The 56534-nt window shown below is 72.7% G+C and carries 47 protein-coding genes (1 of these 47 running past the window's edge); 25 read left to right on the top strand and 22 right to left on the bottom strand.

Annotation, left to right across the window (positions count from 1 at the left end):
* Positions 1–185, bottom strand: partial view of a VOC family protein gene (locus ACFRFC_RS00235; RefSeq protein WP_382679386.1) — the beginning only. Its footprint begins 190 nt before the window's first position; only the first 185 of its 375 coding nucleotides appear in the window; it begins with the start codon at positions 183–185; the stop codon falls past the left edge of the window.
* Between the two features lie 119 nt (positions 186–304).
* Between ACFRFC_RS00235 and ACFRFC_RS00230 the strand changes: the two genes are divergently transcribed.
* Complete coding sequence (locus ACFRFC_RS00230) at positions 305–868, top strand: TetR/AcrR family transcriptional regulator (protein WP_382679383.1); 564 nt, start codon at positions 305–307, stop codon at positions 866–868.
* 110 nt (positions 869–978) lie between these two features.
* A complete protein-coding gene (locus tag ACFRFC_RS00225) occupies positions 979–2031 on the top strand; it encodes a medium chain dehydrogenase/reductase family protein (RefSeq protein WP_382679380.1) in 1053 nt (350 codons plus the stop codon).
* A gap of 22 nt (positions 2032–2053) precedes the next feature.
* Here ACFRFC_RS00225 and ACFRFC_RS00220 read toward each other — a convergent pair whose 3' ends face one another.
* The gene (locus tag ACFRFC_RS00220) at positions 2054–3337 is read right to left on the bottom strand and encodes a phytase (RefSeq protein ID WP_382679377.1); all 1284 of its coding nucleotides are present in this window, start codon (positions 3335–3337) and stop codon (positions 2054–2056) included.
* A gap of 285 nt (positions 3338–3622) precedes the next feature.
* A complete protein-coding gene (locus tag ACFRFC_RS00215) occupies positions 3623–5779 on the bottom strand; it encodes a discoidin domain-containing protein (protein WP_382679373.1) in 2157 nt (718 codons plus the stop codon).
* 507 nt (positions 5780–6286) lie between these two features.
* Between ACFRFC_RS00215 and ACFRFC_RS00210 the strand changes: the two genes are divergently transcribed.
* The 3 genes from ACFRFC_RS00210 to ACFRFC_RS00200 all read left to right on the top strand — a co-directional run bounded on the left by ACFRFC_RS00210 (position 6287) and on the right by ACFRFC_RS00200 (position 13132).
* Positions 6287–7150 (top strand): fructosamine kinase family protein, encoded by an 864-nt coding sequence (locus tag ACFRFC_RS00210; protein WP_382679370.1) that lies wholly within the window; start codon positions 6287–6289, stop codon positions 7148–7150.
* A gap of 213 nt (positions 7151–7363) precedes the next feature.
* Entirely contained in the window at positions 7364–10147 is a 2784-nt protein-coding gene (locus tag ACFRFC_RS00205; RefSeq protein WP_382679367.1) for a SpoIIE family protein phosphatase, read from the top strand.
* Between the two features lie 159 nt (positions 10148–10306).
* The gene (locus ACFRFC_RS00200; RefSeq protein ID WP_382679364.1) at positions 10307–13132 is read left to right on the top strand and encodes a SpoIIE family protein phosphatase; all 2826 of its coding nucleotides are present in this window, start codon (positions 10307–10309) and stop codon (positions 13130–13132) included.
* Here ACFRFC_RS00200 and ACFRFC_RS00195 read toward each other — a convergent pair.
* Positions 13129–13509, bottom strand: a complete 381-nt coding sequence (locus tag ACFRFC_RS00195; RefSeq protein WP_382679361.1) for a winged helix-turn-helix transcriptional regulator — start codon at positions 13507–13509, stop codon at positions 13129–13131. The two genes, ACFRFC_RS00200 and ACFRFC_RS00195, sit on opposite strands and share 4 nt — an antisense overlap.
* 78 nt (positions 13510–13587) lie before the next feature.
* Here ACFRFC_RS00195 and ACFRFC_RS00190 point away from each other — a divergent pair, with 78 nt between their 5' ends.
* On the top strand, positions 13588–14325 hold the full coding sequence (locus tag ACFRFC_RS00190; protein WP_382679358.1) for an NADPH-dependent F420 reductase: 738 nt from the start codon (positions 13588–13590) through the stop codon (positions 14323–14325).
* Here ACFRFC_RS00190 and ACFRFC_RS00185 read toward each other — a convergent pair.
* The 3 genes from ACFRFC_RS00185 to ACFRFC_RS00175 are packed head-to-tail and all read right to left on the bottom strand — an operon-like array spanning position 14273 to position 19892.
* Positions 14273–15565: a protein kinase gene (locus ACFRFC_RS00185; RefSeq protein WP_382679355.1), complete on the bottom strand. Its 1293-nt coding sequence runs from the start codon at positions 15563–15565 to the stop codon at positions 14273–14275. The genes ACFRFC_RS00190 and ACFRFC_RS00185 overlap by 53 nt on opposite strands.
* A 49-nt stretch (positions 15566–15614) precedes the next feature.
* The gene (locus ACFRFC_RS00180; protein ID WP_382679352.1) at positions 15615–19187 is read right to left on the bottom strand and encodes a protein kinase; all 3573 of its coding nucleotides are present in this window, start codon (positions 19185–19187) and stop codon (positions 15615–15617) included.
* 57 nt (positions 19188–19244) lie between these two features.
* The gene (locus ACFRFC_RS00175) at positions 19245–19892 is read right to left on the bottom strand and encodes a DUF7019 family protein (RefSeq protein WP_382679349.1); all 648 of its coding nucleotides are present in this window, start codon (positions 19890–19892) and stop codon (positions 19245–19247) included.
* Between the two features lie 230 nt (positions 19893–20122).
* Between ACFRFC_RS00175 and ACFRFC_RS00170 the strand changes: the two genes are divergently transcribed.
* From ACFRFC_RS00170 to ACFRFC_RS00140, 7 genes are all read left to right on the top strand, one after another.
* Complete coding sequence (locus ACFRFC_RS00170; RefSeq protein ID WP_382679346.1) at positions 20123–20713, top strand: TetR/AcrR family transcriptional regulator C-terminal domain-containing protein; 591 nt, start codon at positions 20123–20125, stop codon at positions 20711–20713.
* 311 nt (positions 20714–21024) lie between these two features.
* Positions 21025–22497 (top strand): ATP-binding protein, encoded by a 1473-nt coding sequence (locus ACFRFC_RS00165; RefSeq protein ID WP_382679343.1) that lies wholly within the window; start codon positions 21025–21027, stop codon positions 22495–22497.
* Positions 22494–22916, top strand: coding sequence for a roadblock/LC7 domain-containing protein (locus tag ACFRFC_RS00160; RefSeq protein WP_382679340.1), 423 nt, complete (start codon positions 22494–22496; stop codon positions 22914–22916). The genes ACFRFC_RS00165 and ACFRFC_RS00160 overlap by 4 nt, the downstream gene beginning before the upstream one ends.
* Positions 22913–23272: a DUF742 domain-containing protein gene (locus tag ACFRFC_RS00155; protein WP_382679337.1), complete on the top strand. Its 360-nt coding sequence runs from the start codon at positions 22913–22915 to the stop codon at positions 23270–23272. Before ACFRFC_RS00160 ends, ACFRFC_RS00155 begins: the two co-directional genes overlap by 4 nt.
* Positions 23247–23870 carry an ATP/GTP-binding protein gene (locus ACFRFC_RS00150; protein ID WP_382679334.1) on the top strand — a complete coding sequence of 208 codons (624 nt, stop codon included), beginning with the start codon at positions 23247–23249 and terminating at the stop codon, positions 23868–23870. The genes ACFRFC_RS00155 and ACFRFC_RS00150 overlap by 26 nt, the downstream gene beginning before the upstream one ends.
* Positions 23867–25099: a cytochrome P450 gene (locus ACFRFC_RS00145; protein ID WP_382679331.1), complete on the top strand. Its 1233-nt coding sequence runs from the start codon at positions 23867–23869 to the stop codon at positions 25097–25099. The genes ACFRFC_RS00150 and ACFRFC_RS00145 overlap by 4 nt, the downstream gene beginning before the upstream one ends.
* 2 nt (positions 25100–25101) lie before the next feature.
* Positions 25102–26328 (top strand): cytochrome P450, encoded by a 1227-nt coding sequence (locus tag ACFRFC_RS00140; protein WP_382679328.1) that lies wholly within the window; start codon positions 25102–25104, stop codon positions 26326–26328.
* A gap of 212 nt (positions 26329–26540) precedes the next feature.
* Here ACFRFC_RS00140 and ACFRFC_RS00135 read toward each other — a convergent pair whose 3' ends face one another.
* Positions 26541–28040, bottom strand: coding sequence for a helix-turn-helix domain-containing protein (locus ACFRFC_RS00135; protein ID WP_382679325.1), 1500 nt, complete (start codon positions 28038–28040; stop codon positions 26541–26543).
* A gap of 509 nt (positions 28041–28549) precedes the next feature.
* On the opposite strand from ACFRFC_RS00135, the gene ACFRFC_RS00130 reads away from it, so the two are divergent.
* From ACFRFC_RS00130 to ACFRFC_RS00115, 4 genes are all read left to right on the top strand, one after another.
* Positions 28550–29170 (top strand): L-threonylcarbamoyladenylate synthase, encoded by a 621-nt coding sequence (locus ACFRFC_RS00130; RefSeq protein ID WP_382679322.1) that lies wholly within the window; start codon positions 28550–28552, stop codon positions 29168–29170.
* A 173-nt stretch (positions 29171–29343) separates the two neighbouring features.
* Entirely contained in the window at positions 29344–30537 is a 1194-nt protein-coding gene (locus tag ACFRFC_RS00125) for a glycoside hydrolase family 64 protein (protein WP_382679319.1), read from the top strand.
* Positions 30538–30609: 72 nt separating this feature from the next.
* Positions 30610–31467 (top strand): MHYT domain-containing protein, encoded by an 858-nt coding sequence (locus tag ACFRFC_RS00120; protein ID WP_382679316.1) that lies wholly within the window; start codon positions 30610–30612, stop codon positions 31465–31467.
* Positions 31468–31546: 79 nt separating this feature from the next.
* Positions 31547–32605, top strand: coding sequence for an LLM class flavin-dependent oxidoreductase (locus ACFRFC_RS00115; RefSeq protein ID WP_382679314.1), 1059 nt, complete (start codon positions 31547–31549; stop codon positions 32603–32605).
* Between the two features lie 44 nt (positions 32606–32649).
* Here ACFRFC_RS00115 and ACFRFC_RS00110 read toward each other — a convergent pair whose 3' ends face one another.
* The 5 genes from ACFRFC_RS00110 to ACFRFC_RS00090 form a co-directional block, all read right to left on the bottom strand.
* Entirely contained in the window at positions 32650–33600 is a 951-nt protein-coding gene (locus tag ACFRFC_RS00110) for a TauD/TfdA dioxygenase family protein (protein WP_382679311.1), read from the bottom strand.
* Between the two features lie 10 nt (positions 33601–33610).
* On the bottom strand, positions 33611–34642 hold the full coding sequence (locus ACFRFC_RS00105) for an alpha/beta hydrolase family protein (protein ID WP_382679308.1): 1032 nt from the start codon (positions 34640–34642) through the stop codon (positions 33611–33613).
* A 48-nt stretch (positions 34643–34690) separates the two neighbouring features.
* Positions 34691–35158 (bottom strand): peroxiredoxin, encoded by a 468-nt coding sequence (locus ACFRFC_RS00100; RefSeq protein ID WP_382679305.1) that lies wholly within the window; start codon positions 35156–35158, stop codon positions 34691–34693.
* A 116-nt stretch (positions 35159–35274) separates the two neighbouring features.
* A complete protein-coding gene (locus ACFRFC_RS00095) occupies positions 35275–37179 on the bottom strand; it encodes a pentapeptide repeat-containing protein (RefSeq protein ID WP_382679303.1) in 1905 nt (634 codons plus the stop codon).
* A gap of 192 nt (positions 37180–37371) precedes the next feature.
* The gene (locus tag ACFRFC_RS00090) at positions 37372–37878 is read right to left on the bottom strand and encodes a MarR family winged helix-turn-helix transcriptional regulator (RefSeq protein ID WP_382679301.1); all 507 of its coding nucleotides are present in this window, start codon (positions 37876–37878) and stop codon (positions 37372–37374) included.
* A gap of 127 nt (positions 37879–38005) precedes the next feature.
* Here ACFRFC_RS00090 and ACFRFC_RS00085 point away from each other — a divergent pair, with 127 nt between their 5' ends.
* Positions 38006–39358, top strand: a complete 1353-nt coding sequence (locus tag ACFRFC_RS00085) for an alpha/beta hydrolase-fold protein (protein WP_382679298.1) — start codon at positions 38006–38008, stop codon at positions 39356–39358.
* Positions 39359–39378: 20 nt separating this feature from the next.
* On the opposite strand, the gene ACFRFC_RS00080 is transcribed toward ACFRFC_RS00085, so the two are convergent.
* The 3 genes from ACFRFC_RS00080 to ACFRFC_RS00070 form a co-directional block, all read right to left on the bottom strand.
* Entirely contained in the window at positions 39379–39573 is a 195-nt protein-coding gene (locus tag ACFRFC_RS00080; protein ID WP_382679295.1) for a ferredoxin, read from the bottom strand.
* 17 nt (positions 39574–39590) lie between these two features.
* Complete coding sequence (locus ACFRFC_RS00075) at positions 39591–40820, bottom strand: cytochrome P450 (RefSeq protein WP_382679293.1); 1230 nt, start codon at positions 40818–40820, stop codon at positions 39591–39593.
* 672 nt (positions 40821–41492) lie between these two features.
* Positions 41493–42272 (bottom strand): response regulator transcription factor, encoded by a 780-nt coding sequence (locus ACFRFC_RS00070; protein WP_382680158.1) that lies wholly within the window; start codon positions 42270–42272, stop codon positions 41493–41495.
* A 199-nt stretch (positions 42273–42471) separates the two neighbouring features.
* Between ACFRFC_RS00070 and ligD the strand changes: the two genes are divergently transcribed.
* From ligD to hemC, 3 genes are all read left to right on the top strand, one after another.
* A complete protein-coding gene (ligD, locus tag ACFRFC_RS00065; protein ID WP_382679290.1) occupies positions 42472–43464 on the top strand; it encodes a non-homologous end-joining DNA ligase in 993 nt (330 codons plus the stop codon).
* Positions 43465–43764: 300 nt separating this feature from the next.
* Positions 43765–44541, top strand: coding sequence for an NPP1 family protein (locus tag ACFRFC_RS00060; RefSeq protein ID WP_382679287.1), 777 nt, complete (start codon positions 43765–43767; stop codon positions 44539–44541).
* A 64-nt stretch (positions 44542–44605) separates the two neighbouring features.
* Complete coding sequence (gene hemC, locus ACFRFC_RS00055) at positions 44606–45541, top strand: hydroxymethylbilane synthase (RefSeq protein WP_382679283.1); 936 nt, start codon at positions 44606–44608, stop codon at positions 45539–45541.
* 23 nt (positions 45542–45564) lie between these two features.
* Here hemC and ACFRFC_RS00050 read toward each other — a convergent pair whose 3' ends face one another.
* The 4 genes from ACFRFC_RS00050 to ACFRFC_RS00035 all read right to left on the bottom strand — a co-directional run bounded on the left by ACFRFC_RS00050 (position 45565) and on the right by ACFRFC_RS00035 (position 48448).
* Positions 45565–46092, bottom strand: a complete 528-nt coding sequence (locus ACFRFC_RS00050) for a hypothetical protein (RefSeq protein WP_382679280.1) — start codon at positions 46090–46092, stop codon at positions 45565–45567.
* Between the two features lie 214 nt (positions 46093–46306).
* The gene (locus tag ACFRFC_RS00045; RefSeq protein ID WP_382679278.1) at positions 46307–47167 is read right to left on the bottom strand and encodes an ABC transporter permease; all 861 of its coding nucleotides are present in this window, start codon (positions 47165–47167) and stop codon (positions 46307–46309) included.
* Positions 47127–47966, bottom strand: coding sequence for an ABC transporter ATP-binding protein (locus ACFRFC_RS00040; protein ID WP_382679275.1), 840 nt, complete (start codon positions 47964–47966; stop codon positions 47127–47129). The genes ACFRFC_RS00045 and ACFRFC_RS00040 overlap by 41 nt, the downstream gene beginning before the upstream one ends.
* A complete protein-coding gene (locus ACFRFC_RS00035; protein ID WP_382680157.1) occupies positions 47963–48448 on the bottom strand; it encodes a MarR family winged helix-turn-helix transcriptional regulator in 486 nt (161 codons plus the stop codon). Before ACFRFC_RS00035 ends, ACFRFC_RS00040 begins: the two co-directional genes overlap by 4 nt.
* A 273-nt stretch (positions 48449–48721) precedes the next feature.
* On the opposite strand from ACFRFC_RS00035, the gene ACFRFC_RS00030 reads away from it, so the two are divergent.
* Together ACFRFC_RS00030 and ACFRFC_RS00025 are read left to right on the top strand one after the other, a co-directional pair.
* Positions 48722–49504: a SigB/SigF/SigG family RNA polymerase sigma factor gene (locus ACFRFC_RS00030; RefSeq protein ID WP_382679272.1), complete on the top strand. Its 783-nt coding sequence runs from the start codon at positions 48722–48724 to the stop codon at positions 49502–49504.
* Between the two features lie 574 nt (positions 49505–50078).
* Complete coding sequence (locus ACFRFC_RS00025; RefSeq protein WP_382679269.1) at positions 50079–50885, top strand: VOC family protein; 807 nt, start codon at positions 50079–50081, stop codon at positions 50883–50885.
* 10 nt (positions 50886–50895) lie between these two features.
* On the opposite strand, the gene glgX is transcribed toward ACFRFC_RS00025, so the two are convergent.
* Together glgX and ACFRFC_RS00015 are read right to left on the bottom strand one after the other, a co-directional pair.
* The gene (glgX, locus tag ACFRFC_RS00020; RefSeq protein ID WP_382679266.1) at positions 50896–53040 is read right to left on the bottom strand and encodes a glycogen debranching protein GlgX; all 2145 of its coding nucleotides are present in this window, start codon (positions 53038–53040) and stop codon (positions 50896–50898) included.
* A gap of 68 nt (positions 53041–53108) precedes the next feature.
* Positions 53109–53621, bottom strand: coding sequence for a pep a2 (locus tag ACFRFC_RS00015; protein ID WP_382679263.1), 513 nt, complete (start codon positions 53619–53621; stop codon positions 53109–53111).
* Between the two features lie 304 nt (positions 53622–53925).
* Here ACFRFC_RS00015 and ACFRFC_RS00010 point away from each other — a divergent pair, with 304 nt between their 5' ends.
* Together ACFRFC_RS00010 and ACFRFC_RS00005 are read left to right on the top strand one after the other, a co-directional pair.
* Positions 53926–54222, top strand: a complete 297-nt coding sequence (locus ACFRFC_RS00010) for a DUF5133 domain-containing protein (RefSeq protein WP_382679259.1) — start codon at positions 53926–53928, stop codon at positions 54220–54222.
* A gap of 134 nt (positions 54223–54356) precedes the next feature.
* A complete protein-coding gene (locus ACFRFC_RS00005; RefSeq protein WP_382679256.1) occupies positions 54357–56390 on the top strand; it encodes an alpha-1,4-glucan--maltose-1-phosphate maltosyltransferase in 2034 nt (677 codons plus the stop codon).
* The last annotated feature ends 144 nt before the right edge of the window (positions 56391–56534 follow it).

Raw genomic sequence — 56534 nt, 5'->3', positions numbered from 1 at the left:
AGATACGGCGAGGCCGCCCCCTTGTCGCCGCCGTGCATGCCGCCGGGCAGCCCCGGCGTGCCGATCGCATACCCGCGTCCGCTCGGACCGCGTTCGAGGTCCCAGCCGAAGAGCGTGCCGTAGAAGGCCCGCCCCCGCTCGGGGTCGTCCACGCCGATCTCGAAGAAGCTCGGTTCACCCGTCATCGCATGCCTCCTGGCAAGGTGGGGCCGGTGCTTTTGCCCCACCGTACGCAGGATGGGGCGTCGCGTCCCTGTCGCGGCGGACCGTTGACAGCAACATGTATGAGTGGTTGACTACTCACATGCCTACGGAACAGCGACGGCTCTCCACCGCCGAGGAACGCCGGGCGACCGTGCTGCGCACCGCCATCGGCGCGTTCGCGGCCCGCGGCTATTTCGGCACCACGACCACGGAGGTGGCGAAGGCGGCCGGCATCTCGCAGGCGTATGTCTACCGGCTCTTCCCGCACAAGGAGGCGCTGTTCACAGCGGTCGTCGGGCACTGCTTCGCACGGGTGCGGGCCTCCTTCGAGGAGGGCGCCGCACAGGCGACGAGCAGTGCGCCGGAGGCGGTCCTCGACTCGATGGGCGAGTCCTACGCCCGTCTGATCAGCGACAATGACCTTCTGATGGTCCAGCTGCACGCCCAGGCCGCCGCGGTCTCCGAGCCGGGGATCCGGGAGGCGGTCCGCGCCGGGTACGCGCGTGCCGTGGAGTATGTGCGCGGCGCCTCCGGCGCTGACGAGGAGCAGATCCAGCGGTTCTTCGCGACCGGGATGCTCTGCCATCTCATCGCCGCGCTCGACGGGGACGACCTGGACACCCCGTGGATGCGCACGCTGGCGGCGGGCATCAGACACTACTGACCCACCCCCGACAGGGCGACCGACCACCGGTCGCCCTCTCTCCGAACCAACGAGTGAGTGGTCAACCACTCTCCCCACTCCCCCATTTCGTCATCAACCAGGAGGAAGTCATGCACATGCACACCGTCACCCGCGCCACCGAGATCGTCCTGCCCGCCGTCGGTGAGCCCGAGTCGCTGCGGACCCGGGTCCGTGAGCTGCCGCCCCCCGGCCCGGGACAGGCCGTGGTCCGGATGGAGGCGAGCGGCGTCAGCTTCGCCGAGCAGCAGATGCGCCGGGGGAAGTACTACGACATGCCCGCGTTCCCCTTCGTCCCCGGGTACGACCTCGTGGGCGTGGTCGAGGCGCTGGGCCCGCCGGTGCCGGGGCAGCCCGGGGTCGCGGTGGGTGACCGGGTCGCCGCGCTCACCAAGACCGGCGGCTGGGCCGACCGCGTCCTGCTGGACAGCCGTGATCTGGTGCCGGTGCCGGACGGGGTGCGGGCCGCCGACGCCGAGACACTGGTGACCAATGGCGCGACGGCCTGGCGGATGCTTTTCCGCACGGCCCGGGTGAAGGCGGGGGACACGGTCGTGGTGCACGGTGCGAACGGCGGCGTCGGCAGCGTGCTGGTGCAGCTCGCCCGCGACCATGGCGTCCGGGTGATCGGCACCGCGTCCGCCCGCCATCAGCCGGCCGTCGCCGCGATGGGCGCCGAGCCCGTCGACTATCGCGGTGATGTCCTCGCCCGGGTCCGCGCGCTGGCCCCGCAGGGTGTCGCGGCGGTCTTCGACCACGTGGGCGGCAAGAGCGTCGAGGACTCCTGGCGGATGCTGGCGCCGGGCGGCACGCTCGTGTCGTACGGCAGCGCCTCCACCCGCGACCGGGCGGGCAGCGGCACCCTCGCCGTGCTCAGGCTGGTGGCCAGGCTGGCCTGGTGGAACGCGCTGCCGAACGGACGCGGGGCCCACTTCTTCAACCTCTGGGCCAAAAAAGCCCGCCGCCCCGAGCGCTACCGGGCCGAGCTGCGCGAGGACCTGGGGCAGGTCTTCGCGCTGCTCCGCTCCGGCCGGATCGAGGCCCGTATCGACCGCGTCTTCCCGCTGAGCGAGGCCGCGGCGGCGCTGCGGCACGCGGAGTCGGGCACGGCCGTGGGCAAGGTGGTGATCACGCCGGACGCCTGAGGAGCGCCCCGGGTGGGCCAGGTCAGTCGTCCAGGACGTCCTTTACGTCCCTGAGGTCCACGTACTTGAAGCCGGTGGACTCGCGGTCGCCGTCCGCCGGGGTCTCCTGGCCGTCCTGGACCACGAGGAGGCCCTTGGGGTAGCGCTTGCCGAGCGGTGCGTTGAGGACGGCGGCGCCGTCGCAGACCTCGGAGCCGTCGAGGGTCGCGGAGGCGGCGGTGATCCGGAAGGACGCCTCGTACGCGTTGTGCTCGCTCACTTCGCGGTCGTAGGCGACGAAGGTGTTGTCGCCCTGGCCGGAGGCCAGCAGATAGCCGTCGCCGCCGGGCTCGTCCAGGATGGTCAGCCCTTCGACGTCGGCGGCGAGCCGGTCACCGCCGAAGCCCGGGTCGGCGCCCGGGGTGCACTCCTCGGTCTCCTCGTCGTAGGTGCCCGGCACGCCGAACTCGCGCACCTTGTCCATCAGTACGGGCGGGCCGGTCAGGTCGGCGCGCAGCCGCCAGATGCCGACGTCCTCCTGACCGGCGTACAGCGTGCCGTTCGCGGGGTCGACGACCATGCCCTCGATCTGGGGCAGTTCGTCCGGCTCACCGCAGGGCGTCCAGGTCGATCCGTCGGGGAGCGGGAAGGCGGACGGGAGGGTCAGGGTGCGGACCGTGCGGTAGCCGACCGTGCCGCCGGGCGCCGGGGTCAGTTCCAGCAGCGCCAGTTCGGTGCGGCCGCGCCGGCTCACCAGCGCGTAGGAGCGGCCGGATCCGGTGTCGGTCCAGGTGGCGAGGCCGTACGCGGTGTGCTGGTCGTTGATCTCGTCCTGGGTGGTGTTGAAGATCGGGCGGGCGGCCGGGTCGGTGACGTCCGTCAGGGGGGCGCCGGGGCGGTCGGCGTCGACGCGGTAGATGCGCAGCCGGTCGTTGCCCCGGTCGCTCACCACGGCCAGGTCGGCGCGGGTGCCCGCGAGACGGGTGCCGAGCACCAGGTCGACGTTGTTGTACCGGCCGGGTGCGTCGTCCTCGCCGGGCGGGGAGGGTGCGGGGAGGGACTGCACCTGGCGCGCGGCGAGATCGTAGACCCGCAGGCCGCCTTCCTTGGCGGTGGCGATGACCAGGCTGCGGTCCGGATCGGCGCTGTTGCGCCAGATCGCCGGGTCGTCCGCGTTGGCGTTGCCGCCCGCCTCGTCGTCGTACAGGGCGGCGGTCTCCGCTCTCGGCTGGACAGTGGGCGGCCCGGCGGCCCCGGCGGGCGTCGCCCAGGCCGTGGCCAGCATCGCGCCGAGTATCAGCCAGGTGCTTCGCAGCGTCTGACGCATCGTCACAATCGTTCCCTTCTACAGCTGTTGGACGGACGGCGACGACCCTGTCGGTGAGCGGCTGCCGGGCGTGAGCCGGGTTCCGAACGGCAGATGAAGGGACGGGGAACGCTCGGCAAACGGCCACGGGTGCCGTCTTTGGGGCGGAGGAAGGCGGGCCGAAGCCGCCGAGCATGTCCTCCACGAGGTCACGGTGCCGGCCCCCCGGCCCCGGCATGCCCGGCGTGGGAGAGGCTCCCGGGTGCCCCGGACCCGCACCTCCGCGGGTCCGGGGCACGGGCGGGGTCAGGGGAAGCTGGTCACCTTCGAGGGGATCGTGGTGGTGCCGGAGGTGGGTGAGCCGGTGTCGTTGATGACATGGGCGTACTGGCCCATGCCGCCGAGCGAGATCACCATGAGGTGGTTCATCCGGACCCCGGGTTTCACCGGGACCTGGAAGCCATGGTGCTGGACGATGCTCGGATCGGACGTGTAGTTGGAGTAGCTGCCCAGCGCCCACGCCTCATGGGTGTTCACGGTGTCGGCGACCTTGTAGGCGGCGTAGCCGACGATGCCGTCGTGGGTGATGGCGGCGGCGTTCGGGGCGTCGTACGCCTTCTCGTTCTGGAAGAAGATCGTCCGGCCGCGTTCGCCGCTCCAGTACACGTCGTACTTGTTGAAGTGCTCGACGAACAGGCCGGTGGCGAGGACGTCGTCGCCGTTGACGCGCAGGCCGTAGTCGGCGCGGTTGGTCTCCCAGCCGACGCCCTCGCCGTGGTCCGCGCGCCAGATCCAGGTGTGGTCGATGAGTACGTCGTCGCTGTTGATCACCATGGAGTCGGTGGCGAGGCCGGGTCCGGCGCCGCCGACGCGGATGAAGACGTCCTGGATGGTGGTGGGGTTGGCGGCGTGGTCGGCGGACGAGTCCGGGGCGCCGACCCGCAGCAGGGTGTCGGACCTGACCGGCCCGGCGTCGATCAGGAACCCGGCGAGCCGCACCCCGTCGACGTCGGCGACATGCATGGCGTCGATGCCGTTGTCCGGGATGAACGTGGCCAGACCGAGGCCGAGCACCACGGTGTCCGGACGGTTGACCTGGATCGTCTGGTCCAGGTGATAGACGCCCGGCGTGATCAGCAGGTGAAGGCCCTGGGCGAGGGCGGCGTTGATGGTGGCGGCGGTGGCACCGGGCTTGACCACGTAGAACTGGTCCAGCGGCAGGGACGTACCGCCCGCGTTGGCCGGCCACGACACACCGCGGGAGTCCGTCCGCTTGGCGGGCACGAAGACCTTGTACTCGGTGCCGTCCAGGTACAGGAAGGGCTTCTCGCGGGAGATCGGCGTGGTGTCCATGGTGGTGTACGGGCCGGTGTCGAAGTTGGTCGCGGGCGCGCCCTCGACGCCGGTGAAGGTGTGGTTCCACACGCCGTTGAGCCAGCCGCCGACGGAGCTGTCCCGGGTGTACCACTGCTGCTGGGAGTACGGGCTCACCGTGCCGTCGATCTTCGAGTCGGCGATATAGCCGCCGGAGGCCCAGCCGTAGCCGTTCGGGGCGAGGTTGAGGCCGCCCTTGACGTGCATCCGGCGGAACGGCGCGGCCTGGGCGACGGCCCAGCGGTCGGTGCCGTTGACGGGGGTGAGGGCGAGGTTCTCGGCGGAGCGCCAGAAGTTCTGCGTGGCGTTGCCGTTGAACCAGCCCGCGTCGACCGTGATGTCCCCGTTGATCTGGGTGTCGTCGGGGTTGAGGCCGAGGCCGGAGATGGAGGTGTAGAAGCCGAGTTGGGCGTTGATGCCGTTGTAGGTGCCCGGCTTGAGCAGGAACTGGTAACGGTTGGAGCCGAACTGGTCGGACTCCTGCTGGGTGAAGACCTCGTCGAACTTCTGCTGGAGGTCCGGGGTGGACGGATCGACGACGATGACATTGGGGCCCAGGTCGCCGCCGCCCTCGATGGGCCCGGTGCCGTCCGTGGTGGTGTGCACGGCGACGTCCCACAGGGAGTAGCCCCAGCCGGTGGCGCGGGCGGTGCCGTGCACCCGGAGGTAGCGGCCCGATCCGGCGACGTCGTAGGAGACCTGACCGCCCGTGGCGCCGGTGACGGTGCGCAGGGTGGTCCAGTTCTGTCCGTCTGCGGAGGTCTGGAGGGTGAAGTCCCGGGCGTACGCGGTCTCCCAGTTCAGGTCGACCCGGCACAGGTCCTTGACCGACCCGAGGTCGACCTGGACCCACTGCGGGTCGGCGAACTGGCTGGACCAGCGGGTACCGGCGTCCCCGTCGAACGCGGCGGACGCGGGCGTGCCCGCGTGCTCGACGGAGGACGCGGAGGCGGGCTTGCCGCGCGCGGCGTCGGCCGTGTCACAGGCGACGGCCGCCTCGGCCGCGACGGCGGCTTGCGCGGGCAGGGTGACGAGCGCCGCCGTGGCGGCGAGCGCGGCACCCAGGCATCTGAGTCTCGTGAGTCTCATGCGGCTCCTCTGCGGTGATGTGCAGGGGTGTGCGGGGGGGGTGCGGGGGTGTACGGGGGGTGCGGGTTGGGCGTGCAGGTAGTACGGGTGTGCCGTGCGGCGGCTCACTGCGCGGTACGGCCTACGGCCTACGGCTTGCTGCCTACGGCTTGCTGCTTACGGCTTGCTGCGGCTGCGCGACGAGCGTCGGGCGCGCGCCGGTTGTCGGTGCCCACGGCGCACCTCACAGCGGGCTCCGGCGTTCTGGCCCGGTCCGGACGCCTCACCCGTGCGTGCTTAGTTCAGGACATGATTTAAGTGATGATGCAACCGTCCGGCAAGCCCTTGGCACGGATTTGGTGCACTGCGGTTCCCCTTCCACCCGCACGCCCCCGCGCACATCCACCGCACGCCCCCGCACCTCCCGTGCCCCGACGCGCGGTGGGCGGGACCGGAGTACGGGGAGCCGGGGCCGTGCGGCTGCCTACCCTGGGACTCAGGGAGCCGAGCGGAGGAGGCCGGGGGTTCGTGAGCGGGGGTGGGCAGGTGGCGGCGGTGGTGGAGCGGCTGACCGGACGGGGCGTCGAGCGGGTGCGGGCGGTCTCGGGCGCGGTCACCGAAGTCGCCCTCGGCGACGGGCGGTTCGTGATGGCCAAGCGGAGCGAGGGGCCGGACGCGGTGCTCGCCGAGGCGGCCGGGCTGCGCTGGCTGGCGGAGGCGGGGGCCGTGCGGGTGCCGCGCGTCCACGGCCGCGACGGGCAGTGGCTGGTGACCGACCGGGTGGCCACGGGCGCGCCCGACGCCGGGGTGGCCGTGCGGTTCGGGCGGGACCTGGCGGGTCTGCACAGCGCGGGTGCGCCCGCGTTCGGGGCGCCGCCGCCGGGCGGGCCGCGAGAGGCGTACATCGGGCTGGCGCCGATGCGGAACAGCCCCGCCGACACCTGGCCCGGGTGGTACGCCGGGGAACGGGTGCTGCCGTATCTGCGCGCCGCGGTGGACCAGGGCACGCTCACCGCCCGGGAGGGGCGGGAGGTCGAGCGGGCCTGCGCGCGGGTGCCGGAGCTGGCGGGACCGGCCGAGCCGCCCGCGCGGCTGCACGGCGATCTGTGGAACGGCAATGTGCTGTGGGGCACCGACGGCCACGCCTGGGTGATCGACCCCGCCGCCCACGGCGGTCACCGGGAGACGGATCTGGCGATGCTGCGGCTGTTCGGCTGCCCGTACCTGGACGCCGTACTGGACGGCTACCAGCAGGTGGCGCCGCTCGCCGACGGCTGGCAGGAGCGCGTACCGCTGCATCAGCTCTTCCCGCTGCTGGTCCATGTGGTGCTTTTCGGGCGCGCGTACGCCGGGCGGACGCTGGCGGCGGCACGGGCGTGCCAGGGCGGCTGATCGCCGCGCTCCCCCATTGATCTCACTCCCCCCGCACGAGGTCTTCCGGCCCCGGCGCCGGTGCTGGACTATCCTGCGTGACCGTCCGCGCGGTGGACGGGGTCCCGGCGCCGTGCGGCCGAGGCGGGCCGGGCCCGTCCAGGTGCGGACACGGCGGCGGGTGACGCATTCTTGCTGTGTCGCCTGCGCGGCGCAGGGACGAGGTAGGACCGGATGACTGGGAGCGCCGAGGACCCGTACGGGGCACCGGACCGGCTGGCCGCGCTGCTGACCGAGGTCGCGGCGGAGGCGGCGGGCGCGGTGGGCGCGCGGGTCGTGGGCCTGTATCTCCGCTCCGCCGACCAGGACGTACTGCGGCTGGCGGCGCTGTCGGGTGTGCCGGGGCCGCTGTTCCGCCCCTGGTGGCAGGTGCACGCCGAGCGCCCGGTGCCGATCGCGGACACCTTCCGGCTGGGCGTCCAGATCGTGCTGCCGAACCCGACGGAGACGATGCGGCGCTATCCGCAGTTCGCCGCCGCGCTGCCGTTCCCGTTCGGGGTGATCAGTGTGCCGGTGCCGGCGGCGGAGGATGTCTGCGGCGCCCTGACGGCCCTGCTTCCGCCGGTGTCCGACGCGACGGGACTGCTCGCCGCCCGGGACCGGCTGACCCGGCTGGCCGAGGAACTCGGCGAGCGGCTGCGCGGGCTGGCCGGCGCCGGGACGGCGGTCGTCTGGAACGCCGAGCCGCTGTGCGCGCGGCCACCGACCCGGCGGCCCTTCGAGGCGCGGATCGGCCGGTTCACCTGGGACCCGGCGTCGGGCGCGGTGACGGTGGACGACGGGGTACGCGCCCTGCTCGCGCTGGCGTCCGGGCCGCCGCCGGAGACGGAGGCGGCGCTCGTCTCGGCGTTCTCGGCGGCGGACGCGCGCCGGCTGGCCGCCCTGCTGCGGGACGCGGCGCAGGGCAAGCCGCCCGCCGACCCGCTGCCGATACGGCTCGCGGGTGGCCCCTTACGCCTGGTGGACCTCTGGCCGCCCGACGGCTCACGGCTCGTGCACGGCGTGGTCATCAACGCGGGCTCGGTGGCCGACCAGGCCGCCGACCGGCTCCCCCAGGGCGTCTTCTGCGTGGACCGGCAGGGGGTCATCGGCTACGTCAACCCGCGCGCCGAGCAACTCCTGGGCGTGGACCGTACCCGCCTCACCGGCCGCTGTCTGTGGGACGCGGTGCCCTGGCTCGCCGAGCCGTCCTGCGAGGACCACCTCCGGGCGGCCCTGCTGTCACCGGACCCGGTGCACTTCCATGTCGAGCGGCCGGGTGGGACGGGGGGTGGGGCGGGGGTGTACGAGGGTGAGCGTCACCGGTCCGCGCCTCACGGGGACGAGCATGATCGGCACCCGTCCGCACCTCACGGGGAGGAGGGTGAGCGTCACCCGTCCGCACCTCACGGGGACGAGCATGATCGGCACCCGTCCGCACCTGATGGCGACGCGGATGATCGGCACCCGTCCGCACCCCCCGGCGACGAGCGCGAGCCGCACTCCCCCACACCCCCCACCCACGCGAGTGACCGCGAGGCAAGCGCCCCCCGCCGCCATGAGGGCGACCGGCTAGCCATCTCCGTCTACCCCGGGCCCGACCTGCTGACCTGCACCGTCGTACCGTCGAACCGGGTCGCCGACAGCCCGGCCGGGCCGCCGGACGAGTCGTTCGCCGACCCGGCGGGCGTTCCCGTTCCAGGCACCCCGCTGTACCGGCCGATCCTGCTGGCGATCGCGCTCACGGAGGCGGTGACCGCGCGGCAGGTGTCGGCGGTGGTGATGCAGGAACTGCTGCCCGCGTTCGGCGGGCGCCGGCTGGCGATCTATCTGCTCCAGGACCGGCATCTGTTCCTGGCCTGGGAGGCGGGCTTCCCGGACGGGTTCCTCGACCAGTTCGACGGGGTGGACCTCGATGAGCGGCTGCCCGGCGTCGAGACCCTCACCACCGGCAAGCCGATGTTCTTCGACTCGATGCCGGAACTCGCCGACGCCTACCCGGGCATACCGATCGACGCCACCGAGGGGGCCCGCGCGTTCCTGCCGCTGATCGCGTCGGGCCGCCGGGTCGGCTCCTGCATCCTCGGCTTCGACCGGGAGCGCCGCTTCAGCACCGAGGAGCGGACCGTGCTCACCGCGCTCGCGGGGCTGATCGCGCACGCGATGGAGAAGGCCCAGCGCTACGAGACCGAGGCCGCCCTCGCCCGGGGCCTCCAGCGCGCGCTGCTGCCCCGCCGGCTGCCCGCGCACCCCGCGGTGGAGACCGCGGGCCGCTATCTGCCGGGCACCCAGGGCATGGACGTGGGCGGCGACTGGTACGACGTGGTGGAGGCCGGTGACGGGGTGGCGCTGGTGATCGGCGACGTCCAGGGGCACGGCGTGCAGGCGGCGGCCACGATGGGGCAGTTGCGCAGCGCGGTGCGGGCGTTCGCGCTGGACGACCGGCCGCCGGACGAGGTGCTGGGCGGCACCAATCGCCTGCTCATCGACCTGGACCCGGGCCAGTTCGCCAGCTGCTGCTACGTACGGCTCGATCCGGCCACCGGCCGGGCCCGGATCGCCAGCGCGGGCCATCCCCCGCCCCTGCTGCGCGCGCCGGACGGCCGGACCCACCGCCTGGACACGCCCGCCGGAGTGGTGCTCGGTGTGATCAAGGGCGCCCGCTATCCGGTGGCGGAGGTGACGATGGAGCCGGGCGCGATCCTGGCCCTGTACACGGATGGGCTGGTGGAGCGGCCCGGCCTGGACATAGACGACGGCATCGGGGCGCTGCGGACGGCTCTCGCGCGTGGCGGGGCGCCCGCGACCCGGCCGGGTGCCCGCTGGCTGGCGGCGGTCGCCGACCGGCTCACCGCGGCGACCCGGCACACCGCCGACCGCCCCGACGACATCGCGCTGCTGCTCGCGGCCCGCCGCACGGAGGGCACGGACGCCCCCGACCCCGAAGCTCGCCGCACCGCCGACCGGCCCAGCACATGATCCCGCGCCCGGCAGGAAGCCCGACGCCGCCCACGCCACCGGCCACACCACTGGACAGGGCGGCGGACCCCGCCCCACCCACCCCCGGAACCCGCACCCAAACCATGACCCTGCGTGACATATCTCGCTTCGCGGGGCAAGGGAGTGTAAACAGGGCACATGGTCCGGCTCGTGGGGCGGGCCGGGAAGACCCGGCCGCCCCGTCGCCTCGGTGCGGTGCACACGCGGCGTGCGCACGGCCACGTCCAAGAAGCCGGTGATCCACCCGTGGCCCGTACCCCCCAGTCCGCGCCCCCGCGGCATCCCGCCCCCGGGAGGCGACCGCGGCCCGGCCGGATCGCGTCGCTGCGCTCGGCGCTGCGCTCGGCGCTGAGCGGACGCAGCGTCGCCGGCCAGGTGTTTCTCTTCCAGGTCCTGATAGTGGTGGTGCTGGTGGTGGCGGCCGTGGTGGCGCTGCTGCTCCAGGGGCGGCACGACAGCGTCCGGGAGGCCACCGACCGCTCGCTGGCCGTCGCGCAGACCTTCGCCAACGCGCCCGGCACCCGCCAGGCGCTGACCGCCCCGGACCCGACGGCGCTGCTCCAGCCACGTGCGGAGGCGGCGCGCAAGGCCGCGAAGGTCGACTTCATCGTCGTCATGAACCGGGACGGCGTCCGCTACACCCATCCGATGCCGGACCGGATCGGGAAGCGGTTCGTGGGCTCCACCGCGCCCGCGCTCGCCGGGAACCCGGTGACCGAGGAGGTCAACGGGACGATAGGGCGGCTGGTGCAGGCGGTGGTGCCGGTGCAGGAGACCGACGGCCGGGTGGTCGGGCTGGTGTCGGCCGGGATCACCGCCGAGCACATCGGCGGCGCCGCCAACGAGCAGCTGCCGCTGGTGCTGTTCGCCGCCGCACTCGCGGTGGCGCTGGCGACCGGCGGGACCGCGCTGGTCAGCAGAAGGCTGCTGTATCAGACGCATGGCCTCGGGCCGCGCGAGATGACCCGGATGTACGAGCATCATGACGCGGTGCTGCACGCGGTGCGCGAGGGCGTGACCATCGTCGGCGGCGAGGGCGAACTGCTGCTCGCCAACGACGAGGCGCACCGGCTGCTGGACCTGCCCGAGGACGCCGAGGGCCGCCATGTCAGCGCGCTGGGCCTGGCCCCCGACACCGCCGATCTGCTGGCGTCGGGCCGGGTCGCGACGGACGAGGTGCGGCTGGTCGGTGACCGGCTGCTGGCGATCAACCAGCGCCCGACACACCTGCGCGGCGGCCCGGCCGGGAGCGTGGCCACCCTGCGGGACTCCACCGAGCTGCGCGCGCTGTCCGGCCGGGCCGAAGTGGCCCGCGAGCGGCTGGACATGCTCTACGACGCGGGGGTGGCCATCGGCACCGGTCTGGACGTCGGCCGCACCGCCGAGGAACTGGCGGAAGTGGCGGTGCCCCGGTTCGCGGACTTCGTCTCCGTCGACCTGTTCGACGCGGTGCTCGGCGGCGAGCCGCCCGAGGCAGGCACCGAGCTGCGGCGGGCCGCGTTCAGCGGGGTGCGCGGGGACGTGCCGCTGTATCCGGTGGGCCGGAGCATCCGGTTCGTGCCGTCGTCGCCCCAGGCGAACGCGCTGACGACGGGTCAGGCCGTGCTGGAGCCCAGACTGGAGGACGCGCCGGGCTGGCAGGCGCAGGACCCGGAACTGACCGAACAGATCCTTCGGTACGGCATCCACTCGCTGATCACCGCGCCGCTGCGGGCCGGTTCGCTGATCCTGGGCCTGGTCAACTTCTGGCGGTGCACGGCGCCCGAGCCGTTCGACGCCGAGGACCGGGCGCTGGCGGAGGAGCTGGTGACGCGGGCCGCGGTCTCCATCGACAACGCCCGCCGCTACACCCGCGAGCACGCCATGGCGGTCACCCTCCAGCGCAGTCTGCTGCCGCGCACGCTGCCCGAGCAGAACGCCCTCGACATCGCCTACCGCTATCTGCCGGCCCAGTCCGGGGTGGGCGGCGACTGGTTCGACGTACTGCCGCTGTCGGGGGCGCGGGTCGCGCTGGTCGTCGGTGACGTGGTGGGTCACGGGCTGCACGCGGCGGCCACCATGGGCCGGCTGCGGACGGCGGTCCACAACTTCTCGGCCCTGGACCTGGCCCCCGACGAACTCCTGCACCTCCTGGACGAATCGGTCAGCCGGATCGACCAGGACGAGACGGCGGCCGACGGCACGGCGGCGGTCACCGGGGCGACCTGTCTGTACGCGGTGTACGACCCGGTGTCGCGGATGTGCACCATGGCCCGCGCCGGTCATCCGCCGCCCGCGCTGATCCACCCGGACGGCACGGTCGAGTTCGCGGAGGTGCCGGCGGGGCCGCCGCTGGGGCTGGGGCTGGGCGGGCTGCCGTTCGAGACGGCGGACGTGGAGCTGCCCGAGGGCACCCGGCTGGTGCTGTACACCGACGGCCTGGTCGAGGACCGTACCCGGGACATCGACGAAGGGCTGGAGATCCTGTGCTCCACCCTCGAACGGGCGGGCCCCGACCCGGAGGACATCTGCCGTGCGGTGGTCGACGCGCGCCTGCCGGAACGGCCCGGCGACGACATCGCCCTGATCGTGGCCCGCACCCGCGCACTGGACGCCGACCGGGTGGCCGAGTGGGTGGTGCCGGCCGATCCGGCGGCGGTCGGCAAGGTCCGCGCGATGGTCACCCGCCAGCTGACCGCCTGGAACCTCAAGGAGTCCACGTTCACCACGGAACTGATCCTCAGCGAACTGGTCACCAACGCGATCCGCTACGGCGCCTCCCCCATCCGCGTCCGCGTCCTGCGCGACCGCGCCCTGATCTGCGAGGTCTTCGACGGCAGCAGCACCGCCCCCCACCTCCGCTACGCCGCGATGACCGACGAGGGCGGCCGCGGCCTGTTCCTGGTGGCCCGACTGGCCGACCGCTGGGGCACCCGCTATCTGCCCCACGGGAAGGTGATCTGGGCGGAGCAGCCGCTCGGCTAGGGCAGGTGAGCGGGGGCCGGACATCCGGCTTCCTGGGCGGCCATGACCTCGTCCCCGTGCTCGAAGGCCCAGGCTCCGATGGCGCCGATGGGGGCCAGCAGGGTCCGGCCCAGCTCGGTGAGCCGGTACTCCACCCGCGGCGGCGCCCCGGGATGGGCGTGCCGCGTCACCAGCCCGTTGAACTCCAGCCGTCGCAGCGTCTCGGTGAGCACCTTGGAGCTGATGCCCCCGATCCGTGCCCGTAGCTCCACCGGACGCCTCGGGCCGTCACGCAGCGCCCAGAGCACGACGGCGTTCCAGGTGTGGGAGAGCAGGTCGAACGCGAGCCGGGCACGGCAGTCGGCGAGGAAGGCGTCGTCGGTCGTCACGCACCACATGGTGCCCGACGGCCTGTCTAGCGTCGTCCCGAACGGTCGAACCGAACGGTCGAAGCGGGCACGGAGAGGACACATGCGATGAGGATCGGCGTACTGGGCACGGGCAATATGGCGGACGCGCTCGCCACCCACTGGGCGCGGGCCGGACACGAGGTGGTCATCGGCGGGCGGGACGTGCACAAGGCGGAGCGGCTGGCGGCCCGCGTCGGCGGTGGCGCCCGGCCCGCCGGGCTGCGCGCGGCAACCGAATCCGCCCAGGTGGTGCTGGCGGCACTGCCCTTCCAAGCGGGGGCGGACGTGGTACGGGAGCTGGCGGCGGCCCTGGACGGCAAGGTGCTGCTGGACTGCTCGAACCCGGTCGGGCCGGGGTTCCGGCTGCTGACGGAGCCGGGCCCGTCGGCCGCGCTGCGGCTGGCCGCGGCGGCACCGGGAGCCCGGGTGGTCAAGGCGTTCAACCTCTGCCACGAGGACGTGTGGCGCATGCGGCCCCCGGTCTTCGACGGGCGTCCCCTGGCCGTTCCGGTCTGCGGGGACGACGCCGCGGCCCTGGCACCCGTACATGAGCTGGTGCGGGACGTGGGCTGCGAGCCGGTGTCCGGCGGCGGTCTGGAGCGGGCCGGGCTGCTGGAGGCGACCGCCGCGCTGTTCATCGGGCTGTGGGTCGGCGAGGGAGCGGACGCCCAGGCGATCGCGCCTCCACTCGCCCACGCGTCCGGCCCGAAGCACGAGCAGGCGGCGGAGAAGGATACGAGGGACGTGCGTCTCACATGGCCCGGCGGATCGCGGCGCCCAGGTCGGACGCGGTCGTCAGGGTGATGTGGGGGCGGTCGACGAGGGCGGTGTCGATCAGGTCGGCGAGCCGTCGGGGCAGGGAGGGCAGGCGCTCGCGTACTGGTACGGGGGGTTCGTGCAGGACGATGCCGACCGGTTCGGCGCCCGGCGGGAAGTCGCGGGGGGTCTTGCCGGTGAGCATCCAGTACAGACAGGCCGTCACGGCCCACAGGTCGGCGTCGGGGCGTGCGTACTTGAAGTCGATCACCTGGCCGCGCGGCATGAACGCCACGCTTCCGCCCAGCGCGCCGGTCAGGGTGTGTCCGGACAGTCCGGCACTGTCGAACGCCTTGGCCAGCCCGAAGTCCGCGATCTTCAGGGTCATGCGTGCGCGGTCCCCGGTGAGCAGCAGGTTCTGCGGCTTGATGTCACGGTGCACGACTCCCCTGCGGGTGGTGAGGGTCCCGTCGGCGAGCCGTACGGGTACCTGAGCGCTGTGTGCGTGGTCGAGTCCGCGCAGGGTGTGCAGGGTGATCCCCACCGCGTGCTCGACGCTGAGCCGGCCACCTGACCGGGCGGCCCAGTCGGCGACGCTGCCCAGTCGGCAGTACTCGGAGGTGAAGTAGAAGGTGCTGCCGTGCGCGCCGCCCCCGTGGCAGGTGACCACATTGCGGTGGCGCAGGGCCTGCGTGATGGCGAACTCGCGCAGGAACTCGGCACGGGCCGAACTGCTCACCTCGACGGGGGCCACCAGGGTCTTCAGGGCGAGGAGTTCACCGGTCTCCTCCTCGCGGGCGAGATGGACGACGCCCTGCCCGCCCCGGCCCAGCTCCTGGAGCAGCTGGTAGCCCCGGATCCCGGTGAGTCCGGGGTCACCGGCCTCGGCGGCGGCGAGGAGGGTGTGCGGGGCGGCGGCGGGGTCCGCGCCGGGGGCCGTGACCGTCACTGCGCCAGTGCCCGTATCCGTATCCCTGATGGTGACGGTCACGCGCAGGAACGTGTCCCCGACCCGGATCTCGTCGCCGTCGGCCAGCTCCCGTCCGGCCGGGCCCGCGGCCAGCGGCGTCCCGTTGAGATACGTACCGTTGCGGCTGCCCAGGTCCTTGACGCGCAGGTGGGGTGGATCGATGTCGAGGACGCAGTGGTGGCGGGAGACGTCCTTGTCGCTCCGGTGGACCCGGATACCGCATTCCGTCGCGCGCCCGACCAGGCAGGTCGTACGGCGGGGGAAGGTATGGACCTCGCGGGACGAACCGGAACGACCGGAGCGGACGGTCAGGGTCACCGAGGGCGGCGGAGGGGCCGGGGGCAGCACCGGCGGCGGGGGCGGCACGCTAGCCGGTGCCTTCCTCGCCGGATGCCGGGCCGGGCGTGAAGTCGAAGCCCCAGTTGAGTTCCCAGCTGCGGACCAGGCCGGTGAAGTCACCGCTGAGGAGCCGGTGGCCGTCGTCGCTCAAGGCCACGAAGTCCACGAGGGCCCGATGTCCCGTCAGGGTGCGCAGCATCCGCCCGGTGTGCAGGTCCCAGACCCGCACCCGGTGTTTCGCGTCGCCGGTCACCGCGAAGCGGCCCTCGGCGGTGAGGGCGAGTGCGCTGATCCTCTCCTCGGCGGGGATCGATCGCAGGACGCGGCCCGTCCCGAGGTCGAACACGGTCAGCGTCGTGTGGTCGACGGTCACTGCGCGCCGCCCGTCGAGGGTGGCCGCCAGTAGGTGTTCGTCGTTGGTGCCGTCCAGCGCGTAGAGCGGCCGGCCGGTGAGGGTGTCGAAGGCCGACAGGCCACGGCTGCCGTAGCTCAGCAGGGTCCGGCCGTCGGGGCTGAACATCAGGCGGTACCCGTGGGGACGGTCGGCGCGCTGCCACAGCCGCTCCCCGGTCAGCACGTCCCACAGGCAGATCTCGTCCTCATGGCGGTGCCGCTCGGCCCTGTCTCCGCTGGTGGACGCGCTCGACGCGGCGAACGCGCCGTCGAGGCTGAGGGCGACCTCGGACACGGCATGGCGATGGGCCGTCCCGGTGCCCCAGGAGGCGTCGACCCTGCCCTCCTCCCGGTGGAGCCACACATCGCACCAGCGCACTTCACCGCTGTCCTCGCCGGTGAGCACCCGGTCCCCCGACGGCGTGGTCGCCATCGCGCCGACCCTGCCGGTGCTCGGCAGCGGGTAGGAGTGGTCTCCGATGAGGTCGAGCAGATGGACCTTCCCGTTGAATCTGTCGTGGAGGACGGCCGCGCCGCCGTCGGCGGTCAGCTGGAGGCTGGACGCCGTCCCCATCGCCCAGTCGAACTCGGCGAGCCGCCGGCCGCTGGACGCGTCCCAGGCACAGACCATGCCCGTGAGCCGTACGCCGACGAAGTAGCGGCCGTCCCGGGCGAGCGCCAGGGTGGGCGGGGTGGGAAAGGTCGAGGAACCGTCGAGTTCGATCAGCCGCCACGCGCCGCGCAGCGCCGTCCGGCGCCCCTGCCGGCCCACGAGCCGCCAGAGTTCGCGGAGTTCGGGGTGCCGCTCGAAGCCGGGAACGGTCTCGGCGGCCCGCAGCGCGTCCGCGCTCTGCGCGAACCGCCCCTGCCGGGCGAGTTGGAGGGCCTGCTCCAGCCGGGCGCGGAACTGTTCACCGCGGTCGGTCAGTTCCCCCGCGCCCTTGGGCCGGGCGTACGCCCAGGGGGCCCGGTAGCCGGCCGAGGGCATCGGCTGGACGCGGACCGCTTCGAACAGGCCCAGCACGGCGGTACGGCCGTCGGCGCTGATGGCGGCGGACCGGGCACCGTCGGTGTCGTCGCCGCGTTGGGGGTCCCGGGACTCGAGGGAGTGCAGGCAGCGGCCGGTGAGCGGGTCGACCACGCGCACCCCGCCGCTCACGCCGACGAGCGCGAGGGAGCCGCCCGGGGCGAGCGCGCTGAGCGACACGTACCGGAGGAAGTGCGGTACCTCGGCGACGACCCGGTTGGTCCGCGCGTCCCACAGGACCATCGGTCCGTTGGCCCAGATCTGCATCGCGTAGCACGCGTCGGGCGAGAGCGCGTTGCCATAGTTGACATCGCCCCAGGTCCCGTGACCGCGCTCGTTCACGGGTGGGGTCAGCGTCGCGTGGAGGCGGCGAGTGGCGAGGTCCCAGGCACGGGCCGCCTGGTCCTCCCCGCTCCCGGAGGTGGCCGACAGGGCCAGGGTGCCGCTCGCGTTCAGTTCCAGGGCGTCGACGGGCGAGGTGTGGCCCGGCCCCTCCCCCAGGACAGCGCCGGTACGCAGATCCCAGAACCGCAGGGTGCCATCGGCGTGACCGGTGGCGGCGACCGTGCCGTCATCGCTGAGCGCGACGGCGGTGGCGGCCGGGGTGGTGCTGCCGTCCGGTAGCGGGATCCGCTCGCCGCGGACGAGGTCCCACCGCTCCAGAGGTGCCCCGGCGCGGGCGACCAGGCCGGTCAGGGCCCCGGCGTCGACGGCGGTCGCGACGACGTTCGCGCCCTCGGCGGTCAGCTCGTGCAGCAGCCGGCCGCTGTCCGCCGCCCACAGGCGTACGCGCCCGTGGTAGTCACCGGAGAGCACCCGGCGCCCGTCGGCGGACACGGCCACCGCGGTGACGCTGTTGACATGCCCGGTGAGGAGGAGCGGCCGTGCGTCCGGCCGGCTCTCCGCCTCGGCCAGCGCTTCGGCGATCTCCGCCGACTCCGGCTCATTGCGCGCGGCCTCGCGCAGCAGGGCGACGGCCCGCTCCCGGTCGTCGCGCTCCAGCTGGACCAGTCCCAGCAGCCGGTCGATGAGCCGGGGGTCACCGCCCATGGTCCGGGCGGTCTCCAGGTCGGCGATCAGCTCCAGATCCCTCCTGAACCCGTGGCGCCACTCGAACAGGCCGTGGTTGTAGATGACGACCGGGTGGTGGGGGTCGGCCGTGATCGCCTGCCGCCACATGGCATTGGCCTCCTCGGCCCGCCCCAGGTCGAGCAGCGACAGGGCATGGTTGGACAGCCCCTCGGCCAGCAGTTCGACGGCCCGGGGTGCCCGCCGGGGGTAGGGGGTGCCCGTGAGTTCGCCGTACAGGCCGGTGAGGGTGGCGGCGGCCTCCCCCGGCGCCGGGCGGGACTCCGGGGCGATGGTGAAGCACTGCCGCAGCAGCCCGACGACCGCCGGGGGCAGGGCGGGCACCTGGGCGTGGGCCGGTCCGTCCGCGAGCAGGACACCGAGTGCCTCGGCGGCGGCCTGGCCGTGCCCGGTCGGGCGCCGGCCGTTGAACAGTTCGAGCAGGGTGAGCGCCCACGACCACATGTCGGTGGCGGGCGTCATCCGGATCTCCGGCCGCCCGGTGGCGGCGAGCGCCTGCTCGGGGGAGCAGTACGGGAGGGTCCTCCCGCCGAAGGTGACACCGGCCGGCCGATCCCGCGAGGTCTCCTCCGCGGCGGGGCGTGTCCCGGCGAGGCCGAAGTCGGTGACCTTGGCGGTGCCGTCGGGTTCGAGCATCACGTTCGCGGGCTTGATGTCCTGGTGGACCAGCCCGGCGGTGTGCGCGTGCTCCAGTCCCCAGGCGATCTGCACGGCGATGTCCAGGATCCGCCGCAGGGCGGTGTCCGGGCCGCCCCGGTAGAGCGTGCCGTCGGTGACGGCATCGGCGAGGCTGCCGCCGTCGACCCACTCGGCGAAGACCCTCGGCACCCCGTCGATGGTACGGACGTACGAGCAGTTGACGGTGTGCGGATGCAGCCCCAGGCCCACCCACGTACCGGCCTCCGCCTCGAACCGGCGCCGCCCCCCGTCCGAGGCGACCCGTTCGGGGCGGGGTGTCTTCACCGCGAGGTCGACGTTCCACCCGAGATGGCGGACCCGGTGGACCACGCCCATCCCCCCGCTGTGCACCGTGTCCAGCACCTCGTACAGCCCGAGGACCACATCACCGGCCCGCCAGGTCGCCACAGCCATCAGCGCATTCCCCCGTATCCCACCACTACCCGATCGCTCGACCAGTCCTTCAGCCCATCAGTCCAGCAGGGCGACATAGAGCGGACTGCCCAGCAGCACCCTCATGTCCGGGCGGGGGTCGAGTTCCGGATAGGGGCTGGCGCCCTCCACCAGCCGCCGGGCCACGAACTCCACGGACTGCGCCGGCCCGCGCAGCACCCGTCCGGCGGAGTGCACCCACGCCAGCGCCGACGGGTCGGCGGGCGCCTCGATGCCGTCGGCGGCGAAGGTGTCGGCGAGCCCGATGAGCAGCGCGGGCGTCGAGGAGGGCGCGAAAACGGGATCCTGCGGGGCGCTCCCGCCGATGACATGCGCGCCGGCGCCGCCGAGCCCGACGATCGTCCGCGCGGTACGCCCCCCGAAGTACACGGAGGAGGCGCCGTTCCCGCCGCGCAGGGGCCCCCACTGCATGGGCAGCGAGCCGCCGAAGTAGGGGCCGGGACGATCCACCGACCCGGTCTGTCCCTGCTCGCGCAAGTGGGCGAGCACCCGCTCCAGCCTGGCCACCCGGTCGGGCACGGCGCCCTCGACACTGCGCCGGAAGCTCAGGAACTTCACACTCAGGCCCGCCTCGGTGGTCCGCCGACCGCCGAAGCCCGGGTCGATCTGCGCGAGCAGCATGTCGACCTTGGCGTCACTGATGTAGAGGTAGTAGCGCATGGACATCCCGCCAGGCTAGCGCCGCGACAGGGCAGTTGGGGCATCTGCACGGAGTTGAGCACCATCCGTCGCACTCCCAGACGTCAGCGATCGCGTACGAACGGCTGCACGCCGGACGTATCGACGGCCGGGTGGTGATCCTGCCGCACGGCTGACATCACTCCCCCCGCTGCCGCCTCTCCCGCACCCGCGCGAGCGGATCCGGCCGTCGGGATCCGCGATTGCAGGATGACCCAATGCGCTGGACCGAGGACGATGTCGTCGAAGACGCGTTCCCCCTCCTGGAGCGGGCCAGGCTCGAAGGGCTGAGGCTTCGGGGGGTGGCCCGGGAGCCGGGGGTCCATCTCCCTTCGGTCAGCCGGTACCTGAAGTCCAGGCGCAGCCTGAGCGAGACGATGGCGGACACCGGGGTGGGCTCGGTCCGCACCGACGGCCTGCCCGCCGCCCCCGTCGAGCGGGTCCGGGTCGTCGTCGACCGGTACCGCGCGGCGCTGCTCGCCCACCGGGACGGCGGCCGGCTGGTCGCGGGGACGTTCGCCGGGACCGGCCGGACCCTGCGGGTCGCGGAGGTGATGGTGGCCGGGCTGCTGGAGACGGGCCACTCGGAGGAGGACGCGGCCCGGCTGTGCGGGGCGCTCGCCCACTTCACCCTCGGCCTCACCCAGGAGCAGCGGACCAGCCCGCCGGACGCGGGGGCCCAGGCCGGCTATCTCTGTGCCGAGGAGGGTTTCCCGGCACCGGCGAAGGTCGCGGCCCGGCCGATGACCCGGGACTCCTTCGACGCCCGTTTCGGCCACCGCCCGGCCCGGCTCCTGGGCCTCGGCTGAGACCTGCCCGCGAGGTCACCCCGTGTCGCCGCCCGTGTCCCCGCCGGGGGTTTCCCGGCCAACGCGCCTGCCAGTGAGCCCTCCTCACTCCTAAGCATCCGTTCGTCCAACTCGCCCCCCATGCGCCACAGTTGTCCCGCACAAGGTCAACGGCACGGCAATTCCGGTACCAAGGCTCGTCCCGGTCCGCGATGCCGGCCGATGACAATGTGTACTGTGCTGCGAGCATCACGTGACAGGGGTTGTGGATCATCCCAACCCCCGGCCCGCTCCTGCCCGTTGTTCGCGCCGACCTCCCTGGAACGCCCTCGATGATCGAACTACCGGAGCTTGCCGTCGGCTCTCTCGCCGCCGGCACCCTGTCCGCCCTGGCCCTCGGCGGCGGCCTGCTGCGGTCCCGGAAGAGACAGGCCCGCCAGCGGGCGGAGATCGCCGCCCTGCACGGCCGGCTCGACGACACCATGGCCTCCTTCATCGCCGAACTGGAGCAACTGGCGGACCACCGGATGCCGTCCGCCGCCCGCCAGCTCACCCACCCCCATCTCGCCGTGCCGGGCCCGCGCCGGCCGCAGACCGCCGGCACCCCTCTCGGTATCGCCCTGGAGGACGTCCTCAACGGGCTGCGGGTCGAGTTGCAGGCCCAGCGCACCCGGATCGACGCCGCCGCGCAGGCCGGGATGCGCGGCGCCACCCGGGAGATCCAGGCCGCGCTCTACCGCCTCCAGGACGCGCTGCGCGGACTCCAGCAGCGCTACGACGACCCCGAACTGACCCAGACCCTGTTCGCGCTCGACCATGAGAACGAGCAGTCGCTGCGCCGGGCGCAGGTGGCCGCGGTGGTGTGCGGGGCGTGGGTGGGGCTGGCACGCGAGGAATCGCATGTGGTGGACGCGGTCACCGGCGGTCAGTCCCGGCTCGCGGGCTACCACCGGGTAAGGGTGCACAACCATCTGGAGGCGGGCACGGCCCTGGTGTCGCACGCCGTGGAGCCGGTCGCCATCATCGTCGCGGAGCTGCTCGACAACGCGCTGCGGCACTCGGCTCCCGACACCGAGGTGACGGTCAATCTGGAGCATGTCCACCACGGGGCCTGTGTCACCGTGGACGACGCCGGGCTCGGCATGACCCAGGACGAGCGCGTCCGCGCCCAGCGGCTGGTGGCCGGATCCGACCCGATCCTGCTGACCGACCTCGGTGATCCGCCGCGTATGGGGCTCGCCGCGATCGGGCAGCTGACCCGCCAGTTCGACCTGGGCGTCGATCTGTCGTCCCCCTCCCCGTACGGCGGGGTGCGGGCGGTGCTGCGGGTGGACAGTCATCTGCTGACCCGGATCGACCCGGAGGTGAGGCCCCCGGCGGCCAGCGCCCCGCGCTCCACCCGCGTCGGCGGCGACCGGCCGCAGGCCGAGACCCGTGACCCGGACGCCGAACCGCTCGCCGAACCGCTCGCCGGGCCCGCGGAGCCGGCCGCCCCGCACGGCTACGCCGGTGACCCGGACCTGGACGCCCCCGCACCCCTGAGCGGGCCCGAGCCGGAGGGACTGCCCCGGCGCAGGCGCCGTACCCGGGCCGAGGTGCCCGCCCAGGGGTCACCGGTACGGGAGCCGGTCGCGCCGATACGTCCGGCGCCCCGCCCGGAGGACGCGGCCGCCGCACTCGGCGCGCTCCAGTCCGGTACCGCGGCGGCGCGCTCCTCGGCCCACGGCGAACCGGCGGCCGTAGCGGACGAATCAGCCGGGCAGGACACCGAAATCACCGACCATGAAGAGGGAGCGGCCCGATGACCAGCCGCGACGCCGCAGACACCGCATGGGTGCTGGATCCGATCCTGGAAGTGCCGCATGTGGTGGCGGCAGTACTGCTCACCCGTGACGGGCTGGTGACGGGGTACACGGATGTGCTGTCCCGTCCGTCCGCCGACCGGGTGGCCGCCATCATCAGTACCGTTCAAGGGGCGTGCCGGACCGCCGCGGCGGCCTTCGCCGACCGGGACCGGGCGGAGGTGCGGCAGATCGTGATCGAGTCGGAGCACGGCTATGTGCTGATCGTGCCGACCGACCACGGCACGGTCGTCGCCGGGTACGGGGACGCCGAGGTACGGCTCGACCTGCTCGCGCACCGGGTCCACTCGCAGGTGGCCCGGCTCGGCGAGAAGGCCATGGCCGCGGCGCCCCGAGGGACCGACGGCGGCGCACCGGCATGACGGGCCGCCCCGGCGGCCGTCCCCTGGTTCCCGCGTATCTGTCGACCGGAGGGGTGGCGCGGCCCAGCCGCCCGCATCTGGAGCGGCTGTCCGTGATCACGGCCGGCTGCGCGGACGAACCCGACGATCTGCCCGCCGCCCAACTGGCCCTGCTGGACGCGCTGGACGAGGGATCGCTCACCGTGGTCGAGGCGGCGGCCCTGCTGCGGCTGCCCGTCTCCGCCGTGCGGGTGCTGGCCGCCTGTCTCGTCGACCGGGGCCTGGTCCTGGCCCGCGCGCCGATCCCGCCCGCCGAACGGTTCGCCCCCGACCTGCTGAAGAGAGTGGCCGATGGCCTCCGCGCCCTCAAGCACTAGCGACACCGCCCGTGAGGGCTCCATCCACCTCCCGGACACCGCCAAGGACCTGGTGAAGATCCTGGTCACCGGGCCGTTCGGGGTGGGCAAGACGACCCTGATCGACTCCGTCTCGGAGATCCGCCCGCTGCACACCGAGGAGCAGCTCACCGAGGCGTCCGCGCAGGTCGACGATCTCGACGGGGTGCGGGAGAAGTCGACGACGACCGTCGCCATCGACTTCGGGCGGATCAGCCTGGACGGCGGGATCGTGCTGTATCTGTTCGGCACCCCGGGTCAGGAGCGGTTCCGTTCGCTGTGGGACGACATCGCCTACGGGGCGCTGGGCGCGCTGGTCCTGGTCGACAGCCGCCGCATCGACGCCTCGTTCGATGTGCTCGGTCTGGTGGAGGAGAGCGGGCTGCCGTACGCGGTGGCCTTCAACGCCTTCCCGGACGCGCCCCGGCACTACACCGGCGAGCAGTTGCGCGAGGCGCTGGACCTGGAGATCGACACGCCGATGGTGACGTGCGACGCCCGGGACCGGAACTCCTCGATCGACGCGCTGCTCGCCCTGGTCCAGCACCTCATCGACAGCAATCCCGCGGAGCACCGGTGACCACCTATCCCCCCGCTCAGGACGCCTTCTCCCGGTCCGCTCCGGTCCGGCTGTGGGAGGACGGCTTCGCCGTCGATCCGTATCGCTACTACGCCGCGCTGGCCAAGCAGGGCCCGGTGGGCTGGGCGGAACTGGCGCCGGGCGTACCGGCGTACGTGGTGACGGACCGGCGGGCGGCGCTGGATCTGCTGCGGGACGCGGAGACGTTCTCGCACGATCCGCGGCCGTGGGAGGCGACGGTCGCCGACGACTCGCCGGTGCTGGGCATGATGCGCTGGCGGCCCAACACGCTGTTCGCGGACGGGGCCGAGCATGTCCGCTACCGCACGGTGCTGATCGATTCCCTCGATCTGGTCGAGCCGCACGATCTGCGCGACCGGGTGCACCGGGCGGTGCATGTGCTGGTGAGCCGGTTCGGGCCGCGCGGCGAGGCCGATCTGGTGGCGGACTTCGCCCGGCCGCTGATGGCGCTGGTCTTCAACAGCTTGTTCGGGCTGCCGGAGAGCCAGAGCGACCGGCTGCACGCGGCGCTCGGGAAGATGATGGAGGGCGGGGCGCAGGCGACCGAGGGCGAGCAGGAGTTCGGCGGATATGTGCTGGAGCTGATCGCCGGGAAGGTGCAGCGGCGCGGTGGGGACGTGCCGAGCGCGCTGCTCGACCATCCGGAGGGGCTCAGTCCTGAGGAGGTCACCCATCAGGTGTTCCTCATGCTGGGCGCCGGGCACGAGCCGACCACGAACCTGATCTCGAACGCCCTGTCGCGGATCCTCGGCAACCCGCTGTACTACTCCACCCTGACCAATGGCGCCCGGCCGGTGATGGAGGCGGTGGTGGAGGTGCTGCACCACGAGACGCCGATGGCCAACTACGGCATCCACTACGCCCGCAAGGCGCTGACCTTCCACGGGACCTGGATCCGGGCCGCCGTGCCCATCGTGATCTCCTACGGGGCGATGGGGCACTTCGCCGAGCAGGCGGACGTGAAGGACGGCCGGCCCCGGGACGCCTCGCATCTGTCCTGGTCGGCCGGGCCGCACGCCTGCCCGGTCAAGCAGCACGCGCTGCTGATCACCACCGAGGCCATCGAGCGGCTCACCCAGTGGCTGCCCGATCTGGAGCCGGTGCTGCCCCGCGAGCGGCTGACCTGGCGTCCGGGACCGTTCGTCCGCTCGCTCACCGCACTGCCCGTCCGGTTCAGCCCCCGCTCCCCCGACCAGCCCGGAGAGTGATCATGACCGTGACCGACCGTATCGTCCTCGACCCGTTCGGCGCCGACATACCCGCCGAGAGCGCCCGGTTGCGGGCCCTCGGCCCGATCGTGCCCGTGACCCTGCCCGGCGGCATCCCCGCGTGGGCGCCGACCGGCTACGCCACCCTCAAGGAACTGATCCTCGATCCGCGGGTCAGCCGGGACCCGCGCCTGCACTGGAAGCTGTGGCACGAGGTGGGCGACCACCCGTCGTGGGGCTGGGTGCTGGGCTGGGTCGGGGTGGTGAACATGCTCTCGACGTACGGCACCGACCACGCCCGGCTGCGGAAGCTGGTCTCGCCGAGCTTCACCCTGCGGCGCACGGAGACGATGCGTCCCCGGGTGGAGGCCATCACCGCCGAACTGCTGGACGCGATGGAGGCGGCCGGGGGTGAGAGCGCCGATGTGCGCGAGCAGCTCGCCTTTCCGCTGCCGATGCGGCTGATCTGCGAGCTGTTCGGGGTGCCGGACCACCTGCGCGAGGGGACCGGACGGATGGTGGCCGCCATCATGGACACCTCCGATCCGAGCGCCGAGCACGCGGCGTTCGTGCAGGAGCAGATCGGCATAGTGCTGCCCGCGCTGATCGGGTACCGCCGTGAGCATCCGGGCGACGATCTGACCAGCGAGCTGATCCGGGTCCGCGACGAGGACGGCGACCGGCTCAGCGACGAGGAGCTGCTGTACACGCTGCTGCTGGTGATAGGCGCCGGGTTCGAGACCACGGTGAATCTGATCGGCAACGCGGTGGTGGCGCTGCTGCGGGATCCGGGGCAGCTCGCGGCGGTGCGGTCGGGCGCGGTCGGCTGGGACGCGGTGATCGACGAGACGCTCCGGGTGCACCCGTCGATCGCCTCGCTGCCGTTGCGGTACGCGGTGACGGACCTGAAGGTCGGGGACGTGACGATCCCGGCGGGGGACGCGATCATCACGACGTACGCCGCCGCTGGGCTGGATCCGGCGCACTACGGGTCCGACGCCGGGGTGTTCGACGCGGCGCGCGGGGCGGAGGACCATCTGTCGTTCGGGATCGGGGTGCATCGCTGCATCGGCGCTCCGCTGGCCCGGCTGGAGGCGCTGACCGCGCTGCCGGCGCTGTTCGAGCGGTTCCCCGGCATGACGCTGGCCTTGGACGCGGGTGAGCTGCGGCAGATGCCGTCGTTCATAGCGTTCGGCTGGCAGGAGGTGCCGGTGCGGCTGCGCGGCTGAGGCCACTCCGCAGCCGCCCTTTTCGTATACGGGCCGTGGGAGCCCGACCGGACCCCCGTGCCGGTCGTCCTCCCACGGCCCGTTTGAACTTACGTCGGCGACCGGCCGATTGTGAACCGTGTCGATGCCCCATCCCTCGGCGGGAACACTCAACCGTGCACAGGTGAGTCCGGTTTGTTTCGCTTTGCAGCGGACCGGGTTGTCATCCGGGTTCAGCTCGCCCGGTCCAGATCAGGTGGGGTCAGTTCCCCGAGCGCCAGATGGGACAGCACGACCTCGTACAGATCGCTGCCCGTGGCCAGCAGCTGCCGTTCCAGTACGGGTTCGGCGCCCCGGACGCGTTCGCGTACGGTCTGCGCGTGCACGCCGAGGAGCTGGGCGGCCCGTTCGGCGTTGGCGCCGGCCGCGAGCCAGGCACGCAGGGTGCGGCGCAGATCGCGGCCGTCGGTGTCCAGGCGGGCGAGGAGGTCACGGGACCAGGTGCGCAGCGCGGGTCCGGCCAGCAGCTCGCCGAGTTCCGGGCGGCCGGGCCGGGTGTCGGTGCCGGGCTGCTCCGGCCGTCCTTCCTGGGTGTTCAGCGCGAGATGGACGGCGGCCCGTGCGGGCAGGTCGGAGAAGTCGGTGCCGAGCATGCTCTCGACCCGGTCCATGCGGGCGCGCACGGTGTTGCGGCTGACGCCGAGCACCTTCGCGGCGCTGACGGCGGTGAACTCCAGGCCCAGCCGGGTGGTGGCGAGGAGTTCGGCGCGGGTGTGGTGGGGCAGGGTGTCGAGCGGGCGCAGCAGCCGGGTGGACCAGGCGCGCAGGACGGCGGGGTCCATCAGCCGTTCGGGGTGGGTGCGCTCGGCGTACACGGCCGACTGTTCCGGGCGGAAGCGGGCGACGGCGAGCGCGCTCACGGCCTGGCCGTAGGCGGTGGCGGTGCGGGCGAGGTCCTGGCGGACGCTGCCGCCGAGGAAGGTGCCGGGGCGGGAGCCGACGAGGGCGCGCAGCTCCCGTACCTCGGCGTCGTCCGGGATCACGAAGATCACATGGGCGTCGACGGCGGGGCAGCGCACCACCAGGGCCCGTTCGCCGGTGGCGGCCAGGCACTCCTCGGCGAGCCGGTCGCGTTCCTCGGGGGTGGACTCGGCGACATACACGACGGCCGAGTCGGTGTCGAGGAGGCCGGGCCACAGTCCGGCGGCGACCCGGCGGGCGGCGACGATGTCCTGGACCATCAGCAGTTGCAGGATCGCCAGGCGCAGATCGGCGGCGGCCCGCCGCAGCCGGCGTCCGGCGACGGTGGACTCGCGGGCCCGCAGCAGGAGTTCGAACACGGACGCGGTGTGGGTGACGACCTCGGCGGTGTGCCGGTCGAAGGGTTCGGAGCGGGCCACGGCCAGCACCCCGGTGGTGGCGGGCGGGGGCAGTTCGACCCGGACCAGCCGCAGATGGCGGCCGGCGTCCTCCACGGAGGCGGAGGCGATCCGGCCGGTGGCGACGGCACGGAGGATGTCCGGTTCGACGGGGATCCTGCGGCCCGCGAGGAGCGCGCCCTGGGCGTCCTGGACGCACACCGTGGCGTCCACCGCGTCCGCGAGCCAGGCGGCGAGCCTGCCGGGGTCGCGGCCTGCGGGGCGGAGCTGGTCGAGCAGCTCCCCGGCCCAGGCGGCCGCGCGGTCCTGTCTGTCGCCGTCGGTGACGCTACCGTCCCCTTCCTGGCCGGCCATGTCTCCCACTCCTTGTTCCCTCGCGTCGGCCCGGTCCTGCCCAGGGACGTTACCTCACGGCACTGTGGGGCCCGGTGTGGCGACCATCACGGCGGGGGTGTGACCGGGGCGGGGCGGTCGGGGCGCGGTGGGCTCGGGCGGGTCCGGCGCGATGGCGGCGTCTGAAGGTGGCTCCGGGGCGGATGGACCGTACGCCGGTCCGGGGCGGAGGGGCGCTCCGGCCGTGCGGGTCCGGGTCGGGCAGGTACTGGCCGGACGGTTGCGCCGCTCGGTGCGGGTCGGGCCGCCCCGGCGGGACGGTTGCGCCGCCCCGTGCGCGTCCGGGAAGGGCGGACGCCCCGCCTGGTGCGAGCCGGGTCGGGTCCGACAGGGCGCCCGGTGGCGTCCGGGCCGGGAACGTACCGCCCGGCGGCGATCCGGGGCGCTCGGACACGGTGCCCGGCGCCGTCCGGCGTACCGTGTGCCCCTCCCGTGCCGCCCGCCTCTCCCGTACCGCTTAAGCTCGGCCAATGGCGAAGTACTACGACGTGCACCCCGACAATCCTCAGCCGCGGACCATCGCGCAGATCGCCGAGAGCATCCGCGCAGGCGCGCTGATCGCGTATCCGACGGACTCCTGCTACGCGCTCGGGTGCCGGATCGGCAGCCGTGACGGCATCGAGCGGATCCGGTCGATCCGGCGGCTGGACGACCGGCACCATTTCACGCTGGTGTGCCAGGACTTCGCGCAGCTCGGCCAGTTCGTGCGGGTGGACAACGATGTGTTCCGGGCGATCAAGGCGTCCACGCCGGGCAGTTACACCTTCATCCTCCCGGCGACGAAGGAGGTGCCGCGGATGCTCCAGCACCCGAAGAAGAAGACCGTCGGGGTGCGCATCCCGGACCATGTGGTCACCCAGGCCCTGCTGCACGAGCTGGGCGAACCGCTGCTGTCCAGCACCCTGCTGCTGCCGGACGAGGCGGAGCCGCTGACCCAGGGCTGGGAGATCAAGGACCGGCTGGACCATGTGCTGGACGGGGTGGTCGACTCCGGCGACTGCGGCACCGAGCCGACGACGGTGATCGATTTCTCGGACGGCGAGGCGACGATCGTACGGCGTGGGGCGGGCGACACCTCCCGGTTCGAGTGACGCCGAGCAGCTGATGCCGCTGCTGCGGGCGCTCAGCTGCTCGGCCGTACGTTCTTCACGCTCTTCTCTCATCACACCCACCGCATTGACATGCTCACGTCGCAGCGAGACGGTGAGAGCGCTCTCAAGTCCGGTACGGACCCAACCCCCACCCACCCGCACGGAGGTGGAGAGTGCTCACCGTCAACAGGCGCAGGCTCCTGGCCGTATCCGCGGCGACCGCGCTGCTCGCCGCGCTGGTCTCGCTCGGCGGACCGGCCGGTACGGCCGCCGCCGTCCCCGCCACGATCCCGCTGTCGCTCACCAACAACTCGGGCCGCGCCGACGCGGTCCACGTCTATGTCCTCGGCACCTCGCCGGACGGCCGGCAGGGCTGGGCGGACGCGTCCGGTACGTTCCACGCCTGGCCGGTGGGCGGGAATCCGCCCACCCCCGCGCCGGACGCGTCGATCCCCGGACCGGCCGCCGGACAGTCCAGGACGATCCGGATCCCCAAGCTCTCCGGCCGGATCTACTTCTCCTACGGCCAGAAGCTCGACTTCCGGCTCACCACCGGCGGCCTGGTGCAGCCCGCCGTGCAGAACCCCGCCGACCCCAACCGCAACATCCTCTTCAACTGGTCCGAGTACACCCTCAACGACGCCGGGATCTGGCTCAACAGCACCCAGGTCGACATGTTCTCGGCGCCGTACTCGGTCGGCGTGCAGCGCGCCGACGGCAGCGTCGGCAGCACGGGCACACTCAAGGCGGGCGGCTACAACGGGGTCTTCGCGGCCCTGCGGGCCCAGCCCGGCTGGTCGGGACTGGTCCAGACCCGGCCCGACGGCACCGTGCTGCGCGCGCTGGCCCCGCTGTACGGGGTGGAGACGGGCGCGCTGTCCCGGTCGGTGATGGACGACTACATCGACCGGGTCTGGCAGCGGTACGCCACGACGACCCTGACGGTCACCCCCTTCGGGAACCAGCCGGACATCAAGTACTTCGGGCGGGTCTCCGGCGACGTCATGAACTTCACGAACGGCTCGGGGGCGACGGTGACCAGCTTCCACAAGCCCGACGCCGACAGCGTCTTCGGCTGCCACCGGCTGCTCGACGCGCCCAACGACCTGGTCCGCGGCCCGATCTCCCGCACCCTGTGCGCGGGCTTCAACCGGTCGACGCTGCTGGTCAATCCGGACCAGCCGGACACCTCGGCGGCGAATTTCTACCAGGACGGGGTGACCAATCACTACGCCCGGGTCATCCATGAGCGGATGACGGACGGCAAGGCGTACGCGTTCGCCTTCGACGATGTCGGCAACCACGAGTCGCTGGTGCACGACGGCAACCCGCAGCAGGCCCGGCTGACCCTCGATCCGTTTAACTGACACCTGTCCCCATTACCCCCATCCTCCCCATGGATAATCCACACAACATCCACATCATTGGGGAGTATGCACATGGAAGGTACGGTCGACGGTTTCCGCTATGGCGCGGTGACTCCGATAGCCGCGTATCTCATGGCGTGTCTGGGCGGTGCGCTCGGTCTGCGCTGCACCGTCCGGTCGCTGCTGGACGAACGGAAGTGGCGGCCCGGCTGGCTGGCGCTGGGCGCCGCGTCGATCGGGTGCGGCATCTGGACGATGCACTTCATCGCCATGATGGGCTTCCATGTCCCGCAGTCCTGGATGCGCTACGACCTGGGGCTGACGCTGCTCAGCCTGGTGGTCGCGGTGGCCGTGGTCGGCATCGGCGTGTTCCTGGTCGGCGTGCGCGGGGCCGGGCGGGGCACGCTGCTGGTCGCGGGCGTGATCACCGGGCTCGGGGTCGCCGCCATGCACTACCTGGGCATGGCCGCCATGAGCCTCGACGGGGCGTTCCGCTACGACGCCCTGACGGTGGCGCTGTCCATCGTGATCGCGATCGTCGCGGCGACCGCCGCGCTGTGGGCGGCCGTCACCATCCGCGGCTTCCTGGCCAGCCTCGGCGCCAGCCTGGTGATGGGGGTGGCCGTCTCCGGCATGCACTACACGGGCATGGCCGCGGTGACCGTCGAACTGAGCGGCACGCTCTCCACGTCCTGGAGCGGCAGTTCGGCCTCGTCGCTGGCGCTGCCGATGCTGCTCGGGCCGGTCATCTTCCTGCTGCTGGCCGGTGTGGTCGTGATGTTCGATCCGCTGCTGGTGCTCGGGGACGGGGAGTGGAACCGCTCCGGCACGTCCCGCCGGGCGCTGCGGCCCGAGCCGGTCGCACTGGCCGAGGGCGGCGCGGAGTCGGCGAGACCCTTCGGCGAGCCGCCCGGCCCGCGCCAGTGGTGAGCGCGCCGGGAACACCGGAGGCGACCGGGCGGTTGACACGCAGTGGACATATGTCCACCGACGCCTGCTGGAGGAATCCGTGTCGTCCACCCCACGCCCCCTGCGCAAGCTGGGCTTTCTGACCATCGGGCTGTTCGACGGGGCGGATCCCCGCCGGGGGCACGAATCGACCCTGGAGATCATCGAGCTGGGCGAGCAGCTCGGCTTCGACAGTGCGTGGGTACGCCATCGCCATCTCCAGTACGGCATCTCCTCCCCCGTCGCCGTGCTGGCCGCCGCCTCGCAGCGCACCCGCCGGATCGGACTCGGCACCGCGGTGATCCCGCTGGGCTGGGAGAACCCGTTGCGGCTCGCCGAGGATCTGGCCACCGTCGACATCCTGTCCGGCGGCCGGCTCAACCCGGGGGTGAGCGTCGGTCCGCCGACCCACTTCGAGCACGTCAAGGGCGCCCTGTATCCGGACACCGCCGACGCCGAGGACTTCGGCTACGGGCGGGTGCGGCGCCTGCTGGACCTCGTACGGGGCGAGACCGCGAGCGACTTCGGCGGGACGGAGGGCTTCGAGGTCTACTCGGACCGGGTGCAGCCCCATTCCCCCGGCCTGGGCCACCGGCTCTGGTACGGCGGCGCCAGCCTGTCCTCCGCCCGCTGGGCCGGTGAGCACGGCATGAACTTCCTGACCAGCAGCGTGGTGAAGGCGGAGAGTCCACAAACGGCAGGGGACCCGGACGGGCCCGAGGAGGGGTCCTGGGACTTCGCCGCGATCCAGCTCTCGCTCATCCGGGCCTTCCGTGCCGCGCACCCCGACGGCGAGGCCGCCCGGGTCTCCCAGGGGCTGGTGGTCGTCCCCACGGACTCGGCGACGCCCGCGCAGCGTGCGAAGTACGAGGCGTACGCGGCTCAGCGCACCCCCCGTACCCGGGTCCCGCAGGGTCCGGCGCGGCTGCTGTTCGCGCCGGACATCGTCGGCACCTCGCAGGAGATCGCCGAACGGCTGCACGCCCACCCGGCGTTCCGCGAGGTCGACGAGGTGGCCTTCGCGCTGCCGTTCTCCTTCGAGCAGGAGGACTATGTGCAGATCCTCACCGACATGGCGACCGAGCTGGGCCCGGCGCTGGGCCGTCCCGCCGCCGGGTAGGGGACGCGGTGGATAGGGGACGCGGTGGACAGGGGGCGCGCTGGTCACCAGATGCCGGGTGCGCTCCCCACCAGCGCCTCGGACGGGGTGCCGTCGACGCCGACCGGGGTGTCTCCGGTGAGCATCACGCGGTGCATGGTCCGGGGGTGGCCGAGGTGGGCGTTGTCGGAGGGGGCGAGGTGGATGGTGGCGCGGTTGTCCCAGAAGGCGACGCTGCCGGGCTCCCAGCGGAAGCGGACCGTGTACTCGGGGCGGGTGGCCTGCTCCAGGAGCAGTTCCAGGAGCAGGCGGCTCTCGGCGCGTGAGACATCGGTGATCTGCTCGACGTAGTAGCCGTTCACGAACAGCACCCGCTCGCCGGTCTCCGGGTGGACCCGGACCAGCGGGTGCACGGTGGCGATCTGGTGGTCCAGGAGATGGCGGACATAGGCGTCGTCGCCGGGGCGCGGTTGGTAGCCGACGCCGAGCCGGTGTTCGGCGCGCAGGCCGTCCGCGAACTTCCGGACCGGCGCGGACAGTCCCGCGTAGGCGGCGGCCAGATTGGCCCAGGTGGTGTCACCGCCGTACGGGGGTACGGTCTCGGCGCGCAGGATCGTCGCGGCCGGCGGGTCGATCCGGGCACCGTGGTCGCAGTGCCAGCCGCGCAGCGGGAGGTGCCGGCGCCGCCGCAGCCATTCGTCGTGCTCCATGCCGAACCGCCCGCCCAGTTCCAGCCGGTCGGCGGTGGTCTCGATCTCCGGGTGCCCGGCGGGCGAGGCCGAGCCCCGCCGGGGCAGCACCACCGGCTCCCCGAACCGCCGCGCGAACCCCACGTGTCCGGCGTGGTCCAGCCGCTGTCCCCGGAAGAACACCACCTTCCAGCGCAGCAGCGCCGCCCGGACGGCCGCGACCTGCGTGTCGTCCAGCCCGTCCGCCAGGTCGACCCCGGTGATCTCGGCCCCGATGTGCCCGGCGACCGGCCGCACCTCGATGCCGCCGCCCTGCTCCGTCGTCATGCCCACTCCGTCACTGGCTCAGGTTCTCCTCGAAGAACTCCATGGTGACCTCCATCGAGTCCGGCCACTGTCCGTAGAAGGCGTGCCCCTCACCCTCGTAGGTGCGCAGTTCCACGTCCTTGCCGGCCTCCTCGAACGCCGCGGCGGTCTCCTCGGACCACTCGATGGGGCAGGAGGTGTCCTCGGTGCCGTGGTGGATGAGGAGGGGTTCGGTGACCCGGTCGACATAGGTGAGCGGGGACGCCTCGCGCCAGAAGGCGGGGTTCTCCTGCGGGGTGCCGTACTGCGCCTCGATCTCGTCGACCAAGGGGTCACCCTGCTGGAACTGCGCGAAGTTCTCCTCGGGGCGGGCGCTGACCGGTGCGAAGACCACGGCCGCGTCGACCAGGCCGGGTGCCACGGCCAGTGTGTTGTAGACGACTCCGCCGCCCATCGACCGGCCCAGCAGCCCGATGCGCTCGGCGTCGATCTCCGGGCGGCCGGAGCCGCGCAGGGCGAGCACCGCGCCGATGACGTCCTCGGTGTAGCCGAGGCGGAGGTTGCGGTCGTTGTCGGGGTCGTCGTCGGAGCCCGCGTGGTTGCGGTAGTCGGTGTGCAGGACGACATAGCCGTTCTCGGCCAGCAGTTCCTGCTCGCGGGTGAGTCCGCGGCCGGTGGTGTACTCGGCCGGGTCGATGTAGCCGTGGGCGAGGACCAGCGCCGGGAACGGTCCGTCGCCGGTGGGGATGTTCATGATGCCGGAGACGGTGACCCCGTTCGCCCGGTAGGTGACGGCGTACTGGGTGTAGGCGTCGGTCCGGCTGCGGACGTCGCCCAGGCGCAGGTCGGTGCCGGTGTGGTCGCGCGCGATGAGCCCCGGGATGGACACCGGCTCGGGTGGCTCGGTGCTCGGGTCGGCGCTCGGCGGGGGCGTGCCGGTGGCCGCGCCGGAGGTGGCCGACGGGGACGGGTCCGGGGCGGCGTCGTCGTCGCTGTCGGTGCAGCCGACCGCGGTCGTCAGGACGAAGGTGACGGCGACGCAGGCTTTGCTCAGCAACCGCATGGGGTGCAGTATCGCGAACGCCCGCCCCGTGAACCACTGTTCGAGATATCAATCACGCCGGGCGCGCAGGGCGGCGAGTGCCCGGTCGGCGTGGGTGTTCATGCGCAGTTCGCTGCGGACGACCTCCAGGACGGTCCGGTCCCGGGCGATGACGAAGGTGGCCCGCTTGGTCGGTACGAGGCTGAAGCCGCGCTTCACGCCGAACCGTTCACGGACGGTGCCGTCCGGGTCGGACAGCAGCGGCATGCCGAGGCCGTGGGTGCCGGCGAACTCGCGCTGTTTGTCGACGGAGTCACCGCTGATGCCGACCGGGCGGGCGCCCGCTTCCGCGAACTCGGCCGCCAGATCGCGGAAGTGACAGGCTTCGGCGGTGCAGCCGGGGGTCATCGCGGCGGGGTAGAAGAACAGGACGACCGGGCCGTCGGTGAGCAGTTCGGACAGCCGCCGGGCGGTGCCGGTCTCGTCCCGCAGCTCGAAGTCCTCGACCTGGTCGCCGACGTTCACTCGTCCTGACATGGCTTCCTCCGGGCGGTCTCGCCTCGTCGCGCTGCGGTGGCGGGGCTGGGGAATGTGCGGCGGATCCTACGCGACGGCAGGGTGACCACAGCCGTCGGCCCCGGGGTGGCCGCGGGTCAGCGTTTGATGCGGCCCCGGACGGCCAGGACGGCGACGGCGAGCAGGGCGGGTTCCAGGAGCCGGGACGTCATCTCGATATAGGTGCCGGACGTGGTGAGGTCCTGTCCGCTGGAGCGGAACACCACAGAGTTGAGGGTGACGTTCAGGGCCTTCTCGAAGCGCGGGCCGGTGAACCGGTCCCCGGTGGGGTTACGTGGGTCCTGGGCGTCGATCTCGAAGGTCACCGTGCCCCCGCCGGGCGGCACGGTCCCGGTCGCCTCCTGCTTCGGGGACTGGGTGGGCAGGCCGAAGCCCATCAGCAGGACGACGGTGACGGTCATGCAGGCCAGGAGCCAGCTCAGGGCGCGGGAGGCGCGCAGACCGTAGCCGGAGAGCAGCCAGTAGGCCCACAGGAGACGGCGTTCGACCGCCGGGGTGCCGATGCGGTCGTGGCGGCGCATCTCGCACTCGCCGTAGTAGAAGTCGGCCGCGCCGGGCTCGTCCTTGCCGTCCTCCAGGGCCTTGCGCAACTGCCGGTACAGGACGACGACGTCCTCGGGGCCGGGGGTGTGGGCGGGGAGGTGGAAGGGGGCGGAGGCCCACGCGCCGGAAGCCCGGTCGGTGCGGGCACGCCAGTGGTGTTCCTCGGCCAGGATGCGGCGCCGGGTCCAGCGGGTCAGGCGTATCCCCCGGCGCCGCCATCCGGTGGGCGCGGTGGCGAAGGTGCTGCGGCCTTCCAGGCGGATCTGGTCGAGGTGGAAGGCGCCGGAGAAGAGACAGCCGCTCAGGTCGGTGTCGGTGAGGACGAGGAGCGAGGCGTCGACGCCCTGGAGGGAGGCCATGCGCACCGTCGACGGTTCTTTGAGGCCGTGCTCGGTCACCACGCCCTCGCTGGTGAGGAAGAGCCCCGGGTGGGCGGTGACCGCGACGGGGGCCGCGAGGACGGCTTGGCCGAGGTTCACGGTGGCGTGCCGCAGCCGTACGGTCGCCGTCGACTCCCAGCGGGTACGGACACAGCGCACCGAGCGCGCGGCGATCTCCAGGGTCACGGGGTCCTCGAACACGGCGGCCGAGAGATCCACCCGCTGCTCGCAGACCAGCGGTCCCAGGTGGGGGTTCTGCGAGAAGCGCGCCCCGTCGAAGGGGGCGTCGCGCCGGAACCATGTCCCTTCGAAGACCGTGCCCCGGGCGAACTCCGCCTCCTTGAAGTTCGCCTCGTGCTCGAAGGTCGCTTGCCCGAAGCGGGCGGGGCCGCCGAACCGGGCCCCCTCGAAGGTGGCCCGGAGACCGAAGGACGCCAGCATGAAGTGCGCCTCAGCGGAGAACCGCGCGCGGTCGAAACCGGCGGGACCGCTGAAACGCGAGAGGGAGAATTCGGCGGCTCCGGCGAAGGCCGTGTCCGCGAAGGCGGCGAAGCCGGAGACGCGTACGTCGATGAACACGGCATCGCGGGCGAAGTGTGCGCCGGAGAAACTGGCGGGGCCGGAGAACCGCGCGTGCGCGAAGGTGGCGGGACCGTCGAATTCCGCGGCGTCGAAGGTGCCCTTGCCGGCGAACTCCGCGTCCTCGAAGCCGGCGGGGCCGGAGAACCGGGCCCCGGCGAAGTTCGCGTGCGCGAGCCGTGCGCCGTCGAACCGCGCCGTGCCGAGGACGGGTTGTGCGGTGCCGGGGTCACGGAGGGCGTCGAGGAGCAGGGCCAGGAGTTCCGGGGTGAACTCGGTGGCCTGGTGGTCGATGTCGGCGCCGGGGGCGAGGCCGGCCAGATAGGCGTCGCGGTCGGCGTCCGGCACATGGGCGAGGCAGCCGGAACCGCCGGGTATGGGGCTGCCGGGGCATCCGTCGGGATCGCCCGCGGGGTCGGCACCATGACCGCAGAGCGGCTCGTCCGGGCCGCCGGGACCCGGGCCTGTGGGTGCATTCATGTCGGGCGGCTCCGGGGGTGGACGGCGAGTACGGAGAGGCGATCTTCCCCGCCTGCCGGGGCGGAAACCCGGGCCGGTCCGACGTCGGCCCGGGTGGACGCCGTCCGGTCACGGCACCCGGGTGGACGCAGTCCGGTCACGGCGCCCGCGTGGACGCAGTCCGGTCACGGCTGCCGCCGGGTCGGGGGTTTCTCAGTCCGTGCCGGGCGGGTCCTCCCGCTCCTCCTCCGTCATGTGCGCCTGGAAGTCGTCGACCATCCGGTGGAAGAGGGTGGCGAGCTGACGCAGTTCCTCGGGTTTCCAGTCGGACAGGGCCACCTGCATGCGCCGGGCGCCCGCGTCGCGGATCCGGTCGATGGCCTCGCGGCCCGCCTCGGTCACCTCGATGCGCTGGGCGCGGCGGTCGTCGGGGTCGGGGATCCGCACGACGTAACCGGCGCGCTCCAACTGCTGGACCGTGCGCGTGACATGGGACGCCTCGACGCCGAGGCGGGCGGCCAGTTCGCCGGGGCGGGGCGGCTCGCCGTCCGCCATCCGGCGCAGCACGCCCGTGGCCGCGCGGTCCAGCGGCACCCCGGCCACGGCCATCACCTTGTCGTGCTGCCGGGCGCGCGAGCTGAGGAAGGTGATCCGGGCGAGCGCGCGCTCGATCTCCGTCATCTCCGGGGAGGCGGGGGTGGGGGGCGGCGTCGTGGGCATACCCGCACTTTACCATATCGTTGCGTAACTCAAGTAATTCACCCAGGCCGGAGACAATTAGGTTAGGCTTACCTCACTTCCATGGCGCACCCCTCGGCGAACGAGAAGAGGAGCGATGCCCGTTCTCATGACCTTGCCGCGCCCGGTGCGGGCGACCGGTCCGCGGATCACGCGGCTCGTGGCGGAGCTGGCGGCGGCCGACGACGCGGGGCGGGCGGCCCTGACCGCCGAGTTCTGGAGCGAGGTGGAGGGCGTCGGCACGCCCCTGGTCGAGGAGGCGGCGGGCGCGGCGGGGCACCGGGTGGTCACCTTCCTGTGGCGCGGGCACCGGGCCACCCGTCAGGTGCTGCTGTGCGGCAACCGGCTCGCCGACCGCGAGCAGCTCGCCGGCGCGCTGCTGGAACATGTGCCCGGCACCGACGTATGGCATCTGGGGCTGCGGCTGCGCGCCGATCACCGGGGGTCCTACCGGCTGGCCGCCGACATCTCGACCAAGGAGCCGCCGACGGATCCGGCCGGACTCCAGCTCCGCTTGCGGTCACTGTCGGTGCACGCGGCGGCGGATCCGCTCAACTCACGCAGGATCGCGCGGCGTTGGCAGCGGTCCGACAGCTCGGTCTTCGCGCTGCCGGACGCGCCGGATCCGGCCGTGGCGTCCGACGCCCGGGGCCCGGACGGGGCGGCCGGCGGGCGGGTGGAGCGATGTCCGGTGCCCTCGGGGGCGCTGGGCGGGCTCCGGGACACCTGGGTGTACCTGCCGTCGGGGCATCCGCGCGGTGCCGGGCCGCCGCTGCCCGTCCTGGTGCTGACCGACGGCGACATGTGGTTCGGGCGGCTGCGCCTGGAGCGCACGCTGGACGCGCTGATCGCGGACGGCTCGCTGCCGCCGCTGGCCGTGCTGGCGCCGGACGCGGTGGACCGGCTCACCCGGCGGCGCGAACTGGGCGGGCGGGACGCCTTCGTGACCTTCCTCGCGGGCGAGCTGCTGCCCTGGGCGATGGGCCGCTGGCCGCTCACCGCCGACCCCGCGCACACGGTCGTCGCCGGTCAGCGCCTCGGCGCGGTCACCGCCCTGTACGCGGCCCTGCGCCGCCCCGACCGCTTCGGCGCCGTCCTCGCCCAGTCCGCCGCGCTGTCCTGGCGCCCCGGCGAGAGCGGCGAACCGCCCCTCGCCGAGACACCCTGGCCGGTCACCCGGTCCGCCGCCGTCCCGCCCCTGCCGGTACGGGTCCATCTCGACGTCGGGCTCCAGGAGGGCCCGGTGCTCGACCACCACCGCACGCTGTACGAGGCACTGCGCACCGCCGGGAACCAGGTCACCTGCGCCGAGTTCAACGGCGGCCACGACTACGCCTGCTGGGAGGTCGCCCTGGGGCGGGCGCTGGTGAGGCTGCTCGGCGGCGCGACGGACGGCACGGCCGGCCCGACCGGCCCGACCGGCACGGACGGCACGACCGGGGGCTCGGTGGGCCGGAGCTGACGCGTCGCGCCGCCCGCCCGCTACTCCACCACCCGGATGGCCCCCGCCGGGCAGAGGCCGACCGCCTCACGCACGTCGTCCAGCACGTCCGGGCCCGGGGTGTCGTCCCGGACGTAGGAGATGCCGTCGTCCTCGCGCTGGTCGAAGACGTCCGGCGCCGACAGCACGCACTGTCCCGAGGAGACGCACCTGGCGCCGTCGAGTTCCACACGCATGGTTCGCTCCTCCCGGGTCACCATGTGACGGTCAGTTCATGGACCCCGTACACCGCGCCGTCGTCCTTGAACGACAGGTCGTCGCGGGCGGTGGCCAGCCGCAGGTTCGGTATGCGGCGGTAGAGGGTGCCGTAGACGACCTGGAGTTCCATGCGGGCCAGTGGCTGGCCGAGGCACTGGTGGACGCCGAAGCCGAAGGCGACGTGACGGCGGTTGCCGCCGGCCAGGTCCAGCCGGTCGGGGTCGGGGAAGACGGCGGGGTCGCGATTGCCGAGTTCGTTGGGCAGGACCAGGCCCTCGCCGGCCCGGATGAGCTGACCGCCGAACTCGATGTCCTCCAGCACGACCCGGCGGCGGCCGTGGTGCGCGATCGTCAGATAGCGCAGCAACTCCTCCACGGCGGCGGCGATCAGCTCGGGGTCGTCGGTGTCGCGCAGCAGCGCGAGCTGTTCGGGGTGGTCGAGCAGCACGGCCGTACCCAGCGCGATCATGTTCGCCGTCGTCTCGTGCCCGGCGACCAGCAGCAGGACGCCGGTCTGCGCGGCCTCGGTCCGGGTCAGCTCACCGGCCACGACCCGGCCCGCCAGTTCGGAGAGCAGATCCTCGCCGGGGTGTGCCTCCTTCTCGCCGAGCAGGCCCTCCAGATAGCCGACGAGCCGGGCGAAGGCCGCCTCGCGCTCCCCGGGGGGCCCGCTCTGCCGGATCAGGGTCCGGCTGTTCTCCTGGAAGAAGTCGTGGTCGGCGTACGGCACTCCGAGCAGGGCGCAGATCACCAGCGAGGGCACCGGCAGCGCGAACGCCTTCATCAGGTCGACGGGGGTCGGGCCGGCCAGCATCTCGTCGATCAGATCGTCGACGATCCGCTGCACGCCGGGGCGCAGGGTCTCCACCCGGCGCAGCGCGAACGGCCCGGTCACCATGCGGCGCAGCCGGGAGTGTTCGGGGTCGTCCATGAGGATGAAGGTGGTGGCGTCGCTGTCCAGGCGCGGGCTCGGGAGGGGGTAGCCGGGGTGGTTGAAGTCGGCGCTGACGCGCGGGTCGAGCAGCAGGGCGCGCTGGTCGGCGTGGCGGGTGACGAGCCAGGGGGTGCTGCCGTCCCAGAGCCGGACCCGGACCAGGCGTCCGCTGTCCTGCTGGGCGCGCAGCGCGGGCGGCGGGTCGAAGGGGCAGCCGGCCGCGCGGGCCATCGGGAAGGCGGGGACCGGGGGCGCGTCGGGGTGCGGGTCGCCGGTCAGCGTGTCGGCCATGTCTCTCCTCGGTGTGGGCTCCCCCGGGTACGAGCGCGGGGTGATGCCGGGATGACGGGGCGAACGGGGACGAGGTATCGACAGGGCCATGCAAGCAGAGCGGACTGACGCCGTCCGGACAGTTACCTGACAGAAGGCTGACGTGACTGGCGTCACATATTGGCGGGGGGGGTGGGGTCATGTGGTGGGTGTTGTGCGGGGCGGGGCTGGGGTCACGCGCTGGGGCGGTGTGGAGTACGCGCTGGGGGTCGCGTGGGTGCGCGCTGGGACCGGCGTGGGTGCGCGCCGGGAGCGGGGCTGAGGTCACGCCTTGTGGCGGCCAGGGTCACGCCCCGGGCGGCTCTGGAGCTGAGTCAGGGTCCGTCGTCGGGCCTGGTGCGGAGTCAGGGACCGGAGCCTCACCGTCGGGCCGACATCATGCCCTGGAGCCTGCGCTGAGCCGGGGTCAAACCCCGGATTCCCGCCGGGGGCCGAGTCCCGTGCTTAAGGCCACGTGGGACGGGATCAGACTCCTGTGCCCCGCCGCCGGACCGATGTCACGCTCCACAACCCACCCTGAGACGGGGTCCGTGAGCCGGAATCAAGCCCCCAGGCCCCACCGGGAGCCGAAGTCACCCCTACCGCAACCCACCCTGAGACGGAGTCACCCCCCAGCCCACCACGGAACATGCCTCACATCGCCACCCCCGCCGCCCCTTCACTCCCGCCCAGCCAGTAGCCGAAGCCGCGGCGGGTGTGGATCAGAGACGGGGCGTCGTGGTCGACCTTGCGGCGGAGGCGGGAGACCAGTTGCTCGATGGCGTTGGCGCCTCGGACGTCGCCCCAGACGCCACGGCCGATCTGCTCCTTGGACAGGACTTGGTGGGCGTTGAGCAGCAGCTGGCGCAGCAGCCGGTACTCGGCGGGGGTGAGGTCGAGGGTGCGGGTGCCCCGGCAGGCCCGGCACAGGGATTCGTCGAGCAGCAGATCCGCGTAGCGCAGCGCGTCGCCGGGGCCGCCGGGTCCGGTGCCGCGCAGCAGACCCTGCATCCGGGCGAGCACCTCGCCGACCCGGAAGGGCTTGGTGACATAGTCGCGCCAGCCGTGCGCGGGGGCCGTGAGGAGTCCGCCGAGGGAGTCGTACGGGGTCAGCAGCAGGACCGGAGGGCGGGGCCCGGGGGCCCGGCGGGCCAGCCGGATCAGTTCCTCGGTGTCGGGCAGCGGCACGTCCACGACGGCCAGATCGAAGGACTGTGCCTGGACCCGGTCCAGGGCCTCCACGCCGGAGACGGCGACACAGACCCGGTAGCCCGCCAGCGCCAGGGTGGTCGAGAGCAGTTCGGCGACATCCGGCGCGGCGGCCACCACCAGGACCCGCTGCCCGGCCCCCCGGGCGAGCACGGGCGTCTCCGCGAGATCGCGGGCTCCTCCCGGTGCCGGAGGAATGGGGGCTGCCGACGGTACGGGGTACATGCGGATCACCCAATCTCCCTGCCTGCCTGAGTCCAGTAATCCACGTGATGGTTGCCCCACTCAAGTAACTGCCAGGCCAAGATCCGGGTGATGACGGGCGGGACTTTGGCGGACCCGCTACTGGGCGGGTGCCCGCCGTTCAGGGGAAACCGGGCCGCTGCGCGCGTGAGCGCCCCCGCCGCCGTCCACACCTCATGGCGTGGCCCTCCCCCTGATCGCCCCCATGCTCGCCACGCCCGGCGTGCTGCCGCCGGCCGCGCAGGACGCGCAGTGGGCGTACGAGACGAAGCAGGACGGGCAGCGGGCGGTGGTGTATCTGGCCGGGGACGGGAGCGTCGTCCTGCGGGCGCGGTCCGGGGAGGACATCACGGCGGCCTACCCCGAGCTGGCGGCGCTGGGCACGGCGCTGGGGGACACTCCGGCCGTGCTGGACGGGGAGGTGCTGGCGCTGGACGCGGACGGGCGGGCCGATTTCCAGTCGCTCCAGTCCCGGATGGGGCTGGCGCACGCGCCGGGGCGGGCGGCGCAAAAGGCCGCGCGGGAGCCGGTCCATCTGGCCCTGTTCGACGTGCTGCATCTGGCGGGGCGCGAGCTGCTGGGGGAACCGTACCGGCGGCGGCGGGCGGCGCTGGAGTCGCTGGGGCTGGCCGGGCCGTTCTGGTCGACGCCGGGCGCGCTGGTGGGGCACGGCGAGGAGGCGTTGCGGGCCACGCGCGAGCACGGGCTGGAGGGGCTGGTGTGCAAGCGGCTGGACTCCCGCTACGAGCCCGGGATCCGCTCGCGGGCCTGGATCAAGATCCGCAACATGCGCGGTGTGGATGTCGTCGTGGGCGGCTGGCAGCCGGGCAAGGGGCGGCTCACCGGACTGCCCGGCTCGCTGCTGCTCGGGCAGTTCGACGGTGCCGGGCGGCTGCGGTACGTCGGCAATGTGGGCACCGGCTGGAGCGAGGCCGAGCGCGCCGAACTGGCCGCGCTGCTGCGGCGGTACGCCTCCGACGCCGCCCCCTTCGACCCCGTACCGCCCGTAGCGCCCGGCGCGGGCGTGCGCTGGGTGCTGCCCCGGCTGGTGGGCGAGGTCCGGCACAGCACCCGGACCCGGGCCGGACTGCTGCGCCAGCCCTCCTGGCTGCGGCTGCGGCAGGACCTCACGCCCGAGGAGTCGGCGGCGCTGCTCCCCGAAGAACTCCGCTGACGCCACCGCGCGGAGATCGGAGGCTGTTCCGCCGACGCCGCCGCGCGGAGATCACGGAGACCAGTCCGCCGACGCCACCGCGCGGAGATCACGGAGATCGCTCCGCCGACGCCACCGTCCGGAAATCGCTCCGCCGACGCCACCGTCCCATGATCGCGGAGATTATTGGCCTGCGCTTCACCGATGTGACGCCTGTGCCCTCTTGGCGCGGAGGGTGCGGCGGCGGCACTCTGAAGCTCCTTGAACTTCCCCTCCCCCCACAGCCGTTGGGCTGCCCCCTTCGAGCTTCGAGGAGACGCCTTGTCGTCACAGAAGTCCTCCCTCCACCCCGGACGATGGCTGACCGGTCTCGCCGGTGCCTTCGCCCTCGTCCTCGCCTTCCCCGCCACCGCGCTCGCCGCCCCGCCGCCCGGACTCCCGGCCAACGCCGACGGGTTCGAGCAGACGTTCCAGCCGGCCTACGACTACGACACCGACGGCTGCTACTCCACACCGGCCATCGGCACGGACGGCACGGTCAATCCCGGCCTCAACCCGACCGGCGCGCTCAACGGCAGCTGCCGGGACTCCTGGGACCTGGACAACACCAACGGCTACTCGCGCTACAAGTGCAATAACGGCTGGTGCGGCATCGTCTACGCGCTGTACTTCGAGAAGGACCAGGCCCTGCCCGGCGTCAGCCTCGGCGGCCACCGCCACGACTGGGAGCATGTCGTGGTGTGGGTGCAGGACAACCAGGTGAAGTACGTCTCGACGTCCAACCACGGCACGTTCACCGTGCACGACGCCTCGGCGATCCGCTTCGACGGCACCCACCCGAAGATCGTTTACCACAAGGACGGCATCAGCACCCACTGCTTCCGCGCGGCGAGCGCGGGCGACGAGCCGCCGGAGAACCACGAGGGCGCCTGGCAGTACCCGCCGCTGGTCGGCTGGAACGGCTATCCGGCCGGCATCCGCGACAAGCTGACGTCGTACGACTTCGGCAGCGCCAACTTCGGCCTCAAGGACAGCAGCTTCAACTCCCATCTGTCGACGGCCAAGCCTGCCGGGATCGCGTTCGACCCGAACGCCTGACGGGTCCTGGCGCAGTGCGGCGGCGATGACCGGGACCGGCAGGGGGACCCACTATCGTGTCCCCATGCCGGTCCCCGAACTGATCCGCGTCGTCTCCCGCGACTCGCCGATGGCGCTCGCCCAGGTGGAGCGGGTGCGCGCCGAGTTGCGCGCCCTGCACCCGGATGTCCGTACCGAGGTCGTGCCGGTGAAGACCACCGGTGACAAGTGGCTGGGCGATCTGTCCCAGGTGGAGGGCAAGGGCGCCTTCACCAAGGAGGTCGACGCGGCGCTGGTGGCCGGTCAGGCCGATCTCGCCGTGCACTGCGTGAAGGACGTGCCCGCCGACCGGCCGCTGCCCGCGGGCACGGTCTTCGCCGCGTTCCTGAAGCGCGACGACATCCGCGACGCCCTGGTCCATCCCGGCGGGCTGACGCTGGACGCCCTCGCGCCGGGCACCCGGATCGGCACCTCCTCGGTGCGCCGGGTCGCGCAACTCGCCGCCACCCACCCCCGGCTGGAGTGCGTGCCGTTCCGCGGCAACGCCAACCGGCGGCTGGAGAAGCTCGCGGCCGGGGACGCGGACGCGCTGCTGCTCGCGGCGGCCGGTCTGGAGCGGATCGGGCGGCCCGACGTGATCAGCGAGGTGCTCTCGCCGGACACGATGATGCCGCCGATCGGCGCGGGCATCCTGGCGCTCCAGTGCCGCGAGGGCGACACCGACGTGATCGACGCGGTCAGCGCGCTCGGCGACCCGGACACCCATCGCGAGGCCACCGCCGAGCGGATGTTCCTGCATGTGCTGCAAGGGCACTGCAACAGCCCGATCGCCGGTTTCGCGCGCGTCGACGCCAGCGGGGAACTGTCCCTGCGGGCGTGTGTCTTCACCCCGGACGGCAAGACCCGGCTCAACGCCCACGAATGGGCGGGTCGGCTGGATCCGGCCACGCTGGGTACGTCGGTGGCGGTGGCGCTGCTGCGGCAGGGTGCCCGGGAGATCATCGACGCCATCGCGCACTGAGTCCCGGCCGGCGGGCGGCCCCGTCAGGCGGTGCCCTCCTCCGCCTGGCCGCGCAGGAAGTTGGTGACCTGGCAGGCGAGGCCCTCGCCCTCGTGGGCGGTGGCCGCGGCCGGGCCGGTGCCGTCCTCCTGGAGGCCGAGGCCGCCGGACCACATCCGGCGGTCGGTCCACTCCTCGTCGATCCGCAGATGCACCTGGATGTCCACGCGCGCCAGCGCCGCCTCGGGTCCGGCGGCGAACAGGACGGCGGTGGCCCGGCGCAGCGGGTAGATGTCGTAGCCCTCGATGAACTGGGAGTTGCGCCAGTCCAGGAAGGCGCTCTCGCCGTCGGGGCCGATGCGGATGTCCAGCTGGCCGTCCTCCAGATGGATGCCGAAGCGCTCCGGGCCGCGGTTCTCGACGGTCACGCGCAGGCTGAAGTACGTCAGTGACTCGGCGGCGGCGTCACGTCCGCCCGGCGGCTCCTGCGCGTGCAGTCCGTGGACGCGGACGCGCAGACCGGCACGCGCGTCGTACTCCTGCCAGTCCCCGACCACGTTCGGCTCGTACACCTTTTGCACCCCTCGCACTCCAAGAGCTGCTTCCTATCCGTGGGTCCGGCGGACTGTCAAATAGGTAGCAGGCGCTGTGATCAGGGAAAATCCGCTGGTGATTCGGTGATCAAGCCGTGCCCAGGGAGAACTTCCCGGCGGGCCGGACGGCGTCCGGCCCGCACGTGCCGTACATCACGTCGGCGTCCCGGCCGCCGGGACACCGGCGCACCGGTCAGCGGGCGAGCCGGCCGAGCAGCGAGGAGGCGGCGACGATGCCCACGGCGGCGGCCACCGCCAGTACCCCGAAGTCGAGCGCGAGGTGCGAGGGCGTGCCGATCAGCAGTCCGCGCAGGGCGTCGACCTCGTAGCTCAGCGGGTTGGCCTTGCTGATCGCCTGGAGCCAGCCCGGCATGATGGCGACCGGGTACAGGGCGTTGGAGGCGAAGAACAGCGGCATGGTGATCGCCTGTCCGAAGCCCATCAGCCGGTCCCGGTTGAGGACGATCCCGGCGATGGTCATCGACAGACAGGCGAAGAAGGCGGAGCCGAGGATGACGATCGCGGCGACGCCGAGCAGCTTGAGCGGGTTCCAGGTGAGGGAGACGCCGAGCAGGGCGGCGATGACGATCACCACGACGGCCTGGATCAGCGCCTTGACGCCGGACGCGAACGCCTTGCCGGTGATGAGGGCGGTCCGGGGGGTCGGGGTGACCAGCAGTTTGTTCAGGATGCCCGCGTCGCGCTCCCAGATGATCTGGATGCCGTAGAAGATCGCGATGAACATCGCGGACTGGGCGATGATGCCGGGGGCCAGAAAGTCCGTGTAGGGGACGCCGCCGGTCGGGATCGCGCGGATCTGGGTGAAGGTCTGGCCGAAGATCAGCAGCCAGAGGGCGGGCTGGACGGCCCGGGTGTACAGCTCGGTGCGGTCGTGGCTGAGTTTTTGCAGCTCGACCGCGCACATGGCGACGACCCGGGCGGGCAGCAGCCGCCAGCCCGCGCGCGGCGACGGCGGCTTCAGCAGCAGATCGATGTCACCGGTGAGAGGGGTGTCAGCCGACACGGCCGGCGGTGCGGCGGGTGCTTCGGACATCGCGGAAACCTCCAGGCTCGTCTTCGAGGCCGCCTCCGGCGACGTCCCGGAAGACGTCCTCCAGCGTCGGCAGCGGACCGGTGGCGGATGCGGTACGGGCCCGGCGTTCGGCGAGTCCGTGCCGCAGTTCGTCGGGGGTGCCCAGGGCGCGGACCCGGCCGTGGTGCATCAGGCCGACGCGATCGCAGTACTGGTCGGCCTCGTCCATGTAGTGGGTGGTGACCAGCACGGTCATGCCGGTCGCCTCGCGTACGGCGTTGATGTGCTCCCACACCCCGGTGCGGGCGATCGGGTCCAGGCCGATCGTGGGTTCGTCCAGGATCAGCAGGCGGGGCGCGCTGACCAGTGCCTGGGCCAGTTCGAGGCGGCGGACCATACCGCCGGAGTAGGTGCTGGCGAGCCGGTCGGCGGCGTCGGCGAGACCGACGGCACCGAGCGCCTGCCGGACCCGTTCGGCGCGTTCGCGGCGGGAGACGTCGTAGACGCGGGCGAACAGGGTGACGTTCTGCCGGCCGGTGAGGCCCGCGTCGGCGGACAGCTGCTGCGGGACATAGCCGAGCATCCGGCGGACGCCCATCTTGTCGGTGGCCGAGTCGTGGCCGAAGACATGGACCATTCCGGCGGGAACGGGCAGCAGGGTGGTGATGCAGCGGATCGCCGTGGTCTTGCCCGCGCCGTTGGGGCCGAGCAGTCCGAAGACCTCGCCCTCGCGCACGGTCAGGTCCAGGGAGTCCACGGCCTTGGTGTGACCGAAGGCGTAGGTCAGTCCGGTACAGGAAACAGCGCTGTCGGTGGTCACGCGTCCTCCTCACGCAGGGTGTCGGTCAGCCGGCGCAGCGCCGGAAGGGCGGCGCGCAGGGCCTCGCGGTCCGCGTCGTCCAGGCGGGAGACCTGCTGCCGTACGAGTTCGGCGCGGCGTCCGCGCCAGGCCGCGAGCCGGGTCTCGGCGGCCGGGGTGGGCAGCAGCAGGGCGGCCCGGCGGTCGGCGGGGTCGGTCTCGCGGACCAGCCAGCCGTCCCGGACCAGCTGGTTGACCAGCGTCGACACCGAGTTGCCCGCGAGGCCCAGCTTCCTGGCGGCCTCGGAGATCCGGATGCCGGGCCGGGCGGTCACCAGGCGCAGCAGCTCCACTTCGGCGCCGCGCAGCCGGGCGTCCGGCATCTCGGCGCGCACCCGGCGCCGGATCAGCCGCTGCACGCCGACCAGCGCGTCCGCGAGCTGCTCGGGGAAGGTGTCGATGCCGGTCTCCGGGTCGGTGCCGGATTCCAGGTCCATGCCCATGTCCATATGGGCAACGTTAGCTCTGCTACAGAGGTATTGCCCCAAGGGGAGGTCAAGAACGGTCCCGGTTTTCTTGGAGGTGGGCGGGAGGCGGCCAGGGGCGGCGGACCATCAGGGGCCACACCCACCCCTTTGCAGGCATTCGTCCGTTTCAGTGACGCTATGCCCGGGCATCGCCACCTCAGCGCTGCCCGGCGCCGCCCGGCGCTTGCGCGACCCCGGTGCGGCCGGACCGCACCGCACGCCGGAGCCCGGTGGAGGGAGGTGCGCCCCATGCGCGAGAGCGCCAGGAACCAGCACCCGCACGACGACGCCCCCGACACCGCCGCCGCGTTCGCCCGGCTCACCCGGTTGCCGCAAGGACCCGCGCGCAAGGCGCTCCGGGACGAGCTGGTACGGGCCTGGCTGCCGATGGCCGAACGGATCGCGGTCGGGTTCCGGGGCCGCGGCGAGACCCTGGAAGATCTGTACCAGGTCGCCGCGCTGGGCCTGGTCAAGGCCGTCGACCACTACGACCCCGGGCGCGGCCACGCCTTCGAGGCGTACGCCGTGCCGACCGTCACCGGGGAGCTGAAACGTCACTTCCGGGACCATCTGTGGACGCTGCATGTGCCGCGCCGGGTCCAGGAGCTGCGCAATCAGGTGCGCCGGGCCGCCGGGGAGCTGGCGCAGTCGGGCCGGTCGCCGACCGTCGCCGAGCTGGCCGCGCACACCGGCCTCGGCGAGGGCGAGGTACGGGCCGGTCTGGAGGCGCTGGACTGTTTCACCGCCCTGTCCCTGGACGCCGAGCCGCCCGGCACCGACGGCCACGCCCTCGCCGACACCCTGGGCGGAAGCGACCCGCGCTACGACACGGTGGTGGACCGGATCGCCGTACGGCCGTGTCTGCGCGCGCTGCCCGAACGCGAGCGGACCATCCTCTACCTGCGCTTCTACCGGGGGATGACCCAGCGCCGGATCGCCCAGCACCTGGGCATCTCGCAGATGCATGTCTCCCGGCTGCTCAGCGGGTGCTGCGCCCGGCTGCGGGAGGAGGTGCTGGCGGAGGCGGGGTGAACCGACCCCGGGTGGGCGGGCGTGACACCCAGGATCAGGCCGACGGTGCGAAGAAGCGCGAACCGACCGCGCGCGGGCGGGCGTGGCTCGCGGCGCACGCGCGGGCGGGCGGGCCAGGACCGGGTGAACGACCCCGCGCGGGCGGGCACGGCGGGCGGGCACGCGGGCGCGGCGGGCCCCGGGCCAGGCCCCGGAACCGATCCGGACGAAGACGGGCCGAACACCGCGCCCGGACATGCCCGGCGGCCCCCGGAACCCGACCCGGACGCAGACCCGCCGAACAACCCCGCCCGGACATCCCCGACACCCCCCGAAGCCGACCCAGACGCAAACCCGCCGAACAACCCCGCCCGAACACCCCCGACACCCCCCGAAGCCGACCCAGACGCAAACCCGCCGAACAACCGCCCCCGGACATGCCCGGCGGCCCCGAAGCCGACGCAGACACCCACACCCGCCGGACAACCGCGCCCGGACGTGCCCGGCGGGCCCCGGAGCCGATCCGGACGGAGACTGGGAGCTGACTGACCGGATCGGCCGAGTGCCGACGGCCGACGAGAGCAGGACGAGCGCCATGAATCAGCACCCCCCTACCCGCGCGAGGCCCGTGGCGGACGTCGTCACCACGCGGGCCGTGTTCGGTACGCCCTGCTGGGTCAGTCTGACCAGCCGCGATCTCGACACCACCGCCGCGTTCTACAGCGCGGTGCTGGGCTGGCGCTGGCGGCCGGCCACCCTCGGCGACCACTTCCGGATCGCCCTGGTGGACGGGGTGCCGGTGGCCGGGGTCGCCGCGGTGGCCGCGATGTGGCAGATGGCGGTCGCGTGGACGCCGTACTTCGCCGTGATCAGCGCGGACAAGGCCGTCGCCCGCGCCAAGGAACGGGGCGGCACGGCGGCTGTCGGCCCGATCTCGCTGCCGCCGGGACGCGCGGCGCTGCTGGCCGACCGGGACGGGGCCACGTTCGGGGTGTGGGAGGGCGAGCTGGTGGGCCACTGGGAGGTGTGGCACCGCTCGGCACCGGCGTTCATACGGTTGCACACGCGGGACGCGTTCGACGCGGCGATCTTCTACGGCGAGGTCCTGGAGTGGGCCTCGGACCGGCCCGGCTCCTGCGAGGTCCACTACGAGGGCGACGAGGTGGTGCTGCGCCGGGGCGGCGATGTGGTGGCCCGGATCAAGTCGGGCGCGCTCGGCGCCGCCCCCGATCCCACCATCCGCCCGCACTGGCAGGTCCACTTCGCCGTCACCGACATCCCGGCCTGCGTCCGGGCGGCCGAACTGCACGGCGGCAGCGTCCTGTCCACGGACCGCGAGAGCGCGATCCTGCGCGACCCGGACGGCGCCCAGTTCACGGTGACGTCCCAGCGCGGCCCGTAGCGGGACTCCGTCAGGAGCGGACCCGGCAGAGCAGCATCAGGCTGCGCTCCCCCACGCCCACCACCGTGCCCGCCTTGTGCTCGGTCTCGTCCGGGGTGTTCTCGGCGTCGAAGGTGTCGATCAGGGTCGTCCAGTGGGCGCCGAAGGAGGCGTCGGGGAGCCGGAAGCGGACGGGCTCCCAGTGGGCATTGAACAGCAGCAGGAACGAGTCGTCCACCACCCGGTGTCCGCGCCCGTCGGGTTCGGCGATGGCGTCGCCGTTGAGGAAGACACCGACGGTGTGGGCGTCGGGGCGCCGCCAGTCCCCTTCCGTCATCTCGCGGGCGTCCGGGGCGAGCCACACCAGGTCGGGCAGCGGCTGACCGGCGTGGGTGACGGTCTCGCCGCGGAAGAACCGGCGGCGGCGCAGCACGGGGTGGGCGGCGCGCAGGGCGATGAGCCGGCGGGTGAAGCCGAGCAGCGCCCGCCGCTCGCCGGTGAGCCGCCAGTCGACCCAGGAGACCGGGTTGTCCTGGCAGTACGCGTTGTTGTTGCCGCCCTGGGTGCGCCCGAGTTCGTCGCCGTGACCGAGCATGGGGATGCCCTGGGACAGCAGCAGGGTGGCGAGGAAGTTCCGCTGCTGGCGGGCGCGCAGTTCCCGGACGGCCGGGTCGTCGCTCTCGCCCTCCGCCCCGCAGTTCCAGGAGCGGTTGGCGCTCTCGCCGTCGCGGCCGTCCTCGCCGTTGGCGTCATTGTGCTTGTCGTTGTACGACACCAGGTCACGCAGCGTGAAACCGTCGTGCGCGGTGACGAAATTGACGCTGGCGCGCGGCCGTCGGCGGCTGTGCTGGTAGAGGTCGGAGGAGCCGGTGAGACGGGAGGCGAACTCACCCAGGGTGTGTTCCTCCGCCCGCCAGAAGTCCCGTACGGCGTCGCGGTACCGGCCGTTCCACTCCGACCACAGCGGCGGGAAGTTACCCACCTGATAGCCGCCCTCTCCCAGGTCCCACGGCTCCGCGATCAGTTTGACCCGGCTGATCACCGGGTCCTGCTGGATCAGGTCGAAGAACGCGGAGAGCCGGTCCACCTCGTGGAACTGCCGGGCCAGGGTGGCCGCGAGGTCGAAGCGGAAGCCGTCGACATGCATCTCGGTCACCCAGTAGCGCAGCGAGTCCATGATCAGCTGGAGGACGTGGGGGTGGCGCATGAGCAGGCTGTTGCCGGTGCCCGTGGTGTCGTAGTAGTGGCCCCAGTCGCCGTCCACCAGCCGGTAGTACGAGGCGTTGTCCAGGCCCCGGAAGGAGAGCGTGGGGCCGTGTTCGCTGCCCTCGGCGGTGTGGTTGTAGACGACGTCGAGGATCACTTCGAGACCGGCCGCGTGCAGCGCCTTGACCATGGTCTTGAACTCGGTGACCTGCTCGCCTCGGCCGCCGCCCGCCGCGTAGGCGTTGTGCGGCGCGAAGTAGCCGATGGTGTTGTAGCCCCAGTAGTTGGACAGCCCCCGGTCGGTCAGGACACCGTCCTGCACGAACTGGTGGACCGGCATCAGCTCGACGGCGGTCACCCCGAGCGAGGTCAGATGCCCGGTCACCGCCGGGTGCGCGAGCCCGGCGTAGGTGCCGCGCAGTGCGGCGGGCACCTCGGGGTGGCGCATGGTGAGGCCCTTGACATGGGCCTCGTAGATCACGCTGTCCGCGTACGGCCGGCGCGGTGGGCGGTCGTCGCCCCAGTCGAAGTACGGGTCGGTGACCACGCCGAGCGGGGTGTGCCCCGCGCTGTCGCCGGGGTCGGGCCCGCGTGCCGCGCGCTCGTACAGCGAGGGGTGATTGTCGATCTGCCCGGCCACGGCGGTGGCGTACGGGTCGAGCAGCAGCTTGGCCGGGTTGCAGCGGTGACCGGCCGCGGGGTCCCAGGGGCCGTGCACCCGGTAGCCGTAGCGCTGACCGGGGCCGATGCCCGGCAGATAGCCGTGCCAGACGAAACCGTCGGCCTCGGTGAGGCGCACGGTCCGGGTGCGGGTGCCTTCGGACCCCTCACCCTCATACTCACCGTCGCCGTCGTCGTCGAACAGCACCAGGTCGACCCGTTCGGCGACCTCGCTGAAGAGGGCGAAATTGGTGCCCTCGCCGTCGTAGGAGGCGCCCAGCGGATAGGGGTGACCGCTCCACACGGGCATCCCTTCCTTCTTCCCTCGGTGCGGGGGCTTCTTTCGGTACGGGGACTTCGCTCGGTACGGGGACCGTGTCACCGCGCGCCCTCCAGGATGCCGCCCTGCCGGGGCCCGGGTCCGGCGAGGGCGGCGACCGGGGTCGCGCGGGGCACCGGGAGGACCGCGCGCAGCCGTGGCCCGGGCCCGGTCGGCACCAGCGGGACCCGCTCCCCGTCGCGGGCCCGCTGCGAGAACCAGATGACTCTGCCGCCGCTGCCCGTGGCACAACACCCCCAGCCGTCGCTCATCGCGGCGATCCACTCCAGGCAGCCGCGCAGTTCCTGGTCCGGGCGCAGCTCTCCGCCGTTCTCGCCGATGGCGGTGATCAGATGCTGGCCGTTCCACCACAGCTCGATCGACGTCGTCTTGTCGGTGGCGTGGGCGTCGATGGCCTCCAGCAGCAGTCCGGTGTTGCCGCAGACCGGGTCGACGAGCGGGTCGAGATCCCAGTGACGCAAATGGGCCGCCAGGATGCGCTGGACCTGTCCGACGCGCTCCGGGCTGACCTCCACATCGACGTGGTAGTAGCAGGGCACTGCACTCTTCATCGTGGTCGGCTCCTCACCCGCGGCGCTCCCGTGTCTCCCGGCCCTGGCGGACCCGGCCCCGAACACGAAACGTGAGCGCCGATCGCTTCTGAGTAACTCCACAGTGCTTGCGCTAGGCCATTCGTGCAACACGAGCGCGCCTCCGTCGCATCTGAGCGCACATTTGAGATAAATGCATACACATCTGAGATTGTTGAAGCTCCAACAAGACGCTGCGTCGCCGCGCGTGCACCATGAGTGAAGGCTTCGAGCGGCGCCCGAGGGTCGGGAGCGTGCCTTCGTCGCCCGGAAGGTGAACCGCGCCATGCTGCTACCCGCCAAGGCCGAGGTCACCCGGCAGTTGGGGCGGTACCGGGCCTGGGAACGGATGATGCTCGCCTCACCCGCCGATCGCGCGGTGCGGGCCGTCTTCGAGGACTCCGGCTATACGTTGTGCGTGCTCATGGGCAAGCGGTGTGCGCGGGAGGCCGCGGACGCCGCCGAGCGCTATCTGCGCACCACCCTGACCACGTACTTGCAGGAGCAGAACGGGCGTCGGCATCTCGGCCGGGCCGCCCGGCGGGGTCCCCCCACGGCCCTGCCCACCAGCGCGGGGAGGTAGTCACCTCCCGTAGGGAGGTAGTCGCCTCCGCGGGGAGGTAGTCATCTCCGCGGGGAGGTAGTCATCTCCCCTCACGCAGTTCCCCAGCCGGGCCGCCGATGGGCCCGGCTTCGAGCACGACGGAGGTGAGGACCATGAGCGCGAGTCCGACCATCGGACGCATCCCCGTACGGGACGTCCGCCCGGCGGTCGCGGGCGGCAGCCGCCCGGCGAAGGCGGTGGTGGCCGAGACCTTCCAGGTCACCGCCACCGTGTTCCGCGAGGGCCATGACGCCGTCGCCGCCAATGTGGTCCTCGTCGACCCCGAGGGCCGCCCCGGACCGTGGACGCCGATGCGTGAACTGGCCCCGGGCACCGACCGCTGGGGCGCCGACGTCACCCCGGACGCCACGGGCCGCTGGACCTATGCCGTCGAGGCCTGGAGCGACCCCCTGACGACCTGGCGGAAGGCCGCCCGCGTAAAGGTCCCGGCCGGTATTGACGCCGGACTCGTCCTGGAGGAGGGCGCCGAACTCCACGAGCGCGCGGCGGCGGGCGTCCCGGGCCGGGCGCGCCGGGCCACGGTGCTGCGCGCGGCCCACTCCCTGCGCGACGACGACCGTCCGGTCCTGGAGCGGCTGGCGGGGGCGCTGACGCCGGAGGTGGAGGCGGTGCTCGCCCGGTATCCCCTGCGGGAGTTGGTGACCGCGTCGGTGCCGTTGCCGCTGCTGGTCGAGCGGGAGCGGGCGCTCTTCGGGTCGTGGTACGAGTTCTTCCCGCGCTCGGAGGGGACAGCGGCCGAGCCGCACGGCACGTTCCGTTCGGCCTCGCGCAGGCTGCCCGCCATCGCGGCGATGGGCTTCGACGTGGTGTATCTGCCCCCGATCCATCCCATCGGCACGACGTACCGCAAGGGCCCCAACAACACCCTCTCGTCGAGCCCTCGGGACGTGGGGGTGCCGTGGGCGATCGGGTCGCCGGAGGGCGGGCACGACGCCGTGCATCCGGGGCTGGGCACGCTGGAGGACTTCACCCGGTTCGTGGACACGGCCAGGGGACTGGGCCTGGAGGTCGCCCTGGACTTCGCCTTGCAGTGCTCCCCGGACCACCCCTGGGTGGACAAACACCCCGAGTGGTTCCACCACCGCCCGGACGGGACCATCGCCCACGCGGAGAACCCGCCGAAGAAGTACCAGGACATCTACCCCATCGCCTTCGACACCGACCTCGACGGCCTCATCACCGAGACCGTGCGGGTGCTACGGCACTGGATGACGGCCGGGGTACGGATCTTCCGGGTCGACAACCCCCACACCAAACCCGTCATGTTCTGGGAACGGGTCATCGACGAGATCAACACCGCCGACCCCGACATCATCTTCCTCGCCGAGGCGTTCACCCGCCCCGCGATGATGCACACCCTCGCCCAGATCGGCTTCCAGCAGTCCTACACCTACTTCACCTGGCGCAACACCAAACAGGAGCTGACCGAGTACCTCACCGAACTGTCCGGCGAGACGGCCTCCTACATGCGGCCCAACTTCTTCACCAACACCCCGGACATCCTGCACGCCTACCTCCAGCACGGCGGCCGCCCCGCCTTCGAGACCCGCGCCGTCCTCGCCGCCACCCTCTCCCCCACCTGGGGCATCTACTCCGGCTACGAACTCTGCGAGAACACCCCCCTCCGCGAGGGCAGCGAGGAGTACCTCGACTCCGAGAAGTACCAGCTCACCCCCCGCGACTGGGACACCGCCGAACGCGAGGGCCGCTCACTCGCCCCCCTCATCACCCGGCTCAACGAGATCCGGCGAAGCCACCCCGCCCTCAGACAGCTACGCGATCTCCACTTCCACCGCACGGACAGCGAGTCCGTCATCGCGTACAGCAAGTGCGCGGGCGATGACCGGATCCTGACCGTCGTCAGTCTCGACCCCCACCAGGTCCAGGAGGCCACGGTCTTCCTGGACCTGCCCCGGCTCGGCCTGGACGAGAGCGCGGCCCTGACCGTCCACGACGAACTCTCGGACGAGACCTACACCTGGGGCAGCGCCAACTATGTGCGCCTGGACCCCGGCCGGACCCCGGCCCATGTGCTCCACGTACTACGACGAGCACCCCACACACCCCACACACTGCACGCACCGCAGGCCGGCCCGGCGTCCGCAGCATCGCGAAACGGAGGGTGACCCGCCCGATGACAGTCAATGAGCCCGTCCCGGACACCTTCGAGGACACCCCCGCGCAGGACCGCGACCCGGAATGGTTCAAACGCGCCGTCTTCTACGAGGTCCTCGTCCGCTCCTTCCAGGACAGCAACGGCGACGGCGTCG

The sequence above is a fragment of the Streptomyces sp. NPDC056734 genome (genome assembly GCF_042790455.1).
In the GTDB taxonomy this organism is placed as follows: Bacteria; Actinomycetota; Actinomycetes; order Streptomycetales; family Streptomycetaceae; genus Streptomyces.
This window is presented reverse-complemented; position numbering and strand designations above follow the sequence as displayed.

Excerpts from the sequence above, each read along its gene's own strand:
- ACFRFC_RS00080 (WP_382679295.1), bottom strand. The coding sequence starts at position 39,573 with ATGCGTGTGGAACTCGACGGCGCCAGGTGCGTCTCCTCGGGACAGTGC.
- ACFRFC_RS00155 (WP_382679337.1), top strand. The coding sequence starts at position 22,913 with ATGACGGGCCGCCCCGGCGGCCGTCCCCTGGTTCCCGCGTATCTGTCG.
- ACFRFC_RS00005 (WP_382679256.1), top strand. The coding sequence starts at position 54,357 with ATGAGCGCGAGTCCGACCATCGGACGCATCCCCGTACGGGACGTCCGC.
- ACFRFC_RS00130 (WP_382679322.1), top strand. The coding sequence starts at position 28,550 with ATGGCGAAGTACTACGACGTGCACCCCGACAATCCTCAGCCGCGGACC.
- hemC (WP_382679283.1), top strand. The coding sequence starts at position 44,606 with ATGCCGGTCCCCGAACTGATCCGCGTCGTCTCCCGCGACTCGCCGATG.
- ACFRFC_RS00195 (WP_382679361.1), bottom strand. The coding sequence starts at position 13,509 with ATGTGGTGCGTGACGACCGACGACGCCTTCCTCGCCGACTGCCGTGCC.
- ACFRFC_RS00160 (WP_382679340.1), top strand. The coding sequence starts at position 22,494 with ATGACCAGCCGCGACGCCGCAGACACCGCATGGGTGCTGGATCCGATC.
- ACFRFC_RS00100 (WP_382679305.1), bottom strand. The coding sequence starts at position 35,158 with ATGTCAGGACGAGTGAACGTCGGCGACCAGGTCGAGGACTTCGAGCTG.
- ACFRFC_RS00175 (WP_382679349.1), bottom strand. The coding sequence starts at position 19,892 with ATGTCCATGCGCTACTACCTCTACATCAGTGACGCCAAGGTCGACATG.
- ACFRFC_RS00190 (WP_382679358.1), top strand. The coding sequence starts at position 13,588 with ATGAGGATCGGCGTACTGGGCACGGGCAATATGGCGGACGCGCTCGCC.
- ACFRFC_RS00090 (WP_382679301.1), bottom strand. The coding sequence starts at position 37,878 with ATGCCCACGACGCCGCCCCCCACCCCCGCCTCCCCGGAGATGACGGAG.
- ACFRFC_RS00120 (WP_382679316.1), top strand. The coding sequence starts at position 30,610 with ATGGAAGGTACGGTCGACGGTTTCCGCTATGGCGCGGTGACTCCGATA.
- ACFRFC_RS00070 (WP_382680158.1), bottom strand. The coding sequence starts at position 42,272 with ATGTACCCCGTACCGTCGGCAGCCCCCATTCCTCCGGCACCGGGAGGA.
- ACFRFC_RS00110 (WP_382679311.1), bottom strand. The coding sequence starts at position 33,600 with ATGACGACGGAGCAGGGCGGCGGCATCGAGGTGCGGCCGGTCGCCGGG.
- ACFRFC_RS00140 (WP_382679328.1), top strand. The coding sequence starts at position 25,102 with ATGACCGTGACCGACCGTATCGTCCTCGACCCGTTCGGCGCCGACATA.
- ACFRFC_RS00205 (WP_382679367.1), top strand. The coding sequence starts at position 7,364 with ATGACTGGGAGCGCCGAGGACCCGTACGGGGCACCGGACCGGCTGGCC.
- ACFRFC_RS00075 (WP_382679293.1), bottom strand. The coding sequence starts at position 40,820 with ATGGCCGACACGCTGACCGGCGACCCGCACCCCGACGCGCCCCCGGTC.
- ACFRFC_RS00010 (WP_382679259.1), top strand. The coding sequence starts at position 53,926 with ATGCTGCTACCCGCCAAGGCCGAGGTCACCCGGCAGTTGGGGCGGTAC.
- ACFRFC_RS00105 (WP_382679308.1), bottom strand. The coding sequence starts at position 34,642 with ATGCGGTTGCTGAGCAAAGCCTGCGTCGCCGTCACCTTCGTCCTGACG.
- ACFRFC_RS00030 (WP_382679272.1), top strand. The coding sequence starts at position 48,722 with ATGCGCGAGAGCGCCAGGAACCAGCACCCGCACGACGACGCCCCCGAC.
- ACFRFC_RS00220 (WP_382679377.1), bottom strand. The coding sequence starts at position 3,337 with ATGCGTCAGACGCTGCGAAGCACCTGGCTGATACTCGGCGCGATGCTG.
- ACFRFC_RS00015 (WP_382679263.1), bottom strand. The coding sequence starts at position 53,621 with ATGAAGAGTGCAGTGCCCTGCTACTACCACGTCGATGTGGAGGTCAGC.
- ACFRFC_RS00085 (WP_382679298.1), top strand. The coding sequence starts at position 38,006 with ATGACCTTGCCGCGCCCGGTGCGGGCGACCGGTCCGCGGATCACGCGG.
- ACFRFC_RS00215 (WP_382679373.1), bottom strand. The coding sequence starts at position 5,779 with ATGAGACTCACGAGACTCAGATGCCTGGGTGCCGCGCTCGCCGCCACG.
- ACFRFC_RS00165 (WP_382679343.1), top strand. The coding sequence starts at position 21,025 with ATGATCGAACTACCGGAGCTTGCCGTCGGCTCTCTCGCCGCCGGCACC.
- ACFRFC_RS00150 (WP_382679334.1), top strand. The coding sequence starts at position 23,247 with ATGGCCTCCGCGCCCTCAAGCACTAGCGACACCGCCCGTGAGGGCTCC.
- ACFRFC_RS00025 (WP_382679269.1), top strand. The coding sequence starts at position 50,079 with ATGAATCAGCACCCCCCTACCCGCGCGAGGCCCGTGGCGGACGTCGTC.
- ACFRFC_RS00225 (WP_382679380.1), top strand. The coding sequence starts at position 979 with ATGCACATGCACACCGTCACCCGCGCCACCGAGATCGTCCTGCCCGCC.
- ACFRFC_RS00230 (WP_382679383.1), top strand. The coding sequence starts at position 305 with ATGCCTACGGAACAGCGACGGCTCTCCACCGCCGAGGAACGCCGGGCG.
- ACFRFC_RS00170 (WP_382679346.1), top strand. The coding sequence starts at position 20,123 with ATGCGCTGGACCGAGGACGATGTCGTCGAAGACGCGTTCCCCCTCCTG.
- ACFRFC_RS00045 (WP_382679278.1), bottom strand. The coding sequence starts at position 47,167 with ATGTCCGAAGCACCCGCCGCACCGCCGGCCGTGTCGGCTGACACCCCT.
- ACFRFC_RS00200 (WP_382679364.1), top strand. The coding sequence starts at position 10,307 with ATGGTCCGGCTCGTGGGGCGGGCCGGGAAGACCCGGCCGCCCCGTCGC.
- ACFRFC_RS00135 (WP_382679325.1), bottom strand. The coding sequence starts at position 28,040 with ATGGCCGGCCAGGAAGGGGACGGTAGCGTCACCGACGGCGACAGACAG.
- ACFRFC_RS00095 (WP_382679303.1), bottom strand. The coding sequence starts at position 37,179 with ATGAATGCACCCACAGGCCCGGGTCCCGGCGGCCCGGACGAGCCGCTC.
- glgX (WP_382679266.1), bottom strand. The coding sequence starts at position 53,040 with ATGCCCGTGTGGAGCGGTCACCCCTATCCGCTGGGCGCCTCCTACGAC.
- ACFRFC_RS00035 (WP_382680157.1), bottom strand. The coding sequence starts at position 48,448 with ATGGGCATGGACCTGGAATCCGGCACCGACCCGGAGACCGGCATCGAC.
- ACFRFC_RS00180 (WP_382679352.1), bottom strand. The coding sequence starts at position 19,187 with ATGGCTGTGGCGACCTGGCGGGCCGGTGATGTGGTCCTCGGGCTGTAC.